This is a genomic window from Kitasatospora sp. NPDC058162 (genome assembly GCF_042884005.1).
Lineage (GTDB): Bacteria > Actinomycetota > Actinomycetes > Streptomycetales > Streptomycetaceae > Kitasatospora.
In genome coordinates this window covers 112642-164745 of the sequence record NZ_JBHVUS010000019.1, presented here as the reverse complement: position 1 = coordinate 164745, position 52104 = coordinate 112642, and the positions used below count along the sequence as shown (strand labels likewise).

Annotated in this window: 45 protein-coding genes (1 of these 45 only partly in view); 25 read left to right on the top strand and 20 right to left on the bottom strand. The window is 74.1% G+C overall.

The window, feature by feature from the left end; genetic code table 11:
* Nucleotides 1-103: 103 nt before the first annotated feature.
* The 3 genes from ACFVXG_RS28975 to ACFVXG_RS28965 form a co-directional block, all read right to left on the bottom strand.
* Nucleotides 104-430: a hypothetical protein gene (locus ACFVXG_RS28975; RefSeq protein WP_387931418.1), complete on the bottom strand. Its 327-nt coding sequence runs from the start codon at nt 428-430 to the stop codon at nt 104-106.
* Nucleotides 431-496: 66 nt separating this feature from the next.
* Nucleotides 497-2986, bottom strand: coding sequence for a SpoIIE family protein phosphatase (locus ACFVXG_RS28970; protein WP_387931416.1), 2490 nt, complete (start codon nt 2984-2986; stop codon nt 497-499).
* Nucleotides 2979-3302 (bottom strand): STAS domain-containing protein, encoded by a 324-nt coding sequence (locus ACFVXG_RS28965; RefSeq protein WP_387931415.1) that lies wholly within the window; start codon nt 3300-3302, stop codon nt 2979-2981. The genes ACFVXG_RS28970 and ACFVXG_RS28965 overlap by 8 nt, the downstream gene beginning before the upstream one ends.
* A gap of 138 nt (nt 3303-3440) precedes the next feature.
* Here ACFVXG_RS28965 and ACFVXG_RS28960 point away from each other — a divergent pair, with 138 nt between their 5' ends.
* A complete protein-coding gene (locus ACFVXG_RS28960; RefSeq protein WP_387931413.1) occupies nt 3441-4472 on the top strand; it encodes a YihY/virulence factor BrkB family protein in 1032 nt (343 codons plus the stop codon).
* Between the two features lie 12 nt (nt 4473-4484).
* On the opposite strand, the gene ACFVXG_RS28955 is transcribed toward ACFVXG_RS28960, so the two are convergent.
* On the bottom strand, nt 4485-5687 hold the full coding sequence (locus ACFVXG_RS28955) for a PP2C family protein-serine/threonine phosphatase (protein WP_387931411.1): 1203 nt from the start codon (nt 5685-5687) through the stop codon (nt 4485-4487).
* 198 nt (nt 5688-5885) lie between these two features.
* Between ACFVXG_RS28955 and ACFVXG_RS28950 the strand changes: the two genes are divergently transcribed.
* Both ACFVXG_RS28950 and ACFVXG_RS28945 read left to right on the top strand, forming a co-directional pair.
* Nucleotides 5886-6839 (top strand): TIGR03557 family F420-dependent LLM class oxidoreductase, encoded by a 954-nt coding sequence (locus ACFVXG_RS28950; RefSeq protein WP_387931409.1) that lies wholly within the window; start codon nt 5886-5888, stop codon nt 6837-6839.
* 38 nt (nt 6840-6877) lie between these two features.
* Entirely contained in the window at nt 6878-8629 is a 1752-nt protein-coding gene (locus ACFVXG_RS28945) for a glycoside hydrolase family 15 protein (RefSeq protein ID WP_387931407.1), read from the top strand.
* 141 nt (nt 8630-8770) lie between these two features.
* Here ACFVXG_RS28945 and ACFVXG_RS28940 read toward each other — a convergent pair whose 3' ends face one another.
* Nucleotides 8771-9865, bottom strand: coding sequence for an enolase C-terminal domain-like protein (locus tag ACFVXG_RS28940; RefSeq protein WP_387931405.1), 1095 nt, complete (start codon nt 9863-9865; stop codon nt 8771-8773).
* A complete protein-coding gene (locus ACFVXG_RS28935) occupies nt 9862-10833 on the bottom strand; it encodes a SigB/SigF/SigG family RNA polymerase sigma factor (RefSeq protein ID WP_387931404.1) in 972 nt (323 codons plus the stop codon). Before ACFVXG_RS28935 ends, ACFVXG_RS28940 begins: the two co-directional genes overlap by 4 nt.
* A gap of 451 nt (nt 10834-11284) precedes the next feature.
* Between ACFVXG_RS28935 and ACFVXG_RS28930 the strand changes: the two genes are divergently transcribed.
* The 4 genes from ACFVXG_RS28930 to ACFVXG_RS28915 all read left to right on the top strand — a co-directional run bounded on the left by ACFVXG_RS28930 (nt 11285) and on the right by ACFVXG_RS28915 (nt 14075).
* Complete coding sequence (locus tag ACFVXG_RS28930) at nt 11285-11851, top strand: DUF6328 family protein (protein ID WP_380640333.1); 567 nt, start codon at nt 11285-11287, stop codon at nt 11849-11851.
* 78 nt (nt 11852-11929) lie between these two features.
* The gene (locus ACFVXG_RS28925; RefSeq protein ID WP_387931402.1) at nt 11930-12949 is read left to right on the top strand and encodes an SDR family oxidoreductase; all 1020 of its coding nucleotides are present in this window, start codon (nt 11930-11932) and stop codon (nt 12947-12949) included.
* A 222-nt stretch (nt 12950-13171) separates the two neighbouring features.
* Nucleotides 13172-13825, top strand: a complete 654-nt coding sequence (locus ACFVXG_RS28920) for a HemK2/MTQ2 family protein methyltransferase (protein ID WP_387931400.1) — start codon at nt 13172-13174, stop codon at nt 13823-13825.
* On the top strand, nt 13809-14075 hold the full coding sequence (locus ACFVXG_RS28915; RefSeq protein ID WP_387931398.1) for a CDGSH iron-sulfur domain-containing protein: 267 nt from the start codon (nt 13809-13811) through the stop codon (nt 14073-14075). Before ACFVXG_RS28920 ends, ACFVXG_RS28915 begins: the two co-directional genes overlap by 17 nt.
* Here ACFVXG_RS28915 and ACFVXG_RS28910 read toward each other — a convergent pair.
* The 6 genes from ACFVXG_RS28910 to ACFVXG_RS28885 form a co-directional block, all read right to left on the bottom strand.
* Nucleotides 14031-15065, bottom strand: coding sequence for an iron-containing redox enzyme family protein (locus ACFVXG_RS28910; protein WP_387931396.1), 1035 nt, complete (start codon nt 15063-15065; stop codon nt 14031-14033). The two genes, ACFVXG_RS28915 and ACFVXG_RS28910, sit on opposite strands and share 45 nt — an antisense overlap.
* 65 nt (nt 15066-15130) lie before the next feature.
* Nucleotides 15131-15490 (bottom strand): low affinity iron permease family protein, encoded by a 360-nt coding sequence (locus ACFVXG_RS28905; protein ID WP_387931394.1) that lies wholly within the window; start codon nt 15488-15490, stop codon nt 15131-15133.
* Nucleotides 15487-16251: a metallophosphoesterase gene (locus ACFVXG_RS28900; RefSeq protein WP_387931392.1), complete on the bottom strand. Its 765-nt coding sequence runs from the start codon at nt 16249-16251 to the stop codon at nt 15487-15489. The genes ACFVXG_RS28905 and ACFVXG_RS28900 overlap by 4 nt, the downstream gene beginning before the upstream one ends.
* The gene (locus ACFVXG_RS28895) at nt 16248-16496 is read right to left on the bottom strand and encodes a hypothetical protein (protein WP_387931390.1); all 249 of its coding nucleotides are present in this window, start codon (nt 16494-16496) and stop codon (nt 16248-16250) included. Before ACFVXG_RS28895 ends, ACFVXG_RS28900 begins: the two co-directional genes overlap by 4 nt.
* Entirely contained in the window at nt 16486-17148 is a 663-nt protein-coding gene (locus ACFVXG_RS28890) for a nucleotidyltransferase family protein (RefSeq protein ID WP_387931421.1), read from the bottom strand. Before ACFVXG_RS28890 ends, ACFVXG_RS28895 begins: the two co-directional genes overlap by 11 nt.
* 501 nt (nt 17149-17649) lie before the next feature.
* A complete protein-coding gene (locus ACFVXG_RS28885) occupies nt 17650-18456 on the bottom strand; it encodes a ribonuclease BN (protein ID WP_387931388.1) in 807 nt (268 codons plus the stop codon).
* 174 nt (nt 18457-18630) lie between these two features.
* Between ACFVXG_RS28885 and ddaH the strand changes: the two genes are divergently transcribed.
* The 8 genes from ddaH (at nt 18631) to ACFVXG_RS28845 (ending at nt 27889) form a co-directional block, all read left to right on the top strand.
* A complete protein-coding gene (gene ddaH / locus ACFVXG_RS28880; RefSeq protein WP_387931386.1) occupies nt 18631-19848 on the top strand; it encodes a dimethylargininase in 1218 nt (405 codons plus the stop codon).
* Nucleotides 19820-20143, top strand: a complete 324-nt coding sequence (locus ACFVXG_RS28875) for a plasmid stabilization protein (RefSeq protein WP_387931385.1) — start codon at nt 19820-19822, stop codon at nt 20141-20143. Before ddaH ends, ACFVXG_RS28875 begins: the two co-directional genes overlap by 29 nt.
* A gap of 64 nt (nt 20144-20207) precedes the next feature.
* Nucleotides 20208-20846 (top strand): endonuclease, encoded by a 639-nt coding sequence (locus ACFVXG_RS28870; RefSeq protein WP_387931383.1) that lies wholly within the window; start codon nt 20208-20210, stop codon nt 20844-20846.
* A gap of 187 nt (nt 20847-21033) precedes the next feature.
* Nucleotides 21034-21294 carry a hypothetical protein gene (locus ACFVXG_RS28865; protein WP_387931381.1) on the top strand — a complete coding sequence of 87 codons (261 nt, stop codon included), beginning with the start codon at nt 21034-21036 and terminating at the stop codon, nt 21292-21294.
* Complete coding sequence (locus ACFVXG_RS28860) at nt 21291-21794, top strand: DUF5709 domain-containing protein (protein ID WP_387931379.1); 504 nt, start codon at nt 21291-21293, stop codon at nt 21792-21794. The genes ACFVXG_RS28865 and ACFVXG_RS28860 overlap by 4 nt, the downstream gene beginning before the upstream one ends.
* 242 nt (nt 21795-22036) lie before the next feature.
* Nucleotides 22037-23821 carry a thiamine pyrophosphate-requiring protein gene (locus tag ACFVXG_RS28855; protein ID WP_387931377.1) on the top strand — a complete coding sequence of 595 codons (1785 nt, stop codon included), beginning with the start codon at nt 22037-22039 and terminating at the stop codon, nt 23819-23821.
* A gap of 2 nt (nt 23822-23823) precedes the next feature.
* On the top strand, nt 23824-26895 hold the full coding sequence (locus ACFVXG_RS28850) for an FAD-binding and (Fe-S)-binding domain-containing protein (protein WP_387931375.1): 3072 nt from the start codon (nt 23824-23826) through the stop codon (nt 26893-26895).
* 751 nt (nt 26896-27646) lie between these two features.
* Nucleotides 27647-27889, top strand: a complete 243-nt coding sequence (locus tag ACFVXG_RS28845; RefSeq protein WP_387931374.1) for a DUF6296 family protein — start codon at nt 27647-27649, stop codon at nt 27887-27889.
* A 53-nt stretch (nt 27890-27942) separates the two neighbouring features.
* On the opposite strand, the gene ACFVXG_RS28840 is transcribed toward ACFVXG_RS28845, so the two are convergent.
* The 4 genes from ACFVXG_RS28840 to ACFVXG_RS28825 all read right to left on the bottom strand — a co-directional run bounded on the left by ACFVXG_RS28840 (nt 27943) and on the right by ACFVXG_RS28825 (nt 33170).
* On the bottom strand, nt 27943-30246 hold the full coding sequence (locus tag ACFVXG_RS28840; protein ID WP_387931372.1) for a catalase: 2304 nt from the start codon (nt 30244-30246) through the stop codon (nt 27943-27945).
* Between the two features lie 522 nt (nt 30247-30768).
* Nucleotides 30769-31278: a DUF1360 domain-containing protein gene (locus ACFVXG_RS28835; protein ID WP_387931370.1), complete on the bottom strand. Its 510-nt coding sequence runs from the start codon at nt 31276-31278 to the stop codon at nt 30769-30771.
* A 53-nt stretch (nt 31279-31331) separates the two neighbouring features.
* Complete coding sequence (locus ACFVXG_RS28830; RefSeq protein ID WP_380522185.1) at nt 31332-31499, bottom strand: hydrophobic protein; 168 nt, start codon at nt 31497-31499, stop codon at nt 31332-31334.
* 285 nt (nt 31500-31784) lie between these two features.
* Nucleotides 31785-33170 (bottom strand): rhodanese-like domain-containing protein, encoded by a 1386-nt coding sequence (locus ACFVXG_RS28825; RefSeq protein ID WP_387931368.1) that lies wholly within the window; start codon nt 33168-33170, stop codon nt 31785-31787.
* Nucleotides 33171-33410: 240 nt separating this feature from the next.
* On the opposite strand from ACFVXG_RS28825, the gene ACFVXG_RS28820 reads away from it, so the two are divergent.
* Entirely contained in the window at nt 33411-33602 is a 192-nt protein-coding gene (locus tag ACFVXG_RS28820; RefSeq protein ID WP_387931366.1) for a helix-turn-helix domain-containing protein, read from the top strand.
* Nucleotides 33603-33651: 49 nt separating this feature from the next.
* On the opposite strand, the gene ACFVXG_RS28815 is transcribed toward ACFVXG_RS28820, so the two are convergent.
* Complete coding sequence (locus ACFVXG_RS28815) at nt 33652-34806, bottom strand: tyrosine-type recombinase/integrase (RefSeq protein ID WP_387931364.1); 1155 nt, start codon at nt 34804-34806, stop codon at nt 33652-33654.
* Between the two features lie 449 nt (nt 34807-35255).
* On the opposite strand from ACFVXG_RS28815, the gene ACFVXG_RS28810 reads away from it, so the two are divergent.
* From ACFVXG_RS28810 to ACFVXG_RS28800, 3 genes are all read left to right on the top strand, one after another.
* Nucleotides 35256-35645, top strand: a complete 390-nt coding sequence (locus ACFVXG_RS28810; RefSeq protein WP_387931363.1) for a rhodanese-like domain-containing protein — start codon at nt 35256-35258, stop codon at nt 35643-35645.
* Nucleotides 35642-36391: a sulfite exporter TauE/SafE family protein gene (locus tag ACFVXG_RS28805; RefSeq protein WP_387931362.1), complete on the top strand. Its 750-nt coding sequence runs from the start codon at nt 35642-35644 to the stop codon at nt 36389-36391. Before ACFVXG_RS28810 ends, ACFVXG_RS28805 begins: the two co-directional genes overlap by 4 nt.
* Before the next feature lie 77 nt (nt 36392-36468).
* Entirely contained in the window at nt 36469-37044 is a 576-nt protein-coding gene (locus ACFVXG_RS28800) for a rhodanese-like domain-containing protein (RefSeq protein WP_387931361.1), read from the top strand.
* A gap of 54 nt (nt 37045-37098) precedes the next feature.
* On the opposite strand, the gene ACFVXG_RS28795 is transcribed toward ACFVXG_RS28800, so the two are convergent.
* Together ACFVXG_RS28795 and ACFVXG_RS28790 are read right to left on the bottom strand one after the other, a co-directional pair.
* On the bottom strand, nt 37099-38340 hold the full coding sequence (locus tag ACFVXG_RS28795; RefSeq protein WP_387931360.1) for a saccharopine dehydrogenase family protein: 1242 nt from the start codon (nt 38338-38340) through the stop codon (nt 37099-37101).
* A gap of 81 nt (nt 38341-38421) precedes the next feature.
* Nucleotides 38422-39612 (bottom strand): MFS transporter, encoded by a 1191-nt coding sequence (locus ACFVXG_RS28790; RefSeq protein ID WP_387931419.1) that lies wholly within the window; start codon nt 39610-39612, stop codon nt 38422-38424.
* 135 nt (nt 39613-39747) lie between these two features.
* On the opposite strand from ACFVXG_RS28790, the gene ACFVXG_RS28785 reads away from it, so the two are divergent.
* The 6 genes from ACFVXG_RS28785 (at nt 39748) to ACFVXG_RS28760 (ending at nt 51799) form a co-directional block, all read left to right on the top strand.
* Nucleotides 39748-40503, top strand: a complete 756-nt coding sequence (locus tag ACFVXG_RS28785; RefSeq protein ID WP_387931359.1) for an AraC family transcriptional regulator — start codon at nt 39748-39750, stop codon at nt 40501-40503.
* 60 nt (nt 40504-40563) lie between these two features.
* Nucleotides 40564-41307 carry an SOS response-associated peptidase gene (locus ACFVXG_RS28780; RefSeq protein WP_387931358.1) on the top strand — a complete coding sequence of 248 codons (744 nt, stop codon included), beginning with the start codon at nt 40564-40566 and terminating at the stop codon, nt 41305-41307.
* Nucleotides 41308-41417: 110 nt separating this feature from the next.
* A complete protein-coding gene (fxsT, locus tag ACFVXG_RS28775) occupies nt 41418-47570 on the top strand; it encodes an FxSxx-COOH system tetratricopeptide repeat protein (protein WP_387931357.1) in 6153 nt (2050 codons plus the stop codon).
* 6 nt (nt 47571-47576) lie between these two features.
* On the top strand, nt 47577-48836 hold the full coding sequence (locus ACFVXG_RS28770) for a CHAT domain-containing protein (RefSeq protein WP_387931356.1): 1260 nt from the start codon (nt 47577-47579) through the stop codon (nt 48834-48836).
* Nucleotides 48833-49885 (top strand): hypothetical protein, encoded by a 1053-nt coding sequence (locus ACFVXG_RS28765; RefSeq protein WP_387931355.1) that lies wholly within the window; start codon nt 48833-48835, stop codon nt 49883-49885. Before ACFVXG_RS28770 ends, ACFVXG_RS28765 begins: the two co-directional genes overlap by 4 nt.
* A 9-nt stretch (nt 49886-49894) precedes the next feature.
* Nucleotides 49895-51799 carry an AAA family ATPase gene (locus ACFVXG_RS28760; RefSeq protein WP_387931354.1) on the top strand — a complete coding sequence of 635 codons (1905 nt, stop codon included), beginning with the start codon at nt 49895-49897 and terminating at the stop codon, nt 51797-51799.
* Nucleotides 51800-51938: 139 nt separating this feature from the next.
* Here the strand turns inward: ACFVXG_RS28760 and ACFVXG_RS28755 are convergent, their stop codons facing one another.
* On the bottom strand, nt 51939-52104 hold the 3' portion of the coding sequence (locus ACFVXG_RS28755) for a hypothetical protein (RefSeq protein WP_387931353.1). 359 nt of this gene lie beyond the right edge of the window; only the last 166 of its 525 coding nucleotides appear in the window; its start codon lies beyond the right edge, outside the window; the stop codon is at nt 51939-51941.

Genomic DNA, 52104 nt, shown 5'->3' with positions numbered 1-52104 from the left:
CCTCCCGGCCGACCTCGCGGCACACCCTCCCGGCCGGTGCACCGTGCCGACGGTTCCGGCGCACGGCCCAACGCCAGTGGCTCGCGATGCGCCACCGGAACAACTACCGGGAACCGCCCGCCCGGCTCTGCCGGCCGGGGCCGGGCCGCTCACCGGCCCTCTGCACGGCGCAGGCGCGCAGCACCGCGCAGGCGAGGGCGAGGGCGAGGGCCCAGCAGCCGGTCACCGCCAGCGCGAGGGGCGCGGCCGTGGTCCGAAGGCCGGCCGCGAGCAGGCCCAGGGAGAGCAGCCCGAGCGCCAGGACCGTCCGGGTCCGTGCACCCCGGGTGGCCTCCAGGGCCCGGCTGCGCAGCCCGAACACGATTCGAAACCCCAGGGCACCGCGCCGCCGCCCACGCCCAGCCGCCGCCCGCCGCTGCCGTCCGTCCATGACGTCCTGCCTCCTTGTACGCCCGTCCCCCGGTCCGCCGGTCCGGGTTCCCCGTCGGGGCGCGGACTAACGCACGAACTCGTGGCGCGATCGGAGGCGGACGGCGAGGAGGCAGCTGTCGTCCGCGGGGTTGGGGCCGCCGAGCCGGTCCGCGAGGTGGTCGAGCAGCCCGGCGAGGTCGGCGGCGGGGTACTCCTCGGCGGCGTGCAGCAGGCGGTCGGGGCGGCCGGTGTCGGCGTCCCGGCGGTTCAGCAGGCCGTCCGTCCAGAGCAGGACGGTGTCGCCGGGGTCCAGCGGCTGGACCGTGTCGTGGTAGCGGCTCTCGGGCAGCGCTCCGAGGACCGTGCCGGTGGGCCCGTCGGCCGGCGCGGCGGCCCCGCCCCGGAGCAGGGCAGGCGGCGCGTGCCCGGCGGCGCTCCAGGTGAGCGTGCGGGCGGCCGGGTCGAGCAGGGCGCACAGCACGCTGGCGATCCAGCGGCCGCCCCGGTGGCAGAGCAGCACGTTGAGGCGGTCGAGCGACCGGGCCGGGCCGGCGCCGGCGATGCAGAGCCCGCGCAGCGCGTACCGCAGCTCGGACATGCCGACGGCGGCGGCCAGGCCGTGGCCGCTGACGTCGCCGACCGCGAGCAGCACCGGACCGCCGGGTAGGGCGGTGAGGTCGTACCAGTCGCCGCCCACCCGGCGGTGGTCGCCGGCCGGCAGGTAGCGGGCGGCGTGGTCCACACCCGCGAACGGCGGGTCCGGCTCGTCCGGCGCTCCCATCAGGGCGTTCTGCAGGGCCTGGGTGGTGCGGTGCTCGGCCGCGGCCCGGCGCTGCTGCTCCGCGAGCCTCGTCCGCACTCCGAGCAGGACCTGCTCGGTGCGGTGCCGCTCGGTCACGTCCTGGAGGACGCCCCGTACGGCGCGCACCCGCCCGGTGGCCGGGTCGACGACCGCCTCCGCAGCGATCCGGACCGTCCGCGCCCCCGGCCCCGGCGGCCCGACCGCGACGTCCACGGCGGGCGGCCGCTGCCCGCCCAGCAGCAGCCGCACCAACGCCCCGACGGCGGCCCGGTCGGGCGGCCGGACCCGGGCCAGCGCCTCGGTCGCGCCGACCGGGCCCGGCCGCCCGGGGTCGAGGCCCAGCAGCAGCCGGGCCTCCGGCGAGAGCGACGGGCCCGGCTCCCCGGGCGACCACGCGAAGCTGCCGACGCCGGCCAACCGCTGGGCGTCGCCGGCTCCCGCCGCAGGCTCCGCGGCGCCGTCCGCGGCGCGCCAGGTGAGCAGCAGCCCGTCGAGGAACGGCACCGCCCGCAGGGTGAGCGGCTCCCCCGAACCGGTGGGGCCGTCCGCCCTGGCCGGGTCGTCGGCGCCCGCGCGGTCGTTCGTCCTCGTGAAGTCCTCGGTCCGGCCCTCGTACCGGGCGCCTGTTCCGGCCGCGTCCAGGATCCGGGCGAAGGGCCCGGTCGCGACCAGCCCAGGGAACACCTCGGTCACGCGCCGGCCGATCATCGGGACGGCGCCGACTGCGGCGTTCGCGTACCTGATCCGCAGGTCGGTGACGGCCCCTTCTCTGCCGCCTTCCCGGACCACCGACAGCACCAGGACCGGCTCGAACATCGCGTCCAGCACGCCGCGGAACCAGTACTCGCCGCCCGGCACCACCAGGCCCGGCTCGCCGCCCCCGGCCGCGGCGACCCTCAGCAGGTGCCCCGCCGCCAGGCCGGCCAATGCGTCGAGGTAGCGGGTGGCCGCCCGGGCCCGCTCGGGCGGGCCGTCCCAGCCGAGGCTCATCGCCCCGATGACCCGGTCCCCGCTGCGCAGTGGCACCGCGCAGGCCGTCCGCCCGGGGACGATCCGGCCGGTCTCGGGTGCTCGTCCTCCGGCGTCCTGCGCGTCGAACTCCCAGACCAGGCCGCCGCCGTGGGCGGCGGTGGCCAGTGGCACGCCGGTCTCCGGCGGGATCCGCCGCCACTGGCTGACCCGGCGCGGCTCCACTCCGTGGCTGCCGAGCAGTGTCAGGGCGCCGTCCGGTTCCAGCAGGCCGAGGACGACGGCGACGACGCCGAGCGGCGCCAGCGCCACCTCGTGCAGCAGCCGAGCCAGTTCCTCCGGGGTCTCCGCCGCGGCCAGTGCCGAGACGGCCAGGTGGTAGCGGGCGGCCAGGCCGGGCACCGGGGCCGGGCGGAGGACGCCGGGCGGCGCCGGAACCGGGCCGGCAGCGGGCTCGACGGGTGCGGGCGGATGCCGCACCGGGCGGACGAGCTCCTCGACGGCCTCCTGGAGCGCCGTGTCCGCGGCGAGGTCCGTGATGGGTGCCGCGAGGCCGACCAGCCCGGCGGCGATGTCCGCGACCCGCCGGTTGGTGTCCTGGGAGAGCCGCACCAGGTGGCCGAAGGCCTCGTCCGGCGTGCAGCCCAGTCGCTCGGTGAGCATGCCCTTGGCCTGCTCGATCACGCCCCGGGTGCGCATCGCACGGCGCAGCCCCTCGGCCTCGGCGCGCAGCCGGTCCACCGCCTCGCGCAACACGGTGGTCTCGTCGGCCCGGGCGGTCGCGGAGGCGCGCCGGTCAGCCACAGGCCGCCGCCACGTCCGGGTAGAGCGGCAGCACCGCCGACACCCCGCTCAGCTCCACGACGTCCCGCACCCGCGGCGCGGCGCCCGCCAGCCGGAGCCCTCCCCCGCCCTCCCGCACCCGCCGGGCGGCACCGATCAGGGCGTTGAGGCCGCTGGAGTCGACGAAGCCGACCGCGGCCAGGTCCACGACCAGCCGGGGCGCACCGCCGTCGACCAGCACGTCGAAGAGCTTCCGCAGCTCGGGGGCCGCGAAGTCGTCGAGGTCACCGCTGAGCGGAACGACCGTCCAGCCGTTGACCTCGGGAAAGTCCTTCATCCGGATCACCCTCACCGCGTGGGCCCCCTTCCAGGCTAGGACCTGAGGAGCCGCTTGGGGACGGCCCGGGCGGGCAGACGCACCCGCGCGGGCCCGATCCGTGGCGGGTCCGCGCACCGCCACGCGGAGGAGGACGGCATGAACCCGGTCGAACGCGGGCTGCGCTCGGTGGACGGCTTCCAGCAGCGCCACCGGCCCATCGCCGCGGCCGTCGGCGTGGTCAGGAAGTACGGCGACGACCGCGGCGGGCTGCTCGCCGCGCTGATCAGCTACTACGGCTTCCTCGCCCTGATCCCGCTGCTGCTCCTGCTGAGCACCGTCCTGGGCTTCGTCCTGCACGGCAACCCCGGCGCGCAGAGGTCCGTCCTCGACTCCGCGCTCGCCGACTTCCCGATCATCGGGGACCAGCTCCGCCAGAACGTCCACTCGCTGCAGGGCAGCGGCTTCGCCCTCGCCGTCGGCATGCTGTTCCTGCTCTACGGCGCCCTGGGCATCGCCCAGGTGCTCCAGCACGCGATGGCCGAGATCTGGAACGTCCCGGGGGTGAGCCGCCCCGGCTACTGGCCGCGGCTGGCCCGCAGCCTGCTGCTCCTGGTGGTGCTCGGCGCCGGCCTGGTACTCGGCACGGGGGCAGCCTCGGTCGTCGCCTCCTCACTCGGCGGGCCCGCCGCCCGGGTGGGCGGGCTGCTCGTCTCCGCGCTGCTGAACGCCGCCCTGTGCCTGGTCTGCTTCCGGGTGCTCACCCCGCGCGGGATCCCGACCCGCGCGCTCCGGCCCGGCTGCGCGATCGCGGGCCCGCTGTTCACCGTCCTCCAGGCCTTCGGCTCCCTGCTCGTCGTGCACGAGCTGCGCCACGCCGGCCAGGTGTACGGCTTCTTCGCCACCGTGATCGGCCTGCTGTCCTGGCTCTACCTGGCCGCGCAGATCACCGTGTTCGCCGCCGAGACGAATGTCGTCCTGGCCCGCCGACTGTGGCCGCGCAGCCTGCTCCAGCCGCCGCTCACCGACGCCGACGAACAGGTGCTCGGCGCGATCGCCCGCCAGGAGGAGCGGCGCCCCGAACAACGGGTCGACGTGGAGTTCACCGACCACGACCCGAAGCAGCACGACACCCCCGGTGCGGAAGGTCGTGGCGGTGAGCCCGCCGGACGAGGTGAGCCCTCCGGATGATCCGGAAAGGGCTCACTCACCCCGCCCGTCGGGGTGCCACTCGACGAGGGCGATCGTGGCGTCGTCGCGCAGCCGGTGGTCCTGGTGGGCGAGCAGCGCGTGGATCAGGTGGCGCAACGCCTCGGGGGCCGGTTCGCCGCTGGCCATGTGCCGGACGACGGTGTCGGTCAGGCGCTCCTCACCGAAGGTCTCGCCGCTGGCCGAGCGGGCGTCGGTCACGCCGTCGGTGTGCACCAGGAGCCGGTCGCCGGGCTGGAGCCTGAGGTGGTGGACGGCCGGCTGTTCGCGCTCCTGGAAGCCGAGTCCGAGCGGGAGTTCGGCGCGCCGCCGCAGGGCGTCGGCGACCACGTGCCGGCCGCGGATCAGCAGCGGCGTCGGGTGACCGCAGTTGACCCAGGTGAGCTCACCGGTGGCCGCGTCCAGGTCGGCGACGACGGCGGTCAGCAGCCGGTCCGGGATCCAGCGGCAGAGCGTGCGGTCGATGGCCTGGGCGATCTCCGCGAGGCCGCCGCCGGCCCGGCGGGTGCTGCGGCAGGCGGCCAGGGCCACCGAACTGGCGCCGCCGGAGGCGAGGTCGTGCCCCATCGCGTCGAACACGGACAGGTGGAGCCGCCCGGCCGCGACCGAGTGGTCGAAGGCGTCCCCGCCGACCTCGTAGGCGGGTTCGAGGACCGCGCTGGAGGTGACGTCGCGGGTGCCGATCGTGCGCGGCGGCAGGAAGGCCCAGAGGAGTTCGGCCTGGAGGCTCATCGGGCGGTCGCGCGTCGTACGGACGATCACGTCGCTGAACGCACCCTTGGAGACCACGAGCAGCGCCACCAGGGCCGCCAGCGACTCCCAGCGGACGAGCGCGTCCGGTTCCGGCTGTGGGAGCGCGACCCGCAGGACGCCGATCCGCTCGATCCCGTCGACCAGCGGGAACCAGGCGACGGGCGACGGACCGGCGGAGAACTGGGTGCAGCGCAGCCGGTAGGCGCGCCCCGCGAGCGTGGACTCGATGTCGAGGCGCTCGCCCGGGTCCGGGCCCGACGGTTCGGGCAGCGGTGCGAGCTGCCGTTGCTGGACGTCGGCCAGGAACACCCGCGCCCCGGTGCCGCCCAGCCCGCGGACAGCCTCCTCCACCACGCCCGGCAGCTCCCCCGGCCCGCTCGCCCGGGACCGGGCCAGCGCCCGCGCCAGGACCCGGCCCAACGTCTCCTCGTCACACGTCGGCATGTCGCACCTCCGATCACGGTCGCGCCTACCCACTGGCAGCCGGTCCGCACCCGCTCCGGGGCCACCTCCCGGCTCGGCCCGCCGGGCCCGTCCGGCGACCCGCTTCCCGGGCCGCCCGACGCCCCGGAGGTTTCGGCGTGCCGGACCGGGTTAGCCGCTCCGACGAGGAGCCCGAGCCCGCCACGAACGGAGGCTGCCATGACCGCGTTCGGCTACTTCCTGTCCTGCGAGGAGTTCACCCCCGCCCAACTGGTCGAACAGGCCCGGATGGCCGAGGAAGCCGGTTTCACCCGGCTCGCCGTCTCCGACCACTACCACCCGTGGAACGACGCCCAGGGCAGCAGCCCGTTCGTCTGGGGCGTGATCGGCGCGCTCTCGCAGGTGACCCGGCTGCCGGTGACGACGCTGGTCACCTGCCCCACCGTCCGGCTCCACCCGGCCGTCGTCGCGCAGGCGGCGGCGACGGCGGACGTGCAGCTGGCGGGCGGCCTGCGGCTGGGTGTCGGCACTGGCGAGGCGCTCAACGAACACGTCCTGGGCGACCGCTGGCCGCCGTTCGGCGTGCGCGCGGAGATGCTGGAGGAGGCCGTCGCCGTGATGCGAGAGCTCTTCACCGGCGAGGTCGTCAATCACTGCGGCACCCACTACACCGTCGAGAACGCCAAGCTCTACACCGCGCCGGAGAACGGCGAACTGCCCGTTTATGCCTCCGCGTTCGGGCCCAAGGCGGCCGAGGCGGCAGCCGGGTTCGCGGACGGGCTGGTCACCATGACCCCGGACGCCGAACTGATCGGCCGCTACCGGGCGGCAGGTGGCGGCGGCCCCGTCCTCGGCGGCGTCAAGGTGTGCTGGTCGCAGGACCGCGAGCGCGCGGTCAAGACCGTCCACCGGCTCTGGCCCAGCGAGTTGCTCCCCGGCGAGCTGGCCCAGGTCCTGCCCACGCCGCGCCACTTCGAGCAGGCCACCGAGCTGGTCACCGAGGAGATGGTCGCCGAAGCCGTGACCTGCGGCGACGACCCCCAGGAGCACACCGACCGGCTGCGGGGCCACGTCGAGGCCGGCTTCGACGAGGTGTACGTCGGCCAGATCGGCCAGGAACAGGAGGGGTTCTTCGACTTCTACCGCGAGCAGGTGCTGCCGCGGCTCCCCTGACCGGGCACCCCCGCCAACTCGCTCCAGGAGGCGAGCTGTTGAGCACATCCGCCCTCGACACCCACGCGCCGCACGCCCTGCGGGACTACGCCCTGCTCGCCGACGGCCACCGGGGCGCCCTCCTCGGGCCGCGCGGCGACCTCGTGTGGATGTGCGCCCCCGCCTGGGACGACGACGCCGTCTTCGCCGCCCTCATCGGCGGGCCCGGGTGGTACGGCGTCACCCCCGCCGAACCCTTCGTGTGGGGCGGCTACTACGAGCCCGGCGGGCTGGTCTGGCGCAGCCGTTGGACCACCACCGGCGGGATCGTCGAGTGCCGCGAAGCCCTGGCCCACCCGGGCGAGCGGCACCGCGCCGTGCTGCTGCGCCGGATCGAGGCCGTCCACGGGGACGCCCGGGTGGAGGTCCACGTCCAGCCGGCGACCGGCTTCGGCGCCCACCCCCTGCTCGGGCTCCACCGCGACGAGGGGGGCGTCTGGACCGGCCGCACCGGCGGACTGCACGTACGCCTGGCCGGCGCCCCGGAGGCCCGGCCGGACGGAGCCGCGCTGCGCGCCACGATCCTGCTGGCGGCGGGCAGCCGGCGGGACCTCGTCCTGGAACTCTCGGACCGACCACTGCCTGCGCCGACCCCGGCGGACTCCCTGTGGCGGGCGACCGAGGCCGGGTGGACGGCCTGCGGGCCCGACCTGGCCGACACCCTCGGGCAGCGCGACGCCCACCATGCCCACACCGTGCTGACCGGTCTGACCGGCCCCGGCGGAGGCACCGTGGCCGCCGCCACCACGAGCCTGCCCGAGCGCGCCGAGCAGGGCCGCAACTACGACTACCGCTACGTGTGGGTGCGCGACCAGGCGTACATCGGCCAGGCCGCCGCAGCGGCGGGCGCGACGGCCCTGCTGGACGGCTCGGTGCGGTTCGTCACCGAGCGTCTGCTCGCCGACGGCCGGGCGCTCGCTCCCGCCTACACCGCCGCCGGCGGGCCCGTCCCCGACCAGCGCACCCTGGACCTGCCCGGCTACCCGGGCGGCTTCGACGTCGTCGGCAACCACGTCAACCGCCAGTTCCAGCTCGACGTGTTCGGCGAGAGCCTGCTCCTGCTCGCGGCGGCGGCCCGCCGGGACCGCCTCGACGCGGACGGCTGGCGGGCGGCGGTCACCGCCGCCGACGCGATCGCCGCCCGGCACCGCGAGCCGGACGCGGGCATCTGGGAGCTGGACGCCGACCGCTGGACCCACAGCCGGCTGATCTGCGCCGCCGGACTGCGCGCGCTCGCCGCCGTCCCCGGTGCGGGCGGCGGACGTGCGGCCCGCTGGGAGGCGCTGGCCGACCTCGTCCTCGCCGAGGCCTCCGCCGACTGCCTGCACCCCGCCGGCCGCTGGCAGCGCTCGCCCGGCCGCTCCGGCGTGGACGCGGCTCTCCTGCTACCGGCCCTGCGCGGCGCCCTGCCCGCCGACGACCCCCGCACCACGGCGACCCTGCGGGCCGTTCGGACGGACCTCGGCCAGGACCATTACCTGTACCGCTTCCGCCACGACCGGCGGCCGCCGGCGGACTCCGAAGGAGCCTTCCTGCTGTGCGGCTTCGTCATGGCCCTCGCCGAGCACCAGCAGGGGAACGGCGTCGAGGCGGTCCGCTGGTTCGAGCGCAACCGCGCCGCCTGCGGCCCGGCCGGCCTGTACGCGGAGGAGTTCGACGTCGCCCAGCGCCAGTTGCGCGGCAACCTGCCCCAGACCTTCGTCCACGCGCTGCTGCTGGAGTCCGCCGCCGCGCTCGCGTCCGGCGGGTGACCCGCCGGAGGCGTACGGCCGTTGTCCGTCGAGGACCGTCAGTGCCCTTCCGTTCCGGATCGATCCGGATCGATCCGGAACGGTCGCGCACCGGGGCCGCTGAGTTCCCAGAAGCCCCGAGAAGGCCTGGCCCTCCGGCCCTCAGGCCGTGCGGTACTCGGCGGCACGGGCGGGGGCGAGGCGCAGCCCGTGACCCGGGGCGCCGTCGGCGCCGGGGGTGACGGTGCCGCCGGCCGGGTCGAGGGTGCCGTCGAAGAGCAGCCGTTCGATCCGGACGTGGTCGTGGAACCACTCCAGGTGACGGCAGTTGGGGACGGCCGCCGCCGCGTGGGCGTGCAGGTGCGGGGCGCAGTGGGCGGAGACGTCGAGGCCGTGCGCCTGGGCGAGGGCAGCGGCGCGCAGCCAGACGGTCAGGCCGCCGCAGCGGGTGGCGTCGGCCTGGAGGCAGTCGACGGCGGGCACCATGCGGGCGAAGTACGGGAGGTCGTAGCCGTACTCGCCGGCGGTGACGTCGGGGGTGACGGCGTCGCGGACGCGGCCCAGGCCGGTGAGGTCGTCGGAGGAGACGGGCTCCTCGAACCAGGTGACGCCTTCGTCGGCGAGGGCGTGACCGATCCGGACGGCCTGCTTGCGCCGGTAGCCGCCGTTGGCGTCGGCATAGAGCTCGGTGCGGTCGCCGACGGCGGCGCGGGCGGCGCGCACCCGCTCCAGGTCGCGGCGCTCCCGGGTGCCCCAGGACTCACCGATCTTGATCTTGACCCGGGGGATGCCCTGCTCCTCGCTCCAGCCGCGCAGCTGCCGCTCCTGCCGCGCGGCCGAGTAGGTGGTGAAGCCGCCGCTGCCGTACACCGGTACGGGGCGGGCGGCGCCGCCGAGCAGCCGGGCGAGCGGCAGTCCGAGCAGATGGCCGCGCAGGTCCCACAGGGCCAGGTCGAGGGCGGAGACCGCCCCGGAGACCAGCCCCGGGCGGCCCGCGTTCCGGACCGCCCGGCCCATGGCCTCCTGGGCCCCGTCGGTGTCGTGCGGGTCACGCCCGGTGAGCAACGGGGCCAGTTCCTCGCGGATCACGGCGGCGGTGGCGGGCGCGCCGTAGGTCCAGCCGAGACCGCTGTACGGGCCGCTGACGACCTCGGCCAGGACGAGCGTCGTCCTGTCCCAGGCGAGGGTGCCGTCGGCCTCGGGCGCGTCGGTGGGAACCGTGTAGACGCTCACGCCGGTCCGTTCGATCTCGGTCATGCCCGGCCCGCGGTTCGGTCCGCGGAGCCGGGGCCGCTCCCGTCCGGCCGGTCCTCGAACGGCTCGTCCGACCAGCCGGGCGCGTCATGGTCCTCCAGCCGTTCGCGCAGCCCGTTCAGCGTGGTGCTGAGCAGACGGGAGACGTGCATCTGGGAGACGCCGATGCGGGCCGCGATCTCGGACTGGGTCAGGCCGCCCCAGAAGCGCAGTTTCAGCACGGTCTGCTCGCGTTCGGGAAGGTGTGCGAGCAGAGGGCGGACGGCGGTGCGGAAGTCGGCGAGGTCGATGCCGGGGTCGCAGCCGCCGAGACGGTCGAGCAGCGCACTGCCGCTCTCGTCGGTGTCCTGTTCGCGCAGCGCGTCCAGGGAGTTGGGGCGGTAGACCCGGCCGGCCACGAGCCCTTCGGTGGCCTGCGCCACGGTCAGGTGGAGGTCCTCGGCGATCTCCACCGGGTTCGGGAGGCGCCCGAGCTCCTGCTCCAGCCGGTCGGAGCCGCGGGCGACGCTCAGATAGAGCTCCTGCATGCTGCGCGGCACCCGGACGGGCCAGGAGGTGTCGCGGAAGAAGCGCTTGATCTCACCGGCGATGGTGGGGATGGCATAGGTGACGAACTCGACGCCGCGGTGGGGGTCGTAGCCGTCGACGGCCTTGATCAGGCCGATCGTGCCGACCTGGAGGATGTCCTCCATGTCCTCGGCGCGGTGGCGGAAGCGAGCCGCGATGAAGCGCACCAGCGGCATGTTCAGCTCGATGATCGTGCCGCGGACGTAGCTGTACGCGCCGCCCTCGCGGGCCAGGCCGATCAGCCGCTGGAACAACGCGTCGCTCAGCTCGCGCGCTTCGGTCTTGCCCAACGCGCGCAGCTCGGCCTCGGTGAACCGGGGCGGCAGTTCGGACGGGGAGGGCTCGGACGGGAGGCCGGCGGTCGTCCGCACGGCACGGTGAACGGTCTCCGGAAGGGTGGACACTTGCTTCTCCTGGGCATCGGGGTGAACGCCCAGCTCCGCGAACGGGACCGCTCGCGTGCTGTGGACTTCTTCCCCCAGGACCTGTGCCCGGCTTCTTCAAGCGAAGGTCCCGGTGGCACCCGGTGGGTGCCGGCGCGGCCGCCGGATTCGGCTACGACCGCTACGACAGGTGTTCTACCCCGACATATGACATGGAATTCACGTTTCAGGTGACTTTTTCTGATTCGTCCGATTCTCCGTGCCAGCAGACGGTTCGATTCCGTGTACAGGGAGGTCACGGTGCGGTCGGGGGCACCGCCCGCTGCTCGCCCACGGCGCGCGTTTGCCCGTGCCCGGCGCGGCTACACGCACGGACGGGCGGGGGCGGAATGGAGACCGGCAGATGACCGAGACCGGGGCTGCGGTCCGACGCAGGGCGCGCCCCCCGTGTCCTTCCCGGAGGCGACCCCTCATGGCGACGACGAACACAGGACGGACCGGGCGCGCCCACGCGCCGCGGACCGGGCGGCGGGAGTCCCCCGACGAACGGGCCGACCGGCGCTGGACCGACCTGCTCCAGGAGGTGCGGGTCGCCCAGACCGGCTCCCAGGTGCTGTTCGGCTTCCTGCTGAGCGTGGTCTTCATGGCCCGTTTCCCCCAGCTCGACGGGTTCGGGCGGGGGCTGTACGTGGTCACCGTCGTGCTCGGCGCTCTCGCCACCGGCGCGCTCACCGCACCGGTCGCCTACCACCGGATCTTCGCCGGGCACCGCCTCAAGCCCCAACTGGTCGACGCGGCCGCACGGTTGGTCGCGACCGGCCTGATCCTGCTGTCGCTCACCATCGGCTCCGCCCTACTGCTCCTGCTGCGGGTGGCGGCCGGATCCGCGGTAGCGGCCGGCATCGTCGGAGCCGTGCTGCTCTGGTTCGCCTTCTGCTGGTTCCTGCTGCCGGTCCGGCACCTGCGCCGCACCGACGGGCACTGCGCGCCACCGCCCGCGGATCCCGGCGCGGAGGACCCGCCCGGGCATGAGCCGTGACCGTTGCGGCCTTGGCGCCGCAACCCGGGTGTCTCGGCCGCGAGGTTTCGGCTCTCCACCTCCGGCAAGACGCCCGCCATGAGGATCCGTACGCGCTCCGAACCCCGTACCGTCGTCATCACCGGCGCGACCGCAGGCGTCGGCCGGGCCTGCGTCCGCGCCTTCGCCACCGGCGGCGACCGCCTCGTCCTGGTCGCCCGCGGCTCGGCCGGGCTGCATGCCGCGGCCGCCGAGGCCCTGGCCGCCGGATCACCGGTACGCACCGTCCTGGCCGACGTCTCCGACCCGGAAGCCTGCGAGGGGGCGGCCGCCCACGCGGAAGCGGAGTTCGGCCCGATCGATGTCTGGGTCAACGACGCCTTCGTGTCGGTGTTCGCGCCGTTCACCGAGATCACCCCCGAGGAGTTCAGCCGGGTCACCGAGGTCACCTACCTCGGGTACGTCAACGCCACCCGCGCCGCACTGCGCCGGATGCTGCCGCGCGACCGCGGCACGATCGTACAGGTCGGCTCGGCCATCGCCTACCGGGGCATCCCGCTGCAGACCGCCTACAGCGGCGCCAAGCACGCCATCCAGGGCTGGCACGAGGCGCTGCGCTGCGAACTGCTCGCCACCGGCTCGGGGGTGCGGGTGACCATGGTGCAACTGCCCGCCGTCAACACCCCACAGTTCGACTGGGTGCTCAACCGGTTGCGCGGCCGGGCCCGGCCCGTCCCCCCGGTCCACCAGCCCGAACTCGCCGCCCGCGCCGTCCGGTACGCCGCCGACCACCCCGGGCGCCGGGAGTACTGGGTCGGTGCCAGCACCGCCGCCACCCTGCTCGCCAACGCGGTCGCTCCCGGCCTGCTCGACCGCTACCTCGCGCGCAACGGCGTCGACGCCCAGCAGGACGACCAGCCGCACCGGGACCAGGACCCCGACAACCTGTGGACACCCGCCGACGACGACTCCGACCACGGCGCGCACGGGCGCTTCGACGCCGAGGCCCGCGAACGCAGCGCCCAGCTGTGGGCCTCCCAGCACCACGGCCTGCTCGCGGCCGGCGGAGCAGCCCTGATCGGCGCCGCGGCGGTCGGCGCCCTGGCCCGGGGGCGGTGACGGCGGTGACCGGGCGGATGAACTCACCGCCCCGGCGCGCGCGTTGACCGAACGGGACGGATCGCCATGGACCCCGCGGAAGCACTGCGACGGATCGCCTTCCTGCTGGAGTGGGACGGTGCCTCGCCCTACGTTTCGCCGCCCCGGCCCCGGAAACCCGCCTGTCATGGACGTCACCCCCGTTTCTCCCACGCCGGCACCCCCGCAAGGGGGCCGAGCGGCATGCTGCTGATCAGACCGCCGGGCGTCTACCGACCCCAGGGCGACACCGAGTTGCTGGTCTCCTGCCTGCACCGCGAGCGCCTCGGCAGCGGCAGCCGGGTGCTCGACCTCTGCACCGGGACGGGAGCGGTCGCCCTCGCGGCCGCCGAGGACGGCGCCCGGGTGACGGCGGTGGACCTCTCCAGCCGTGCCGTGGCCACCGCCTGGCTCAACGCCAAGCTACACCGCAGCGGCATCCGGCTGTACCGGGGCGACCTGCTGGCCCCCGTCGCGGAGCTGAGCTTCGACCTGATCACCGCCAATCCGCCCTACGTCCCGGCAGCGGCCACCGCGGCTGCCGGGACCGGGCCCGGGCTCGCGTGGGACGCGGGACCGGACGGACGGCTGGTGCTGGACCGGATCTGCCGGGAGGCACCCCGGCGGCTGGCCCGCGGGGGCGTCCTGCTCCTCGTCCAGTCCTCCCTCTCGAACGTCCCGGCCACGCTGGTCTCCCTCGGCGCGGCCGGACTGCGGACGACGGTGGCAGCTCGTCGCCGGCAGGCCTTCGGACCGGTGATGACTGCACGGGCCGCACGCTTCGAGCGGCTCGGGTTGATCGCGCCGGGCCAGCGACACGAAGTCCTGGTGGTGGTGCGCGGTGTCCGGGAACGCTGACCGGCCGACCACCCGGGTGGTCGCGGTGCCGGGCGGCCCGCTGCTCGTCGAGGGTCCGGTGGAAGTGGTCCTGCCGAACGGAGAGGTCCGGGTGTCCGAACGACCGGTCGTGGCACTGTGCGCGTGCCACCGGAGCCGGTACTACCCGTTCTGCGACACCAGCCACCGACGCCCCCGCAGGCGCCGCTCGAACGATACGGGCACCTCAAGCAGCGGGGACGCCAGCGGGAAGCGCGGCGGGAAGGGCTGAACGCAGGGATGTACGGCCGGCCCGCCAGCAGCCGAGCAGGTGGTCGGCGAACCGGCCCTCGACGACCTGCGCGGCCGCCAGCCCGAAGGCGATGTCCGCTGCCAACTCCGGCTCGCTCGCCATCAGTTGCTCCACGACCCCGTGCCGGACCAGCTGCTCGTGGACGGCGTCGGCCTCCACGTGCTCCCGGTAGAACAGCGTCCCGTCCGGCCCGCCGCCGAGCCGCTCCAGTGCGGCGGCCAGCCGAGCGGACCCGGGCGAGGAGGTGATCTCCAGGGCGGCGAACTGCCCGACGGCCGCACCCCGCAACGCCCGGTGCAGGCCGAAGAGTGTCATCAGGTTGACCACCGCGAGGGCAGGGGCCGGTACGAGGTCCAGGTAGTGCGCGTAGCCCGGATCGAGGCCGAAGGCCGCCATCATCCGGGCGTACAACCCGGCATGGGCACGTTCGGGGCGCCCGGCACCGTACTCGTCGTAGACGATCGCCATCAGGACGGCCTGCGCCGGCCCGTGGATCCTCGGCAGCATCCACAGCTGCGGATCGGCCTCCTTGAGGTGGTAGACCGAACGGTGCACCAGGTACTCGCGCACGTGCCGGAGCCTGCCCTCGTCGCGCAGGAAGTGCGACGGCCCGGTGTCCTCCGGGGATTCCGCCAACAGCTGGTTGAGGGCCTCCGGCACCGGCCGGACGGGCTCCGCCTCGGCGCGCACGGCGGCGAGGAACGACCGCTCCAACTCCCGCCGCAGGTGCAGCAGTTCCGGCTCCCACTCCCAGCCCGGCAGGACCCCGGCCAGCCCCCGGTCATGGAGCTCGTAGCACAGGTGCAGCGCGAACTGGTGGTCCTCGCCCCAGGGATCGCCGAACGGCTCCGGCGACGGCACCAGCAACCGCCCCGACCCCGGCGGCCCCGCTGTCACCAGTCCCAGCACCGCCGCCGACAACGGCCCCCGCACCCCGTACCCCGCGCCCCGCTCCCGTCCGTCCATCATTCCCGCCTCCTCCCACACCCTTCCCCCGGTTTGTCGGTCAAGCCCCGGTCGGTCAGGCCAGTCGGTCAGATCTCCTCCTCCATGCGGATCGCGTCCCTGAGGTCCTGCATGGCTTCGCTCCGATTGCCCTCCTCCTCCGCGAGCAGGGCCGCGGCGATGGCGTCGAGCTTGCGCTGGATCGCGTGCTCGGCCCGGCGTTCGGCGTTCTTGAGCAGCGCGAGCAGCAGCAGCGTGACGGCCGACATCATGTCGCCGACGAGGAGCTGCCACGAGGTCGAGAGTCCCGCGACGTGCACCGCGACGAAGCCCGCCACGAGCAGGACGCACAGCGCGTAGAACAGTGGGGAACTGGTCAGGTTGGACGCGCGCTCCGCCAGCCGCGCGAACCGTCCCCGGCCGCGCTCGGCCGGGTGGTCGAGCGTCATGGTCCCATCACCCGCCCGGCGAGGTCCGGCCGGTGCTCCGCACCGTGCAAGCGGTAGACCGCGAAGGCCCGTCCGATGACCGGCTGCGCCACGTTGCGCACGCGCACGCCGCAGGCCGTGAGGCCCCGCTCGGTGCCGAGGTGCGCATGGCCGTGGACGGCGAGGTCGGCCCCGGCCGCGTCGATCGCCTCGGCGAGCAGGTAACTGCCCAGGAAGGGGTAGATCTCCGGCTGTTCCCCCGCCAGGGTGTCGGGCACGGGGGCGAAGTGCGTGAGCGCGATCCGTAGGTCGCAGCCCTCTGCCGCCAGTCCTTCCAGCGCGCCCCGCAGCCCGTCCGCGCACTCCCGGGAGTGCCGCATGAACGCCTTCATCTCCGGTTCCCCGAACTCCCCGCCGCCGCGCCCGGCGAACCCGCCGCCGAACCCCTTGGTGCCGGCCACCCCGACCAGCCGACCGTTCGCCCGCACGACGGCCGCCGAGCGCTCCAGCACCCGGACGCCGTGGCCGGCCAGGATCCGGGCGACCTCTTCGGGACAGCCCGCGTCGTAGTCGTGGTTGCCGAGCACCGCGATCACCGGGACGGCCAGGGCCTCGACCTCCTCCCCGACCACCTCGGCCTCCGCCGGTGTCCCGTGCCTGGTCAGGTCTCCGGCCAGCAACAGCAACTCGGCCGCGTCGCCCAGCGTGGCGAAGGCGGGCCGCAGCAAACCCCGGCTGTCCGGGCCGAGGTGGATGTCCCCCACGGCGGCGACCCGGATCACGGCAGGTCCTCCCCGCCCGTCGGTGGTCTGCCGTCGGCCAGCACGATGTCGGTGTGCACCACCAGGCCGACCAGGGCCTCGCCGACGATGCGTTGGACGGCCGCGCGGCGCTGGGCGGTCGGCACGGTGCCCCGGACGGTGACGTGGGCGCCGTGCAGTTCGATCCGCAGGCCGAGTTCACCGACCTCGTCATCGGCGAGCCGGTCGCGAAGGTGGGCGATGCGGTACTCGGTGTCATCGGTCATCATCGGTCTCCCCGTCGCGCTTCCCATGGGTTCCCCCTTCGGGTCCGTCGGACCGGCCGTCCGGCCCGATCACCTGGAGCCGTTCGAGCAGGTACAGGAAGGCGTCCGGCATCGGCGTCCCGCCGCGCTCGGCACGCACCCGTCGCCAGTCGACCTTCTCCCGCAGCGGCCGGACCACCGCGAGCACCGCACCGAAGTCGCAGTGGTGCTCGGAGAATGCCGCCAGCAGGCTGCTCACCAGGTCGGTGGCGGCGAGCACCGGCATGTGCACGGAGTCGACCGGCAGCACCTCGGCGCGGTCCAGCAGCTCCGAGGTGACCGGGCGCTTGGCGAGTTCGAGGATCAGGTCGACGTCCTGGCCCAGACAACGGGCCTTGATCAGCCAGTCCTCCGGTGGCAGGTACACCTGGAGCCCGGCCTCACGCAAGGTGCGGGTCACGGCTTCGGCGTCCTCCCAGCGGACGCAGAAGTCCGCGTCGTGCTGGAGCCGCACGGTCGCGCCGTGCGCGTAGGCGGCGACCCCGCCGGCGAGCGCGAACGGATGCCCCTTGGCTTTCAGCAGCGAGCCGATCCGCTTGGCCGTCTCCAGGATCGCCTGGGCCCGGTCGGGCGGGAGCCGCCCGGCCGGAGCCGGGCCGGGCCAGTCGTCCACCCCATGGTTCGGGACCGCGGTCGGTTCGAGGTGTTCGGTGCGCTGGTCCACCACGCCTCCAGGGCTGTCGTCGACACCTCCGGCCGGACTGTCCGGCCGGAACGCTCCGGCGGGTACCCGGCCGGCCCTCGTTCACTCCGCACGGAGCCCGACTGCTCCGGGCTCCCGTTTGACCTCCGTCGCCGGGGGCAGGCGCGGGTCGAGCCCGTCCCCGGACGAGGCCCGACAAGGAAACCGGTCCGAGCGGTCCGACCAACCGCCCGGACCGCTCGCGTGCCGTCGACACGCACAGGCGACACAGCACAGGAGTAGCGACCGTGGGACCCCGCCGAACGATCCGATCACCTGACGACCCGCCCCCGTGACGGATCCGGGGGCTCGGAGGGCCGCCTCACAGGCCCGGCAGCCCCGGCCCACCGCGCTCGGCGGGTACCAGAGCTCGCCGGGGTGGCGGGGGCGATGGTGCGACCGGGCAACACCGGTCCCGCCCGTGGACGCGGCTCACGACCCACTGCCGCCGTCCGTCGCCTCCGGGCCCCGGCGGGCCCGGGCGAACACACAGCCGGCCAGGGCGCCCCCGTACACGGTGTAACCGACACCGATGAGCCAGGACTGGACGATCAGGACCGTCCCCACCGTGCCGTAGGACACCGCGTTGGACACCAGCAGCGGCGCGAACACCAGCCGGGAGAAGAGGTGCAGACCGGCCAGCGCGAGGACGGTCGCGACCGCCCCCGGGAACAATTCGCGGGCCGGGACACGGCCGGCGAGCAGCAGGTGCGGGAGCCACCAGAAGAGCAGCAGGCCGCCGGCGACGGTGACGCCGATCCGGAAGGTCGGCTGCGCGCCCGACCGGTGCCAGGGCGAGCCGCTCCAGGCGGCCAGCACGATGTAGCCCATCAGCGCGGCCAGACCGAGGGCCTGTCGCCAGACCGCGTGCCAGGGGCCTCGGTGCGTCCGCCAGATCCGCTGGTAGACGCCTTGGACGGCGGCCATCAGGGAGATCCCGAAGACCGCGAGGGCGGCCAGGCCGAAGCCGGTCGTGGTGCTGAGCACCTGGCCGCGGGAGGCGAACAACCGGTGGACGGCGACCGCACCCCGGCCGCGCGCGCCCAGGGCGTCGATGATCCACTGCGCGATGCCCGTACCGCGCGTGGGGAAGGCAGCGGCGATGACGATCAGCAGCGGTACGAGCGTCACGAAGAACAGGGCCGCGAAGGCCATCGAGCGCTGGAGCACCTCGACTCTGCTGCCCTCGTCCCAGACGTCCCGCACGAACGCCCGCAGGGCCCGCCACCAGCTGCGCACGGTAACTCCAGGCTTCGGCCGACACTCCTCGACCGCCCACGTCCGACCCGGTCTGATGCGGGCGGCCCGCCTTCGCGCGTGCCCGTCGTCACCCGCCGCAAACGACGGCCCGCCCTACCGGCTCCCGACGACTCCCGACCGTTTCCCGCCGACCGCTCCGGGCACGCGCGCCGCATGAAGACGTCCGGCTCCGCTCGGGCGGCCAAGCGCCGCCGCTACCTCCTCTGCCCGCCACGCCACTTCGCCGTGGAGTACGCCATCAACCCGTGGATGGACCCGGCCCGGCCGGTCGATCCGGCTACCGCGCTCCGGCAGTGGAACGAGCTGCGCGCCGTCCTGCTCGACCTCGGGCATCGCGTCGAACTCATCTCCCCCGTAAGGGGGTTGCCGGACATGGTGTTCACCGCGAACGGCGCCACGGTGGTCGACGGCCGGGTCCTGGTCGCCCGCTTCCGGCACCACCAGCGCGCGGCGGAGGCGGAGGCGCACCGGCGCTGGTTCGTGGCGGCGGGCTACCGGCCGGTACACACGGCGGGGCCGGTCAACGAGGGCGAGGGCGACTTCCTGCTCGCGGGGCCGCGGATCCTGGCCGCCACCGGCTTCCGCACAAGTCGGGCGGCGCACCGCGAGGCCCGCCGGCTGCTGGACCGTCCGGTGGTCACACTGACCCTGGTCGACCCGCGGTTCTACCACCTCGACACCGCGCTCGCCGTCCTCGACGACGACCGGATCATGTACTACCCGCCCGCGTTCGCCCCGGCCAGCAGGCACCTGCTGCACCTGCTCTACCCGCGGGCGATCCTCGCCTCCGAGGCGGACGCGGTGGCGTTCGGGCTCAATGCCGTCAGCGACGGCCGCCACGTCGTCCTGCCCGCCGCCGCCCGCGGACTGGCGGGCCGCCTGCACGCCGAGGGGTACGTCCCCGTACCGGTCCGGATGCCCGAACTCCTCAAGGGCGGCGGCGGCCCGAAGTGCTGCGTGCTCGAACTGCGCCCCGCCCGGCCGTCTGCCGTGCCTGTTCGCCTCACCACGGGCACCCGGATCCGGGACGGAACGGATCGCGCGGGTTTGCGCCCCCGGCAGTCGGACAGACGCCGGAGCGTCGAATCGTCGATGACCGAGGAGGTACGGCCGATGCACCGTGGCAACGGCACCATGACCGGGCGAACCGCCCTGGTGACCGGCTCCTCCCGGGGCCTCGGCCTGCTGATCGCGGGTGAACTCGCGGACCGCGGTTGCCGGGTGATGTGGTGCGGCCGCGAGGAGCCACGAGATGTTCCAACACAAGGACGGCGGCGTGGCCAAGGTGCTGTTCCAGCCCTGAGTCCGTCACCGAGGCGTCCCTGCCGACGAAGGAGGAGACATGCCGGCCGGTTCGAGCAAGAAGCGTGAGCGCCAGTACGAGCACATCAAGGAGAGCGCTCTGGACCGGGGGGAGAGCGAGAAGCGGGCCAAGGAGATCGCCGCCCGCACGGTGAACAAGGAACGGGCGCGGCACGGCGAGTCCAGGACGGCCAGCCGTTCCTCGATCCACGACATCTCGTCCGCGCGACGCGGCGGCCTGCGGTCCCACTCGGGTTCCCAGGGGCCGACCAAGGAGCAGCTCTACAACGAGGCCAAGCAGCGCAACATCCACGGCCGCTCGAAGATGAACAAGAAGGAACTCGCCGACGCGCTCGGACACTGACGCGCCCGCGCGGCGGCTCGACTGCCGTTGCGCGGGCCACCGAGTGCGTGGGAAGGAACGCCCGATGGACAACGCCGGAGTGACCGCCGGGCTGCTGCGCGAGTACGGACGGACCTACGCCGCCGAGGCCGGCATCACCCTGCGCGACAAACCCGCCCCGCTGTACCGGCTACTGGTCCTGACCATGCTGTGCTCGATCCGGATCAAGGCGGAGATCGCCACCGCCGCAGCCCGGGAGCTGTTCGCCGTGAGGCTGCGGACCCCGCGCGCGATGGCGGACTCCAACTGGCAGGACCGGGTGGACGCGCTGGGCCGGGCGCACTTCGTCCGGTACGACGAGAGCACCGCCACCGCCCTCGGCGACGGCGCCGCGCTGCTGCTCGACCGCTACGCGGGTGACCTGCGGAAGCTGCACGGGCAGTCCGACGGCGAGCCAGGGAGGCTGCGCGAGCTGCTGCAGGAGGTCCCCCGGATCGGACCGGTGGGCGCCGACATCTTCTGCCGCGAGGCCCAGGCCGTCTGGCCGGACCTGCGCCCCTTCTTCGACGAGCGCGCCTGCGCGACCGCGGCCGAACTCGGCCTGCCGCACACCCCGAACGGCCTCGCGAAGCTGGTCCCGCCGACGGACCTGGCCCGGCTGGCGGCCGCCCTGGTGCGGGTGCGCCTGGCCAAAGGGGTGGCGAAGGCCCGGCGCGCCGCCTGAACCGGGCTCGGCGGGCCGTCTCCATGCCCCAGTGCCCCCCGCTACCGGGGCGACAGGATCGCCGCCGTCCTCACACGACGGCACCACCCACGTTCCCCACCGCCGATGATTCCGCCGCGGCCGTCCGGGTACCCGCCCGAGCGCGCCCCGGGGCCGGCCCGGATCGCGAACAGGACGAGGAGGAGCCGTGGAGGACGTCCCGCAGGGCGGAGCCGGTGGTGTTCCGCTCGACGACACCGACCAGAAGCACCCGATCCACCCGCCGGGAAGCAGGAGTGAGACGGAAGCCGACGAGGAGGAGGGCGAAGCGACCACCGCCGAGCCCAGCCGGAGTCGGCACCTCGCCCCGGCGGAGACCCACGGGGGACCGGACGAGCAGCCGGACGAGAGCGGAGGGCGCCCGGCGCGCGCCGAGCCGCACTCGACGACGGAAAGGCAAGGGCCATGAGCGACGCAACCACGAGTGACGGAGCCATGGGTGACGACGTCTACCAGCCGACCGGGAACATGGAGGAGCAGGCGGACGCCGCGCCCCTGGATCTGGAGGACGCGGTGGACGAGCGCGACTACGACGACCTGCTCGACGAGGGTTACTCGCCGCCGGAGAAACCGCGGGGTGTCGGCAGGACCGGCGAGACGGCCGCCGAGCAGCGCGACGGCGAGACCCTGGACCAGCGCCTCGCCCAGGAGGAGCCCGACGTCCCGCCCGGCGGGGGCGACGAGGGCGACGGGATCGGCGACCTGCCCGGCGGAGCGGGCGAGCCGGTCGACCGGGAGGCCGCGGGCACCCGCCGCGCCGGCCGCCTGGTGGCCCCCGACGAGGGCGTCCGACCCGACACGGAGAAGGCCCTCCTCGCCTCCGACGTCGGAATCGACGGCGGCGCCGCGGGCGCGGAGGAGGCCGCAGTGCACGTCGTCCCGAACGAACAGGGCGAAACCGGCCGATAGCGTCCGCGCCGGTCCCCTCAGCCGCTGGCCCGGGCTCCGGACGACCCGGGGCAGCGCCCGGGTCGGACCCGGAGGTATGGAACTCCACCGCGATGCCCGAACGCGGGGTGGGCACCTGCGCCGACGCCTCCAAGCCGCCACGTTTTGTCCCCCTCTTGGCGGTTACCCGCACTTGATGGGTGCTCCCGCCACGCCCGACGACCGCCGCCGGGACCAGCTGCGGGGACCACGGAGGAAAGATCATGAAGGTTGCCGACTACCTGTTGCGACGGCTGCGCGAGTGGGAGGTCGAGCACGTCTTCGCCTACCCCGGCGACGGCATCAACGGACTGCTCGCCGCGTGGGGCCGGGCCGAGGACCGGCCGCGGTTCATCCAGGCCCGTCACGAGGAGATGGCCGCCTTCCAGGCCGTGGGGTACGCCAAGTTCTCCGGCCGTACCGGGGTGTGCGCGGCCACCTCCGGTCCCGGCGCGATCCACCTGCTCAACGGGCTGTACGACGCGAAGCTCGACCACGTCCCGGTGGTGGCGATCGTGGGGCAGACCGACCGCAGCGCCATGGGCGGCTCCTACCAACAGGAGGTGGACCTCCTGTCGCTCTACAAGGACGTGGCCGCCGAGTTCTGCGAGATGGTCACCGTCCCCGCACAGCTGCCCAACGTCCTGGACCGGGCGATCCGCATCGCCACCACCCGGCGCACCGTGACCGCGCTGATCGTCCCCGCCGACGTGCAGGAACTCGACTACGAGCCGCCCGCCCACGTCTTCAAGCAGGTCCCCTCCAGTCTCGGGGTCCCCCACTACGCGCCGGTGCCGGGGGACGACGACCTGGCCCGGGCCGCAGAGGTCCTGAACGCGGGCGAGAAGGTGGCCGTGCTGATCGGCCAGGGCGCGCGCCGGGCCCGCGCCGAGGTCGAGCAGGTCGCGGAACTCCTCGGTGCTGGCGTCGCCAAGGCCCTGCTCGGCAAGGACGCCCTCCCCGACACGCTGCCGTACGTCACCGGCTCGATCGGCCTGCTCGGCACCCGGCCCTCCTACGAGATGATGCGCGACTGCGACACCCTGCTCGTGGTCGGATCGAGCTTCCCCTACAGCCAGTTCCTGCCCGCCTTCGACCAGGCCAGGGCAGTGCAGATCGACCTCGACCCGTCCATGGTCGGCCTGCGCTACCCGTTCGAGGTGAACGTCGTCGGCGACGCCGCCGAGACTCTGCGCCGGCTGCTCCCGCTCCTGGAGCGCAAGGAGGACCGCACCTGGCGCAAGACGGTCGAGGAGAACACCGAGCGCTGGTGGGAGGTGATGCGGCGCCGGGCCGAGGTCACCGCGGACCCGGTCAACCCGGAGTACGTGCTGCACACCCTGGACGCGTTGCTGCCCGAGGACGTCATGCTGTCCTCCGACTCCGGGTCGGCCGCCAACTGGTACGCCCGCCACCTGCGGATGCGCGGCAGCATGCGCGGCTCGCTCTCCGGCACGCTGGCCACGATGGGCCCCGGCGTGCCGTACGCGATCGGCGCCAAGTTCGCCCACCCCGATCGGCCGGCCATCGCCGTCGTCGGCGACGGCGCCATGCAGATGAACGGCCTGGCCGAGCTGATCACCGCCGCCAAGTACTACCACGAGTGGACGGATCCGCGCCTGGTCGTGGCGGTGCTGAACAACCAGGACCTGAACCAGGTCACTTGGGAGATGCGCGCCATGCAGGGTGCCCCGCAGTTCGAGCCCTCCCAGCACCTGCCCGACGTCCGCTACGCCGACGTCGCCCGGTCGTTCGGCCTCGACGGCGTACGGGTCGAGCGGCCCGAGGACGTGAGGCCCGCCTGGAGCCGGGCGCTGGCGGCCGACCGGCCGTTCGTCATCGACTTCCGCACCGACCCGGCGGTGCCGCCGATCCCGCCGCACGCGACCTGGGACCAGGTCAAGGCCGCCGCCTCCGCCGTGCTGCACGGCGACAGCGACCGGGTAGCCGTCGTCCGCCAGGGGGTCAAGGCCAAGGTCCAGGAGTTCCTGCCCGGCGGCCGGAGCTGACCATGGCCGACGCGCGGAAGGTGGACGTGGACCTGGCGGCCCTGGGACGGGCGCTGCGGGAGGAGGTGGACGGCGAGGTCCGCTTCGACGCGGGCAGCCGCGGCGCGTACGCGACCGACGGCTCCAACTACCGGCAGGTCCCGCTCGCTGTGGTGGTGCCCCGGACCGTCGAGGCGGGCGCGACGGCGCTCGCGGTGTGCTCGCGGTTCGCCGCACCGGTGCTGTCCCGCGGCGGCGGCACCAGCCTGGGCGGACAGTGCACCAACACCGCCGTCGTCATCGACTGGACGAAGTACTGCAACCGCCTGCTGTCGGTGGATCCGCACGCACGGACCTGCGTCGTGGAGCCCGGCATCGTGCTGGACGAACTGAACCGGCAACTCGCCCCGCACGGGCTGATGTTCGGTCCCAAGCCGTCCACCCACACGCACTGCGCGCTGGGCGGGATGATCGGCAACAACAGCTGCGGCGCCTCCGCCCAGGCCTACGGCAAGACCGTCGACAACGTCCGACGCCTGGAAGTGCTCACCTACGACGGCATCCGCTTCTGGGCCGGCCCCACCGACGGCGGGGAGTACCAGCGGATCGTGCGCGCGGGCGGTCCGCGAGCCCGCCTGTACCGGGGCATGAAGGAGCTCATCGACCGCAACCTGGCCGCCGTCCGGCGCCGCTACCCCAAGATCCCTCGCCGGGTGTCCGGCTACAACCTGGACTCGCTGCTGCCGGAGAACGGCTTCGACGTGGCCAGGGCCCTGGTCGGCAGCGAGGGCACCCTGGTGGCCGTCCTGCGGGCCGAACTCGAACTGGTCCCGGTGCCGGCCGCCGAAGCCCTGCTGGTGCTCGGGTTCGACGACATCTACCGGGCGGCCGACGCCGTCCCCGAACTGCTCGCGCACAGCCGGCCCAGCCAGTTGGAGGCCGTCGACGGACGCATGGCCCAGCTCATGCGCGAGGAGCACGCCCACCTCGACTCCCTGGAGCAGCTGCCCGAGGGCGACAGCTGGCTGCTCCTCCAGTTCACCGGCGACACCGAGGAGGAGGCCGACGGCAAAGCCCGGGACCTGCTGCGCGCGCTCGACCGGTCCGAGGACGACCCGTCCGTCGCACTCTCCGACGACCCGCCGCGCGAGCAGGAGATGCTCAGGGCCCGGGAGGCCGGACTGGGCGTGACCGCCCGGCCCCCGGACGGCGCCGAGACCTGGGAGGGCTGGGAGGACTCCGCCGTCGCACCCGAGAAGCTGGGCGACTACCTTCGCGACCTGGAACGGCTCTTCGACCGCTACGGCTACCAACAGGCTTCCCTGTACGGGCACTTCGGGCAGGGATGTGTCCACACCCGGATCCCGTTCGAACTGCGCGAGGGCCGTGGGGTCGAGGCGTTCCGGGCCTTCCTGTTCGAAGCGGCCGACCTGGTCGTCTCCTACGGCGGTTCGCTGTCCGGGGAGCACGGTGACGGCCAGGCCCGCGGCGAACTGCTGCCCCGGATGTTCGGCGCACCCCTGGTCGAGGCGATGGGCGAGCTCAAGGCCCTGTTCGACCCGGGCGACCGGATGAACCCGGGCAAGGTCGTCCGCCCGTACCGCGTCGACGACAACCTGCGCCTCGGCGCCCGGTGGCGCCCCGAACCGCACCGCGCGACGCAGTTCGCGTACCCCGACGACGGCGGCGACTTCGGGCAGGCCGTCCTGCGGTGCGTCGGCATCGGCAACTGCCGCAGCCACCAGGGCGGAGTGATGTGCCCCTCGTACCGCGCGACCCTGGAGGAGGAGCACTCCACCCGCGGCCGGGCCCGGCTGCTGTTCGAGATGCTCGGCGGCCACGACGACTCCCCCGTGACCGACGGCTGGCGCTCCACCGAGGTCCGCGACGCCCTGGACCTCTGCCTGGCCTGCAAGGGCTGCAAGTCCGACTGCCCGGTGGGCGTCGACATGGCCACTTACAAGGCCGAGTTCCTCTCCCACCACTACCGCCACCGACCGCGCCCGGCCGCCCACTACACGATGGGCTGGCTCCCGCTGTGGGCCCGCCTCGCCTCCTCCGCACCGGGGACGGCCAACGCCGCCCTGCACGCGCCGGGGATCGGTCGGCTCGGCAAGCGCCTGGCCGGGGTCGACCCGCGCCGCGAGGCTCCCCTGTTCGCCCCCGAGACCTTCCAGGACCACCGGCACCGGGCCGGCCGGCCGCAGCCCGATCCGGGCGACCCGCGCACCCTGCTGCTGTGGCCCGACACCTTCACCAACCATCTGCACCCGCATGTCGCCGACGCCGCCGTCCGGGTGCTGGAGGACGCCGGCTTCCGGGTCGCCGTACCGCCGGGGCCGGTGTGCTGCGGCCTGACCTGGATCTCGACCGGCCAGCTCGACACCGCCCGCCGGGTCCTGCGGCGCACCACTCGGGTGCTGCGCCCCTGGCTGGAGGCCGGAACACCGGTCATCGGCCTCGAACCCTCCTGCACGGCCGTCTTCCGGGCCGACGCCCCCGACCTGCTCGCCGGCGACCAGGACGTCGAGCGGCTCGCGGCGCAGACCCGGACCCTCGCCGAACAGCTCGTCAACCACGCCCCCGCAGGCTGGCGGCCGCCGCAGGTGGGGCGGGCCGCGACCGTGCAGACCCACTGCCACCAGCACGCCGTCCTCGGCGTCGACCCCGACCGCGAGTTGATGCGCCGCGCCGGCCTCGACGCCGAGGTACTGGACGAGGGCTGCTGCGGACTGGCCGGCAACTTCGGCTTCGAGCAGGGGCACTACGACCTGTCGCAGAAGATCGCCGAGCAGGGCGTGCTGCCCGCCGTCCGCGCCACCGCTCCCGGTGCCTACGTCCTGGCGGACGGATTCAGCTGCCGCACCCAGATCGACCAGGCCGACACCGGCCGAACGGCCGTCCACCTGGCCGAGGTCCTGGCCCTGGCCCTCGACGGTCCGCCGCCCGCCGACCACCCCGAGCAGGCGGTGCCCCGTCCGCAGCCGAATCCGGCCGCCGCCCGACTCCTCATCCTGGGGTCGGCCGGCGCCGTGGCGGGGCTGGCCACCGCCGCCGCCTTCGCCGCCCGCTGCCGGACGAGGAGGGATCCCTGACACCGGCCTGCGCACCGACCGGGGCTCGCCTGCACCGACCAGGGCGGGCTCCGGCTGTTTCGGGCGGGTCGGTCAGACGGGCCACCAGGCGGTCGGAGCGGGGGCGAGTCGACCCGGGTCGGCCGGAGTTCCTGCAACAGGGCCTCCACCGCGCGGTGGTCGGCGAGTTCGCGTTCCGCATCGAAGGCCTCCTCGTCTTCGGCTCCCCCGTGAAGACCAAACGGGGGCCGTCGGCGGCGCCACCGCAGATGGATCCGCACGGACCCGCGTTGTTTACCTCGGCCGTTCCCGGGCAACCGCACGGTACGTCCCGGCTCCGGAGCGACCACCGGGACGGCCAACGTCACCCACTTGTGACGGCCGGCACCCCAGGCCGACCGCCACAGTGGGTGCGCTCACCCCGGGCCGGACACGTCGAACGATGCACGAAGCCCACAACCGTTTCCACGACGACGGAACGGGTAGCCGCACGGGACCCAGCCCACTCCCCCGGAGGTCTCCTCTCACTGGGCCTGCCGGCAGCCGGTCTGCGCACCTCGGCCGCGCCCGTGTTCTGGGCGTTCACCGGGTGCTGGGCGCTGACGCTCACGATCGCGTTCGCCGTGTTGTGCGCGTGCACGGAGGCCCGCCGAAGGGAGCGCTGACCGTCTGTGGCCACGTTGTTCCTACTGGTACTGCCGGTGTACAGCCGTCCGGGGGCGGAGGAAAATCGGTCGCACAAGGGCGGGGAAGCCCACGAGGAGGCCAGATCATGAGAAGCCTCAAACGCCGCTACGCGGTGACCCTGCCCGGACCGGTCGGAGCCCACGGCCCTCCGACCGTCGTCGTGGTGCACGAGACCCAGGCGGTCGGCCCGGACGGCGGCTGCATCTGGGAGAGCGCGGACGGGGACCTGCAAGTGGAGATCAGAGGCGAGGTGGCCGCCGTTCTCGGCGCACCTCCGGACGGCGCGCCCCGGCAGGATTCCTGCCTGCACGCCGTCCTGCTGCCGTAACGCCTTCCGCGAGGCTGTCCGGGTTCACCGGGCGGCCTCCGCCATGCGCGGAGTCAGCGCTGTGGGAAACGATGCTGCTCGACGAGGCCGGCGAAATCGCCCCAGAACACCGGCCCGGTTGCCTCGTCGGCACCGCAGACCGCTACACCCGCCGTCGCGTTCGGAAGATCGAGGCCGGCCATGTGGGACAGCTCGACGCCGGAGCCCAGCAGCGCGACGGGCTTGCCGTGGCGCAGCGTCTCGGCGAGGAAGCGGACCGCGTCCGGATCGACGCGACGGGCCAGGTCGCCGAAATCGGGGACCACCAGCGCGTCGTACAGGACCGAGGCGACGGTCGGCAGCGGCCGGTCCACCGGCACCCGGGCGCCGTCATTCGCGAGCACGTGGCCGCCGTGCGCGGCCAGTGTCTCCACCACGGCGCCCCGGGCACCCAACTGCTCGTGCGCGGAACGGATCTGTTCCCCGTCCACGCCCGGAGCCGCCAGTACGGCGACCTTGCGGGTGCGGATGCCGGAGCCGCGCAGGTTCTCCAGGCTCAGCGCGGGGGAAGTCCGCGGCCCGGCCGTGCCGCTACCGGCCGATGCCGTCGCGTTGTCTGCGGGCTCGGCCTCGGACTCGGCCTCGGGCTCGGGTTCGGGCTCGCCGATCCGCCGGGCGACCTCCGCGGCCAGCCCGCCGTCCACGTGCACCAGGTTGCCGACCATGCGCCGGCGCACCGCGTCGTCCCCGACCTTGCCGAGCTCGAAGGCGAAGGCGGCGGTGATGTGCCGCTGTTCCCAGTCGCTCATGCTGTGCCAGAACAGCGCGGCCTGGCTGTAGTGGTCGGCGAAACTGGAACTGCGGCGGCGCACGGCCGCGCCGTCGATCCGCTCCTGGTAGTGCTGGAACACCCCCTCGGGCAGGTGGCCGCCGCCCATCGTGAAGGGGCAGCCGCCGCCGACGGAGTTGGGGGTGTAGCTGGTTCCGTCGTGAACGACCTGCTGGCCGTAGCCGTCGCGGTGGTTGGTGCGCACGTCGGCGAGCGGGCGGTTGACTGGCAACTGGGTGAAGTTGGGCCCGCCCAGGCGGATCAGCTGGGTGTCCAGGTAGGAGAAGTTGCGGCCTTGGAGCAGCGGGTCGTTGGTGAAGTCGATGCCCGGGACGATGTTGGCGGTGTGGAAGGCCACCTGCTCGGTCTCGGCGAAGAAGTTCTGCGGGTTGCGGTCCAGGACCATCCGCCCGACCGGGCGCACCGGGACGAGTTCCTCCGGGACCAGCTTGGTCGGGTCCAGCAGGTCGAAGGGGAAGGCGAACTCGTCCTCCTCCGGGATGAGTTGGACGCCGAGTTCGTACTCGGGGAAGTCGCCGGCCGCGATCGCCTCCCACAGGTCGCGGCGGTGGAAGTCGGGATCGCGTCCGGCGGTGAGCTGGGCCTCGTCCCAGACTTGGGAGTAGGTGCCGAGCTTCGGCGTCCAGTGGAACTTCACGAAGGTGCCCCGGCCGCCGGCGTCGACGAGGCGGAAGGTGTGCACGCCGAAGCCCTGCATCATCCGGTAGCTGCGGGGGATGGCCCGGTCGGACATCACCCACATCAGCATGTGGGTGCTCTCGGGCTGGAGGGAACAGAAGTCCCAGAAGGTGTCGTGGGCGGAGGCGCCGGTGGGGATCTCGTCCGCCGGCTCGGGTTTCACCGCGTGGACGAAGTCGGGGAACTTGGCCGCGTCCTGGATGAAGAAGACCGGCATGTTGTTGCCCACGAGGTCGTAATTGCCGTGCCTGGTGTAGAACTTGGTGGCGAAGCCGCGGACGTCGCGCACGGTGTCGGCGGACCCGCGCGGGCCCTGCACCGTCGAGAAGCGTACGAAGACCGGCGTGCGCCGGCCGGGTTCCTGGAGGAAGTCGGCGCAGGTGAACTCCGCCAGCGACGCGTACGGTTCGAAGAAGCCGTACGCTCCCGCGCCGCGGGCGTGCACCACACGCTCGGGGATGCGCTCGTGGTCGAAGTGGGTGAGCTTCTCGCGCAGGTGGAAGTCCTCCAGCTGGGTGGGTCCCCGGTCGGCGACGGTGAGGGAGTTGTCGGTGTCGTCGACACGCACCCCCTGATCGGTGGTGAGCGGGCCGTCCGGGTCCACCGCGCGGACGACGTCCAGCGCGGAGTCCTTTCCGTCGCGCTCCGGCTCCTCGGATTCCTCGGGGATCGGCGGTGTGGGTGAGGGCTGGTCTGGCTCCTCGGACCGCTGGCGTTCGGGAGTCTCGGTGACGAGCGGAGAATCCGGCTCGTGCTCGGGCTCGGCGGGCGGTTCGGGAGCCGGGGTCTCCGTGACCAGGGGCGAATGCCCGGGGTCGGGGTTCTGAGGGGTTGCGGGATCGGTGCTCATCTCGTGTTCTCCGTCCTGGTGTCGGTGCCGGACCGCCGCGAGCGCGCCCCAGGTACCAGAGGCCAGCCGGACCGGCGCGGGATCTCCGTTGCGGGCGAGTGCTGGCGACGCACGCCGTCGCGCCCGAACACGCGGCGCCTCTGACGTCCGAGGCGAGCGGGCCGTGGGTGAACCGCCAGGACTCGACCGAGTCAACGCAGCCGACCGGGACCCTGGACCGCACAGCGGTTGGTACGGGTGCTGCCGGATACGCCATGCCCCTGCGGGTTGCCGCCCCCGGCGGAGCCAAACGGTGCCTGGCCGGTTGATCGCGGCGGCCGGCTGCGGACACTGCGGTTCCGCCTCCCCGCCGCATGGCAGCCGGAGAGGCCACCCGGCGCCCTGCCCTCCGACCGACACCGACGTCGGCCTCCCCGGCGGTCGTTCCGGAACCGGGGCAGACCAGAAGGGTGTGCCCCTGACCGGCCGGGACAGTCCTCCCGGGCCACTCGCGTTCGACCCGACACTGAGGGGCCACGGCATCTATCGCGACGCGGCCTCCTGAAGCCCGGCCCGGGCGAAGTGCAGCAGGTCGGAGAGCGCCAGCGCGGACAGGCCCGCACTGACGAGCCGGGTCACCTCCGGAGCGAGGGCCTGGCCCGCCGTGAAACCCGTGGAGATCCACAGACCGGCGCAGAACGGACAGGTGACCAGCTCGCCGATGGCGCGACGAACGCCCGTACCCCGGACGTCCTCCGCCAGTTCAGCCGGACCGGCCTGGCCGCGGAAGCGGGCGAACGGCAGCCTGACCGGACTGGTCACCGGATCCTTCGCCACCAGCCGGGACAGCCTGTGCACGGCGCCGGCGGTGAGCAGAACGTCCCACGGGCCGGGTGTCGGCAGCGGCCGTCTCGCCCGTCGGGCGGAGGCCGTGAGCACTCCGACGCAGCCCAGGTAGGCGACCATGACGGCGAGGTAGCCGCCGATCGGCTGCTCACCGTCCGGCTCGTACGCCCAGCGTTCACGGCGGAGCGACGAACCAAGGGCGTCCACGGCAGACCTCCCGGAGCCGCTCACGGTCGGATCAGGGTACGCGTGGAGGCCGGTCACCATCGGTACCACCGGCGACCACCGGCGGCTCCGCCGCCCGTGAAGACGAAGCCGAGGACCCAGACGACGAGAACGGCCAGGGCGATCCACCACAGAATGTGGATCGCGAAGCCGGCGCCGCCCAGGATCAGTGCGAGCAGCAGAACGAGGACGAGGAGAAGCATGGGAGTCGGCCCTTCTCACGGTTGGCTGGATGTTCCGGACATCGCGCCTGCCCGATTCGGCCCGAATTAACCGGGGTCCTGGAGCCGATCCATAATCCTGCGTCGCCCCGCTCCCCTCCCCTCCAGATGCCACAGAGACCGAGCGCGCGAACCGAGGACGTTCACCGTCTCGCACCCGAGCGACACCATCGTGACCTCCGACGAAGTGAGCTGAGAGGCCTGGGCGGCCCCGCTACGTCGGCAAAGCTGGTGGTCCCGAACGGGGGTGAGCCGGGGCGGCTGGGTTCAGGCCTGGGTGGGGTGGGTGAGGGTGTGCCAGGCGGTGTAGCCGCCGAGGAGGTCGGAGACGTCGGGGTGGCCGTGGTGGCGCAGGAGGCTGGCGGCGATGGAGGAGCGGTGGCCGCCGGCGCAGTGGACGACCAGGGGGCGGTCGGTGGGGATCTCGTCGAGGCGGGTGGGGAGTTCGGTCAGGGGGATGTGCAGGGAACCTTCGATGGCGCCGGTTTCGCGTTCGCCGCAGGTGCGGACGTCCAGGACCGTGGGGGGCTGTTCGGCAGCGAGGGCGGTGCGGAGCTGGTCGGCAGTGAGACGGCTGGCGGGGGTGAGGTGGTGGGCGAGGACGGGCAGCGCGGTGTCGGGGTTGCGCAGGTAGCCGGCGATGTGGTCGAAGCCGATGCGGGCGAGGCGGGTGATGACCTCGCCCTCGCGGTCCTGGGGGGCGATGATCGCGATGTCGCTGTCGGGGGTGAGGACGGTGCCGGCCTGTTCGGCGAAGCGGCCGTCGATGGGGACGTTGACGGCGCCGCGCAGGTGTCCGGCGCCGAAGTCCTGGGGGTTGCGGGCGTCGAGGACGACGGCTCCGGCGGCGCGGGCGTCCTTGAAGCCTTCGGGGCACAGGGGCGTGGCGGCGTGGGTGGGGTCGAGGAGGGGGTGGTCCTTGCGGTTGAGGGCGGCGTCGTGGCCGAAGTAGGCGGGGGCGGTGGACTGGCCGGCGGTGACGATGCGGACGAAGGTGTCCTGGTCCATGGGCAGGCAGGCGTAGTTGGTCCGGCGCTGCGTGCCGATCGTTGACCGCTTCTCGCTGGAGAGGTTCTTGCCGCAGGCGGAGCCGGCGCCGTGGGCGGGGAAGACCAGGGTCTCGTCCGGTAGCCCCATCAGCTTGCGGTGGACGCTGTCGTACAGCATCGCGCCGAGTTCCTCGGCGGTGACACCGGCGGAGGCGAGCAGGTCGGGGCGGCCGACATCACCGATGAACAACGCGTCGCCAGTGAGCACCCCGTACGGCACGGCGTCGTCGGGCTGCTCGAAGACCAGGATGCTGATCGACTCGGGGGTGTGGCCGGGGGTTTCGAGGATCTGGAGGGCGACGTCGCCCAGTTCGATCCGCTCGCCGTCGGCGAGGTGGCGGATCGGGTACTCGGTCTCGGCGCGGCGGCCGTAGCCGATCCAGGCGCCGGTGCGGGCGGCCAGTTCCAGGTGGCCGGCCAGGAAGTCGGCGTGGAAGTGGGTGTTGATCACACCGACGACGGTCAGGCCGCGCGCCTCGACATCGGCAACGTACTCGTCCACGTCCCGGCGCGGGTCGACGACGACGGCGCGGCCGGTGCGCTCGTCGGCGATCAGGTACGAGGCCTGGGAGAGGCAGTCGAGGTAGTACTGGCTGAAGATCACGGGGGGTTCTCCTCGTCGGGTCTGACTGGCTGGCTCTACATCCGAGTGTACCCCCGGGGGTATTTTATCGACGCAATCGAGGCGCTCGCGATCGGCCAGGTAGGCTCCGCCGCCGCTGCGCGAGCCCGCCGAAAGCAAGTCCTCATTGGGCACTATCACGCGGCGAAGGCGCGGCCAAACTGCCCTTTTCCTCTGATAGTTCAGGCTTCGCAAGTTCGGCTGATCACCCAGGAGGAGCCCGTGCCCGAGCAGTTCATGAGCGTCAAGCAGACTGCCGAGTACCTGAACATGTCCGTCGCGTGGGTGTACCGGGAAGCACCTCGGGTGGGACTCGTTCCCTACCGGTTCGGCGGGGGGCCGAACGCGAAGCTTCAGTTCAAGGTGTCAGAGGTGCAGGCGTGGGTGAGGCAGCAGCGGCTGTCCGGCGCGTGAGCCTGTGACGTAAGTGAGGGGTCTGCCCGCGGGCAGACCCCTCACTCGTTCACGCAGCCAGGCCGAGATCCAGGACCTGTGCCGCGCGGCTGATGGAGCCGGGCATGAGGTGACGGTAGATCTTGAAGGTGATCTCGATGTTGCGGTGGCCCATCCACTCCGCGACGTCGGTGATCGGGATGTTGTTGCTGAGGCAGTTCGACGCGAAGAAGTGGCGCAGGCCGTAGAGGACCATGCCCTCGGGGATGTCGACCTGCCCGGAGGCCCTGATCCTTTGCCACTGGTTGTGGATGACGTGGTGCGGCATGGCCAGACCGATGTCCTTGGGGTTGCGCAGAAGGTAGCCGTCCACGGTCCCGTACGTGTCCGCGTACCGCTCGATGGCCTGCTTGGTGCGCGTCGGCAGCGGCACGTCGCGGTACTCGCCGACCTTGCGGTGCTTCAGGCGCGCGTAGGTCTTGGTCGCCTGGTTGACCTGCTCGGTGACGCGGTAGACGTCATCGGCGACGATGTTGTTGATGTTGACGGCAAATGCCTCGCCGTTGCGCAGACCACAACCACTCATGAGTTCCGCGACCAGGCGGAAGGCATCGTCGCCGGCAGTCCGGATCTCCTGCAGTTGAGCAAGGAAGGGGATCACCACCCGCTCCGGGTCGTACTGAGGAGGCTGGACACCGTTCATCGGGCTGTCTTCGTAGAGACCGAGCCTGTGCGCGTCCAACAGGATGGTCTTCAGCCTGACGAAGGCGTTGGTCTGGGCCGCCAGCCCGACGCCGTTCCGCTCCATGGTCTCGACGAACGCTTCCACGACCTTGTGGTCGAACGTCCCCATGCGGCGACTGCCGAAAGCAGGGAGGAGGTGGTTCTTCAGGATGGACTCGATGTTCCGCAGCGAGGTCGGGCTCTGGTGGCGCTGACCTTTCAGCCACTCGGCGGTGTAGACCGAGAAGTGCATCCCGCCGTACTTCTTGATGCGCTCCGCCTTCCGCTGGCTCTGCGGAGAGTTCTTCCGCGCGTGGTAGACCTCGGCGAGGCGGGCCTTCGCCTTCTCCTGGCTGACGAAGCCGGACTCCTCTGTCTGTCGCCCGGCCGCGTTGCGGTACCTGATCTTGTACTCGTGCGGGCACTTGCTCCACCGGGACTCCGGATGCTCGCACTCCTTGAAGAAGCTGCCCATGCCGCGGGTGAGGCCTGTGGTCGCCATCTGCTGGTACCTCCGGGAATCCTGCTGACCGTTTGCTGACCCCGGATGGTCGATCATGCCCCTGAGCTGGGCGGAAACGTCAGACTCGTGATAACTGGGCGAAGTACACGGGGAACCCTCCTGGGCGGCGCCGGGCGCCGCTGTGCGGTCGCGGTCTCGCTGATACCCCCCTCGGTATATTTTCCAGCATACGACCTCCAGGGGCCGATACGGACGGGGGTATCGCCGAACGACTTCGATAATACCCCCGGGGGTACTATGGTGGATGTCGACGGGGGAACCGACCCGCCGCCGGACCGGGCACCGCCCGGGGTCGGCCGGGCCGTTGAGAGACCCGCACCACCTTGCGCACCACCGCCACCGCCCGCACCGGGCGGCGGCGCCGTGCGCCTGCGGCACCCCCGACCCGCCGGACCGCTGCGGCCCGGCCCGCACCACTGGAGAAGCCCATGCCCCAGCCGCCGACCGTCCACGGACCAGCCGCCCCCGATCCGAGCACCCCCGGTCAGCTCGCCCCCACCCGGGCCCACGAGTTGCTCCGCGCCGGCACCGCCGTGCTGCTCGACGTCCGCGAGGCCGCCGAGTTCGCCGCCGGCCACGCCCCCGGCGCCCTGCACCTGCCACTGATCGGCCTGGCCGCCGGGGTCGGGCTGCCGCCGGAGGCCGTGGGCCGTACGGTGCTCGCGATCTGTCGCTCCGGCCGCCGCTCCCAGCGCGCCGCCGAGTTGCTCGCCGCGCGCGGCGTCGAGGTGCTGAACGTCACCGGGGGCATGGGCGCCTGGGCCCGGGGCGGGCTGCCGGTCACCACGCCCGAAGGCGGCACGGGGCACGTGATATGACCGCGCTGCTCCTGGCGCTGGCCGCCGGCGCGGTGGTCGGGCTGGCCCTCGGCGGCCTCGGTGGCGGCGGCAGCATGCTCGCCGTGCCCGCCCTGGTCTACCTGCTCGGCTTCTCCCCCGTGCTGGCCACCACCGCGAGCCTGGTGATCGTCGCCGCGACCTCGCTGACCGGCCTGCTCGCCCACCACCGGGCCGGACGGGTGCGCTGGCGCACCGGCGCCCTGTTCGCCGCCGCCGGGCTGCCCGCCGCCGCGGCGGCCGGGGCGCTCTCGGCCCACCTGCCGGGCGCGCTGCTGACCGGCGCCTTCGCGGTACTGGCGGCGCTGGCCGCCTGGCGGATGCTGCTGCCGCCCAAGTCGGCCACGCAGGAACGTTCCGCCGCTGGCCCGGGCCGATCGACCGCGGCGGGCGCCGGACTCGGCGCCGTCACCGGGCTGCTCGGCGTCGGCGGCGGCTTCCTCGCCGTCCCCGCCCTGGTCTCGGTGCTCGCCTTCACCATGGCCGAGGCGGTCGGCACCAGCCTGCTGGTCATCACCGCCAACTCGCTCGCCGCCCTGCTGCCCCGGCTCGGCGCCGCCGGCTCGATCGACTGGGCCGTCGCCGCGCCCTTCACCGGCGCCGCGATCCTCGGCGCCTGGGACGGCAAGCGGCTCGCCGACAAGCTCAGCGGACGCGCCCTCCAGCGGGCTTTCGCGATCGCCCTGCTCGGCGTCGCCATCCTGATGCTGGTCACCACACTGGCCTGACCGGCCCTCCCGCCCCGGCCGCCGACCCCCGACGCGCCGGCCCCGCCCCACCCCTCCCGAGAGGAAACCGCTTCCCCATGACCACCCCGCTCACCGTCGACCAGCTGCAGCCACGCCTCGGCCGGCTCACGCTCATCGACGTCCGCTCCCCCGGCGAGTACGCCGGCGGCCACATCCCGGGCGCCCTGAACATCCCGCTCGACCAGCTCCACCACGCACTGCCCGCGCTGCGCGCCGCAGCCGGACGGAACGAGCTGGCCGTCGTCTGCGCCGCTGGCCAGCGCGCCCGGAACGCCTGCGAGCAGCTCGCCGAGGCCGGGATCACCACCCTCCTCGTCACCGGAGGCACCAACGCCTGGACGGAGGCGGGCCACCCCGTCGACCGGGTGGCCGGTGCCCGCCCGGTGTGGGCGATGGACCGCCAGGTCCGGCTGGTGGCCGGCTCGATCGTCCTGCTCGGCCTGCTCGCCGACCGGGCCCGGCCGGGCGCCCGCTGGCTGTCCGCCGCGATCGGCGGCGGGCTGGTCTTCTCCGCGCTCACCAACAGCTGCGCGATGGCGACGGCCCTGGGCAAGCTCCCGTACAACCGGCCCCGCCCGGGCACGCCGACGCTCGACGACACCCTCGACGCGCTCGACGCGCCCGGTCGCTGAGCAGCACGGAGTACGAGCCGGGAGGCCCCTGCCCCCGGGGGCAGGGGCCTCCCGTCAGGCGCCCACCGTCACGCCCACCCCCGGCCGGTGCCGCGCCAGGTCCGCGAAGAAGCGCTCCGCGTCGAGGGCCGTCTCCGGCGGGTGGACCCCCGGCGTGCGCACCGTGCCGTCCAGCAGCTGGGCCAGCCCGAGCGCGGCCGGGACGCCGGTGCCCTCGGCCATGTCGGCCATCAGCGCGTCCGCGCCGGTCAACTGCGCCAGGACGCTCGCCCGTCGGCCCTCGACCCTGCCGGTGGCGGCGGCGAAGAAGCCGGGCAGGCTGCCCGGGGAGCCGAAGCGGACCGCCCGGGCCCCCGCCCGCAGGACGCGGCGCAGCGAGGGACGGTCGAGGGCGAGGGCAGCGGTCTCGTTGCCGAGCCGCCCCGCGTCGAGGTCGCGGCGTAGCACGTCCAGGTACGCGGCGGTGCCCGCCCGGACCACCATCAGGCTGGCCGCGTCGCCGCCGGGCCGCAGGCTGCGGTGCAGGGTGACCGGTTCCGGGTGCCCGACGGTGTAGGCGGTGCCCCTGCGCCCGCCGGGCAGGTCCAGCGCGACCGGGCCGAGTGGCGGCCGCTGGACGAGCCGGCCGTCCCGCACCACGGCGACGGTGCCGCTGATCTGCTGCATCCAGTGCACGGCTGCGGCGGCCGGTGCGCCGTCGCGGTCCACCAGTGCGGCGTCGCCGGGTTCGGGGCCGACGTCGACGGGCCAGGCGGTGTACACGTCGTCGAGGGTGTCGAGCAGGGCGGCGGCCCGGACGGCGAGCAGGTTGCTGACGCCGGGGCTGGCGCCCATCCCGATCACCGCGCGGACCCCGCCGGCGCGCGCCTCCTCGTCCAACTCCAGCATGGCGACTGTAGGTTCCCAGTCGTCGCAGATGTCGAGGTAGTGCGTCCCGGTGCGGATCGCGGCGCGCAGCACGTCGAGTCCGAAGCGGTAGTACGGCCCGACGGTGTTGAGCACCGCGTCCACCTCGCCGAGGGCGGCCTCCAGTTCGGCCTGGTCGGTGACGTCGACCCGCCGGGCGCGGACGGTCGCGCCCGCTCCCGCCGCGCCCGCACCCGCCGCGTGGGCGGCGAGCCCGGCGGCGGTGCGGCGGGCGGCGTCCGGGTCCCGGTCGGCGATCACCAGCTCCCGGACGCCGGGGAGCCGGGCGGTGACCCGGGCGGCGACACGGCCCATCGCGCCGGCTCCGCCGAGGGCGAGCACCTTCATGTCCGTCGTCCCTTCCACCGTCCGGCCGTCGCGCGTGCGCATGACCGCTCCCCTACCAAACTATCGTTCATGCGACGAACGTAGCAGAGATGAGCGATATGTGGACCGGCGCGGTCGAGCCCGTCACGATTCGGCGGGAGCCACCTCCGGTTCCGAAGGTTCCACCGGTTCCACTGGCCCCGCCGGCTCCGGCAGGGTGCGGAACAGCGCCCAGCTCAGCAGCGGCATCGCCACCAGCGGCACCAGCGCCGTCCGCAGCGAGGTCGCGTCCGCGAGGCCGCCGATCAGCGGGCTGGCCAGGCCGCCGATGCTCACGGTCAGCCCGAGGGTGATCCCGCTCGCCGTGCCGATCCGCGAGGGCAGGTAGTCCTGCCCCAGCGTGACCTGGAGCGAGAACGGCACGTACAGGCCCGCCGAGGTCAGCGCCACGCAGAGGTACAGCGCCGGGCCGGGGACCACCAGCACCCCGGCCACCGCCACCGCCGCGACCAGGTACGACCAGCCCGCCACCGCCACCCGCCCCCACCGCTCCGCCAGCGCCCCGCCCAGCACCGAGCCCACCGCGCCGCCCGCGTACAGCACCACCAGCGCCGCCGTGCCCGCCGCCGGGCCGCCGCCGAGCCGCTGGGTGACGTACAGCGACAGGAAGGTGCTCAGTCCGGTGAAGACGATCGAGCGACACACCACGGCCAGCGACAGCCGGACGAAGGCGGCCCGGTCGTCCCGGCCCGGCCGGCTCACCGGGCCCGCCCCGGCGGCCCGTTGCCGGGCCAGCTCGCGCAGCACCGGCAAGCACTGCGCCGCCCCGGCGAGGGCCGGCAGCAGGAGCAGCGGGGTCAGCCGCAGCCCGCCGAGCCCGACCACGGCGGCGACCAGCAGCGGGGCCGCCGCGAAACCCAGGTTGCCGCCCAGCGAGAACCAGGCCATCCCCCGGTGCCCGGACCCCCGGGCGACGGCCCGCGCCACCCGCGCCGACTCCGGGTGGTAGGCCGCCACGCCGACGCCGGACAGCGCCACCCAGGCGAGCGTCAGCCCGTACGAGTCGCCCAGCCCGCAGAGCGCGATGCCCGCGCCGCCCAGCAGCGTGCTGACCGGCAGCAGCCAGGGCAGCGGCCACCGGTCGGTCACCGCCCCAAACAGCGGCTGGGCCACCGAGGACAGCAGCGAGGCGGCCAGCACCACGCCCGAGACGGCGGCGTAGCCGTAGCCCCGCTCGGCGACCAGGAAGGGCACCAGGGCCGCCACCGCGCCCTGGTAGACGTCCACGCAGGAGTGCCCGAGGGACAGCAGGGTGATCGACGTCCGCCCCGACAGCCCTCTCGTCGGTCCGGCCGCCCGTTTCGTTCGAGCGGTTTTCGTTCGCGTGGTTTTCGTTCGCGTGGTTTGAGTGCTCACCCGGACATGCTGGAACCGGGACCCCCTGTCGGACTTCCGATAATCTGCCAGGCAATGCCGCCAATCCGCCACGATCCCGTCGCCCCCACCCGGGCCCAGCTGCTCGCCCCCGGCACCGGGATCGACGCCCACCGCCACGACGACCACCAGATCGCCTACGCCGCCCGGGGCGTGGTCGCCATCACCACCGACGCGGGCTCCTGGGTCGCCCCCGGCACCCGCGCGCTCTGGATCCCGGCCGGCACCGTGCACGCCCACCAGGCGCACGGCGAACTCGAGCTCCACCTGGTCGGCCTGCCCGCCACCGAGAACCCGCTCGGCCTGGACCGGCCCACCGTCCTCGCCGTCGGCCCGCTGCTGCGCGAACTGATCGTCGCCTACACCCGCGCCCCGGCGGAGGACAGCCCCGAGCGCTCCCGGCTGCGCGCCGTCCTGCTCGACCAGCTGCGCGCCTCGCCCCAGCAGCCGCTGCACCTGCCGACCCCCGCCACCCCGCTGCTCCGGGCCGTGTGCGCGCTGCTGTACGCAGACCCCGCCGACCGCCGCACCCTCGCCGAACTCGGCCGGGCCGTCGGCGCCAGCGACCGCACGCTGTCCCGGCTCTTCCGCGCCGAGCTCGGCATGACCTTCCCCCAGTGGCGCACCCAGCTGCGGCTGCACCACGCCCTGGTGCTGCTCGCCGAGGGCCGGCCGGTCACCGCCGTCGCCCACCGGTGCGGCTGGTCCTCCGCCAGCGCCTTCATCGACGTCTTCCGCCGCACCTTCGGCCACACCCCGGGGCACGCGCCCGACGGCCGCCCGGCGCGCTGAAAGCCCCGACCGCGCGCCGGGTCCGCCCGGTTGTCGGTGCCGGGTGGCAGGCTGGGAGGCATGTGCGGCCGCTTCGTCTCCACCACCACGCCCCAGGACCTCGTCTCGCTGCTCGGAGAGCTCCGGTGGGACCCGGCCGAGACCTTCGCGCCGAGCTGGAACGTCGCCCCCACCGACCCCGTCCCGGCCGTCCTGGAACGCGTGGACCGGGAGACCGGCGAGCTGCTGCGCCAGGTCCGCCCGCTGCGCTGGGGCCTCGTGCCGTCCTGGTCCAAGGACCCGTCCGGCGGCGCCCGGATGATCAACGCCCGCTCCGAGACCGTCGACTCCAAGCCCGCCTTCCGCAAGGCCTTCAAGGCCCGCCGCTGCGTCATCCCCGCCGACGGCTACTACGAGTGGCGCGAGGTCGCCGCCACCGCCGACCGCAAGAAGTACAAGCAGCCGTACTTCCTCAGCACCGGCGCCACCATGCTGATGGCCGGCCTGTACGAATTCTGGCGCGACCCCACCCGCCCCGAGGACGACCCGCTCGCCTGGCTCGCCACCGCCACCGTCATCACCACCGACGCCACCGACTCCGCCGGGCGCGTGCACGACCGGATGCCGCTCACCGTCGCCCCCGACGACGTCCCCGACTGGCTCTCCCCGGCCCACACCGACCCGGCCGAGCTCCACCACCTGCTGCGCCGCCCCGCCGACGGCGCCCTGCGGGTCCGCGCCGTCCCACCCACCGTCAACAGCGTCCGCAACAACGGCCCCGAGCTGCTCGCCACCGCCCCTGACCCGCTGGGTCTCGCCGACTGAGAGCCGACTGACCGCCGCCCGCCCGCTTTCCGCTGACAGCGCGTCTGACCTGCACTACGGTAGGCGGGCAGAGCAGGCACGGGGGTGGGGGCGGCGCAGTGTTGATGTCCATGACGGCACACGTCCGTCCCGAGAGCGGCATGCCCGACCCGGAGCCCTACGAGCAGCGCCGCCGCCCCGGCTCGCCCTCCGCCGCCGGCGGCGACCCGCACGCCGCCGTCCTCCCGCCCGAGGCCGCCCGGGCCGCGCTGACCGTCGAGCCGACCACCCCGGCCCCCAACCTCCCGCCCCGCGCCGCCGGCCGACTCATCGGCCGGGAGGGCGAGTTGCGCGCCGTCGCCGACGCGCTCGGGCACGCGGACGGCGGCGGGCTGGTCACCCAGGCCACCACCCTGCACGGCCTCGGCGGCGTCGGGAAGACCAGCCTCGCCCTGCACCACGCCTACGCCAGGGCCGGGGACTACCGGCTGATCTGGTGGATCACCGCCGAGTCCGAGGGGCAGCTCGCCGAGGCGTTCGCCGGGCTCGCCGTCCACCTCCACCCCGCCTGGGCGCTGACCGCCCCGCCCGGCCAGCAGGTCGAGTGGGCCATCGCCTGGCTGCGCGCCCACGACCGCTGGCTGCTCGTCTACGACAACGCCGAGGACCCGGCCCACCTCACCCCCTACGTCGGCCGACTCCTCGGCTGCGGCCACCAGTTGGTCACCAGCCGCCGCGCGGGCGGCTGGCACCCCGGCATCCGCCCGGTTCGCATCGACGTGCTCGACGCCCCGGAGGCCGCCCGGCTGCTGTGCGCCTCGGCGGACCCGGGCGGCGCCCTGGACGCCGCCGAGCAGGACGAGGCCCGGGCGCTCGCCGACGAACTCGGCCACCTGCCGATCGCCCTCGCCCAGGCCGGCGCCTACGTCCAGCAGACCGGCACCACCTTCGCCGCCTACCGCGAACTGCTGCGCGCCACCGGCCCGGTGGGGCCCGGCGCCGAGTCCACCGTCGCCCGGCTCTGGCGGACCACGCTGCGCACCGTCCAGCACACCGCGCCGTTCGCCGTCGAGCTGCTGCGCACCCTCGCCTGGTACGCCCCCGAGGCGCTGCCCCGCGAGGTGCTCACCCCGTTCGGCTCGCGCCGGCCCGACGAGGTCGACCGGGCACTGCGGCTGCTCGCCGACTACCACCTGATCACCCTGGGCGAGACCGTCGCCGTGCACCGGCTGCTCCAGGCGGTGCTGCGCAACGCCGACGGCGCCCGCACCTTCCGGCAGCGGGCGGAGCGGCACCTCGCGGCAGCCGCCGCCCGGCTCTGGCCCACGGCCGGTCCCGGACTGCGCCGGGCCCTGCTGCCGCACGTCCGGGAGCTGGCCGACAGCGGCCCGTCCGACGAGCCGACGGCCGACACCGTCGCGCTGTACGGGCTGGCGGCGGCCGAACTCACCGACCGGGCCCAGCGGGTGTACGCCGTACGGCTGGTCGAGGCGATGGCGGACGGGCAGCGGCGGCTGCTCGGCGAGGACCACCCGGAGACGCTCACCGCCCTCGGGCGGCTCGGTCGGCTGCAGGCCAAGACCGGCGACCCGGCCCGGGCCGTCGAACTGTGCGAGGACGTCGTCGCCCGGCGGACCAGGGTCCAGGGCGCGGACCACCCGGCCGCCCTCGCCGACCGGCACACCCTCGCCCAGGCCTACCGCAAGGCCGGCCGGTACGAGCACTCCGTCGCGGAGTTCCGCGCCGTCGTCGCCGAGCGGGCGCGGGTGCTCGGGCCGGACCACGCCGACACCATGCACAGCCGGGCGAGCCTGGCGTACGCCCTCCAGGTGGCGGGGCAGCACCGGGACTCGGTGGCCGAGTACGAGCGGCTGGTGGCGGACGCGGAGCGGGTACTCGGCCCGGACCACCCGGACGCGGTGACCCGGCGCAGCGGCCTCGCCTTCGCCCAACTCGCCGCAGGCCTGCACGGGTTGGCGATCGCCCGGTACGAACAGGTGGTCGCCGACCGCACCCGGCTGCTCGGCGCCGACCACCCCGACACCCTGAACGGACGCCGCTGGCTCGCGGCCGCCCACTCCGACGCGGGCGACCACCTCGCGGCGATGGCCGCCTACCGGGCCCTCGTCGCGGACTGCACCCGGGTGCAGGGCCCGGACCACCCGCAGACCCTCTACGCCCGCAAGCGCCTGGCCTCCGTCCACCGAAAGTCCGGCCGACCCGCCCTCGCCGTGGCCCAGTTCGAGGACGTCGTCCCCGACTACACCCGGGTGCTGGGCCCCGACCACCCGCACACCCTGAACGCGCGCAGCGGACTGGCCCGCGCCCACCGGGAGGCTGGCACGCCTGGCCTCGCGGTCGAGCAGCACCGCGCGCTGGTCCGCGATCGCACCCGCATCCAGGGCGAGGCACACCCCGACACCCTGGAAGAGCGCAGCTTCCTCGGCTTCGCGCTGCGAATCGCCGGCCTGCCCGCCCTCGAAGTGGAGGAGCTGGAGCGCCTGGTGGCCGACCGGGCCCGGTTCCAGGGCCCCGACCACCCCGAGACCCTGGACGAGCGCTCCGGCCTCGCCCGGGCCCTGCACGCCGCCGGCCGCCCGCACGAGGCGCTCGCGGTACGGCGACAGCTCGTCGCCGACCGCGAACGGGTCCACGGCGCGGAACACTTCGAGACCTTCGACGCCCGGCTGCGGCTGGCACGCTCCCACGACGAGGCCGGACAACACTGGCAGGCGGCAGAGCTCTGCGACCGGCTGGTCGTCGACCGCCGGCGGGTGCTGGGCCCGGACCACCCCGATGTGCTCACCACCCGGTGGTGGCAGGCGTCGATCCACTCCAACGCCTGCGACTACCGCACGGCCCTGCCCCTGTTCGAGGCGCTGCTCGCCGACCGCGCCCGGATCCAGGGTCCCGACCACCCCGCCGTGCTCAACACCCGGTGGTGGCTGGCGACAACGCACCGCAACCTCGGCGGGCACCGCGAGGCCCTGGCCCAGTACGAGGCGCTGCTCGCCGACCGCACCCGCATCCAGGGGCCCGACCACCCGGATGTCCTCAACACCCGCTTCTGGCTGGGCCACAGCCACCAGGCCCTGGGCGACCACCGCCGCGCCCTGGCGCTGTACGAGGCCCTGGTGTCCGACCACGTCCGGATCCACGGGCCGGACCACCCCCTCACCCTCGACGCCCGGTTCAGCTGCTTCGCCCTCTGCCTGAACACCGGTCACCACCGCCGCGCGGTCGAACTCTACGAATCCCTGGTGCAGGACCGGGCCCGGGTCCAGGGCGCCGACCACCCCGAGACCCTGACCGCCCGCCACTGGCTGGCGACCGCGCACCTGAACGCGGGCAACCACCGCCGGGCGGACCACCTGTTCGCCTCCGTGGTCGCGGACCGGACCCGGGTCCTGGGCGCCGACCACCCCGAGACGCTGCTGGCCCGGTACGCCCACGCCTCCGCCTGCCAGAGCGCCAACGACCCGCAGCGGGCGGCGTCTCTGTTCGCACCGCTGGTCGACGACTTCGACCGGGTACTCGGAGGCGACCACCCCGACACCCTCAACATCCGCATCGGACACGCCGTCAGCTGCCACGAGGCGGGCGACCGCCGATCGGCGGCCGCGCTGTTCGAGGAGCTCGTCGCCGACCTCACCCGGGTGCTCGGGCCGGACCACCCCAGCACCACCCGGTGCCGCCGCGAGCGCGCCTCGGCCTGGCGGGGCTCCGACGAACACCCCCGCGCGCTCGCCGAGTTCGCCGCCCTGGTGACCGACCTCACCCGGATCAACGGGCCCGAGCACCCGCACACACTGGAGATCCGCAAGGACCTGGCCCGCTCCTACGCGATGGCCGGCGACCACCCGCGCGCCGCCGAGTCGTTCGCGGCCCTGGTCGCCGACCGGGCCCGGATCATGGGCCCGGACCACCGGGACACCCTCGACACCCGCTGGTGGCAGGCCTTCGCCCACAGCGAGGCCGGCGAGTACCGCACGGCGGGCGCGCTGTACGGCGCCCTGGCCGCCGACCGCGCCCGGGTGCTCGGTGCCGACCACTCGGACACCCTCAACGCCCGCTGGTGGGAGGCGGCCTCGTACCGCGCTGACGGTGACCTCGACCGGGCCCATCGGCTGTGCGAGGGCCTGGTCGCCGACCGCCTGCGGGTCGACGGCCCGGACCACCCCGAGACCCTCGACGCCCGCTTCCTCCTCGCCTGGGTCCACCGGACCGCCGGCGACCACCTGCTCAGCATCCGGCTCAACGAGGCCCTGCTGGACGACCGGATCCGGCTCCAGGGCCCCCACCACGCGGCTGTGCTGACCGCCCGGAGCGTCCTCGCCTCCGGCCTGGAGTACACCGGACAGCTCCGGCAGGCCGTCGCCGCCTGGGAGCAGCTGCTCGCCGACCGGACCGGCGTCTCCGGGCCCGAGCACCCCGAGACCTTCGCTGTACGCTCCCTGCTCGCCCAGGCGGTCCGCCGGACCGGCGAGGTCGACCGCGCCACCGCGCTCCTGACCGAACTGGTCGCCGCCCGGACCGTGAGCCAGGGCCCGGACCATCCGGACACCCTCGAGGAGCGGGGCGAACTCGCCCACGGCCACCGCTTCGCCGGGCACCACCGCCAGGAAGCCGCCGGATACCAGGCGCTCCTCACCGACCACGAGCGCCTCCTCGGCCCCGACCACCCCGCCACCCTGACCGTCCGCGACAACCTGGCCCACGCCCTGCGCCACGGCTGGCAGCACGACCACGCCGACACGCTCTACCGGGCCCTCCTGGCCGACCGCGGCCGGATCCTGGGCGCCGACCACCCGGATACCCTCGACGTCCGGGACAGCCTTGCCCGGAACCTCTCCGCGGCCGGCCGCCACACCGAGTCGGTCGCCGCCTACCGCGAGGCGCTGGCCCTCGCCCTGCCGGTGCACGGGCCCGAGCACTCCGTCGTCCGGGACCTCCGGCGCGACCTCGCCAAGGCCCTGGTCGCGGCCGGCGAGGCCGCCACCGCCGTCGCCGAACTCGCCCCGCTGGCGGAGGACTGGTCCCGGCTCACCGGTCCCGGCCTGCCCGAGCTGGTCCAGGCCGGCTGCGTCCTCGCCCTCGCCCACCACCTGGACGGACGGCCTGAGGCGGCCCTGCGACTGGCCGGACAGCTGGTCGCCACCGCCACCGCCGCTCTGGGCGGCCCGGACGACGCGACGGTCACCGCCCGGCTGACCGAGGCCCTGCTGCTGGCCGAAGGCCCCCGTCCGCTGCGGGCCGTCGTCCGGCTGGAGGAGCTCGCGGAGGCCTGCGCCGAGAGCCGGGGCGTGCGCAGCCCGCTCACCCTGGAGGTCCGTCAGGGCCTGGCCCACGCCCGGCTGCGCGCCGGGGACGCCGACGGGGCGGTCCGGGTCTACGAGCGGATCGTCGCCGACCGGCTCGCCGTCGGGGACGCCTCGCCGACCACCGCACTGCTGGCCGGTCACCGGGAGGCCGAGGACGTCGCCGTCAGCGTCGGCACCCTGCGCACCGGGCCGCTTCCGGTCGCGCCCAGCCTCGCCCTCGGACTGGCCCAGGCCCTCGCCGCGGACGGGCGGCGCGACACCGCCCGGGTGCTGCTGGCGGCGGTCCGCGTCGGGCGCGAGGCCCTGATGGGTTTTGGGCACCCGCTCGCCGCCGAGGCCCGTACCGCGCTGACCGGGCTCGACCGCGCCGAGCCCGCGCCCGCGCCCGTCCCCGGCACACCCGTCCAGCCCGGGTCCCTCCTCGGCGCGCCCTTCAGCGCCCAGGCCGCGCCGCACCCCCAGGCCGCAGCCCTCCCCGGCGCGCCCGCCCAGGCCGGGCTCGGCCGGGGCGCGCCGCAGCTGCTCCCCCGCCGTACCCGCGGCTCGGTACACCGCGCCGTCGAACCACCGGCGCCCCGGCCCGCCTGGCGGCCCCGCCTCACCCTGGTCGAGGACCCCGCGGTGGGCGTCACCACCCACCTCGACTTCCACCTCGAACCCGCCGACGGCTCCGTGCCCGCCGTCCTCCCCGAGCTGCGCCTGGTCGCCGCCGTGTCCCCCGAGGCCCTGCTCGACCCGCCCGTCACCGACCACGTCCCCGCCGGTGCGCCCGCCCGGTTCGCGCTCACCCCGGCTGCGGCCGGCCCGCACACCGTCCGGATCACCGTCTTCGACCGGGGTCACGGCGCCGTCCTCCAGGACCTCTCCGCCGTCCTGGACGTCCCCGCCGACGTCAAAGCCGACGTCAACACCGACGTCCAGCCCGACGTCCCCGCGGAATCCGAAGACCAGGAGCAGGAGTAGATCGACGTGCCCCGGGACCTCCAACTCGCCGTCCGCCAGAACCCCTCTGCGGACTACACCAAGCTGCCCCGGCAGCTCGGCCCCGCCGACGGCCTCCCGCCGAAGGGCCCGGCCCCGCTGGACCTGATCGTCTCGCTCCGCCGCCACGGCGACGAGCTCCACGTCAGCGCCTTCCGACCGGGCGAGCGCACCCCCGGGAACCGCAGCCACCGGGCCCGCCTCGCCGTCTCCGCGCCCGAACTCCTCGCCAAGGCCGCCCGGCTGCGCACCGTCTGGCGTGACCGGCTGATCGGCTACGACCCCGACCCGTACCACCCCTACCCCTTCGCGACCGCAGTCGACTTCACCCCGCTCGCCGAGGTCGCCGAACGCAAGGTCGCCGAACTCGCCGAGGAGGGGCGGTACTTCCTGGAGACGATGTTCGAGGGGGCCGACCGCAGCCTGTCTCTCTTCCGCGACTACCTGAACCGCACCCTCACCGAGCACGGGTCCCTGCGGATCAGCTTCGACTCCGACCTCCACCTCCCGTGGCCGATGCTCGCCGTCGAGGGCCACCAGCCGGACCCGTGGGCCGACTTCCTCGGTCACCGCCACCAGGTCGAGCAGACCGGCGCCGCCTACCCGCCGATCCAGCCGCCCTCCTCGCCCCGCGCCAAGCCCGTGACCAGCCTCAACACCGACGACCAGCTCACCGGCATCGGCCGGGCACCCGAGGTTCGCAAGCTGCTGGAGGACCGCTCCCAGCTGACCGTGCGCACCGAGTCGGACCGGCTGCTGGAGGCGCTGTCCGCGGCCGTGCTGGACGAGGACGTCATGTACTTCTGGTGCCACGGCCAGTTCGTCGCCAACGACTCCCCGTACGAGCAGCTCGCCGTCCGGCTCTCCGACGACCGGCACATCGACGCCGAGCTGGTGCGCCGCCACCGCCGCCGCCACCTCGACCGGCCGGACGCCGTCTTCCGACCGTTCGTGCTGCTGAACGCCTGCCACACCGGGCAGTCGGCGGCGGCCGAACTGGACCACCTGGGGCGGGCGTTGGTCGACCTGGGCGCGGACGGCGTGCTCGGGCCGCAGCTCCAGATCCCGCAGGAGTTCGCCGCCGAGTACGCCTTCGCCTTCCTCGACCACTACCTGACCGGCGAGTTCACAGCCGGCGAGATCACCCAGCAGCTGGTGCGGTGGTTCGCCCGCGAGTACCGCAATCCGCTGGCGCTCGCCTACTCCCTGCACTGCGGCATCGACAGCATCCTGGAGCTCCACCCGTGACCGCACCCCTGCACCCGGTCCCGACGGCCACCGTACGGCCCGCGACGGTCGACCTGGACGAGCACGGCCGGCTGCTCGTCCCCGGGACGACGACGCCCGTCCCCGAGACCCGGGTCGCCGACCACCTGGCCCGCCACCTGCGGATCCCCGAGTGGGCCACCGACCTGTACGTCTACGTGCACGGCTGGCAGACCAGCCCGGCCGCCGCCGACCGCTCGGCCGCCGCCCTGGTCGAGCGGGCGGCCGCCCTGCACCGCGCCGCCCCCGCCGGCTACCCGGGGCTCGCCACCGGGTTCCGTCCCTGGTGCGTGGTGGTGCGCTGGCCCTCCTCCAGCCTGCCGACCCTGCCCGGCTACCGGCGGATCCGCGAACGGGCGCACGCGATGAGCGCCCAGGGCCAGGCCGGGCGCATCCTCGGCCACCTGCTCGGCTACCTCGACACCGGCCGGGGCCGCCCGGACGCCCCGCGCGTGCTGGCCAACCGGCACGGCCAGTACCTCCACCTGCTCGGGCACTCCTTCGGCGGCCGCTTCCTCTGCGAGGCCGTCCAGTACGCGGCCGACCGCCCGGCCGGGCCCCCGGTGCTCAGCTGGTCCTCCCGGCCGGGCGACCCGAGCCGCCCGTTCACCGTGGACAGCGCCCTGGTCTTCCAGATGGCCGCGCCCCGGGACGCCTTCACCCGGCTCTTCCCCCGGCTCTTCCTCGGCCCCGGCCGGTCCGGCGCCCCGCTGCGCGGCCCGCTGGTGCTCACCCACTCCCGCTGGGACCGCGCCACCGGCTTCTGGCACCTGCGCGCCGAGGGCCACCCGGGCATCGGCCACTCCGGCACCGGCGCCGCCCCGGTCCCGCAGTTCACCACTCGGCTGCGCCCGACCGACTCGCCCTACCCGCACAGCGACCTCGACCACCCGATCGTCAACATCGACGCCGGCCACCGCTACCGGGGCAGCCTCGCCGCCCGTCGGCTCCACCCCTCGGGGGCGCACTCCGACTTCCACCACCCGGAGTCCGCCCACCTGCTGCTCAGCCTCGCCTCCCACTCCCGTTGAGCCGACGCCATGGCCGAGGAGGTACGGAACGAGTTCGACGGGACCGCGCACGGCATGGTCGTGCAGGCGCACACGGTCAACCTCCACGGCGCTGACCCAGCACCCGACGGGCGGCCGCGCCGGATCGACTTCTCCGGATACGAGGAGCAGAAGCGGGAGGGCTTCACCGGCCGCCGCTGGCTGTTCGAGGAAATCGACACCTGGCTGACTGGCGGCGACGAGCGCGTGCTGCTCATCACGGGCCCACCGGGCATCGGCAAGTCCGCGTTCCTGGCCGAATTGGCGGTCCGGTCGGGCGATCACCCGCCCCTGGCCCGCTACTTCTGCACGACCGAGGACGGCACCACGCTGGAGCAGGCGGCGTTCGTCGGGCACCTCGCCGCCGAACTGGCCGCCGCCCTGCCCGAGTACGCCCGGATCGCCGCCGACGATGGCTGGGCCCAGCTCGACCGTTCGGCGATCGCCCGGGATCCGGGGCACGCGCTGGACCAGGGCGTCATCGCGCCGCTGCGGCGGCTTCCGGAGCCTCCGGAGGACAGCCGCCCCCGGGTGATCCTGATCGACGGACTCGACGAGTCCCTGGCCGGGCACGCCCTGCGCGAATCGGTCCTGGGCCTGCTGGCGCCCCGGATCCAGCGCTTCCCCCGCTGGATCCGGTTCGTCCTGGCCTCACGCCCGGCGCAGCGGGTGCTCACCTCCCTCGGCACGGCCCGCGTCCTGCCGATCGAGCCCGAGCAGTCGCGGAACCTGGCCGATGTCCTGGCCATCATCGACCGCCACCTGGGCGGCCCGACCTGGCCGGCACGCCTGCGCGAGCAGCAGCTGACGGCGGACGAGGCCGCGCTCCGGATCCGCCGGGCGGCCCGGGGCAACCCGCTGTACGCCACCATGCTCCTCAAGTCCGTCGAACTGGGCCGCACTTCACTCTCCGACGGCGAACTGCCACCGGGCCTCGCGGGCGCCTACGAGCTCTTCCTGGACCGCCACTTCCGTGATGCGCAGTCCTATGCGGCCGCCCGTCCGGTGCTGGAGGCCGTGGTCGCCGCCGCCGAGCCGCTGCCGCTCGGCGTCATCGAGGCGGTCAGCGGGCTGGAGGCCTCGTACCGGCTCTCCGCCGTCCTGCGCGAGCTGTCACCGCTGCTGCCCGAACGGCATGGCCGCCACAGCTTCTTCCACCAGTCCATGGCGGAGTGGCTCGCGAGCCCCGACCACCCTTACCACGCGGCCCCGGCCGCCGGTCGGCGCCGGCTCTCCCGGGGCTTCCTGGACTACCTCCGCTCCCCCGGCTCGGGGCCGGTCGACCACCGGCACATGTCCGACCCGACCGCCCGCTACTGGGTCCACCACGGACTGGACCACCTGGCGGCCAGTGGTGACGTCCTTCCGGCCGGCGCCGAGGCCGGCGCCTTCGCGCCCGTCGCCCTGGCGGGTCAGGACCACATCTGGGCCTTTGGAGCCTTCACGAAGTACGGCGTGCCGACGAGGATGCGCAGGTACGTCGAGGGCCTGCTGCACCGCGACGGCTTCGAAGACGTCCGGAACCTCCTCGCCCTGCTGCGCGGAGCCGTGAAGGCCTACTGCCTCAAGGCCGGAGTGATCCAGGAGACCGCCCGGACCGAAGGGTCCGCCCGTTACCTGATCACGGGCAGCGCCCGGGACGGCTCCTCGCTGATGGCGGCGCTGATGATCACCGGCTTCGCCGGAGCCGTCTTCCGCGCGGCCAAGGACTCCCGGGAGCTGGCCCTCGACACCGAACAACTCGCCGCGTTGGCCGATGAGTTGCGCTTCGGCCGGTACGTCGCGGGCGGTGTGGGCTGGGGGTGCTGGGCGGTCGGCCTGGGCAGTGGCGAGGGCTTCCTGACGGACACGGGAGACTTCCTCTACCACGAGCTCCACCAACTCATGGGCGACTGAGGGAACTCCGGCCGCGCGGGTCGACTCCCACGACTACGGCTACGGCCGCCCGGCCGACGCCCGGCCTCGAGGGAGCGGACCACCTCCTGCGAAGGGCCCGGGTGCCGAAGCACCCGGGCCCCGACCGTGCGCCCCCCGGTCAGCGCTGGCGGACGGCGGTGAACCCGCAGACCGGCGTGCAGAGCGTGACGATGCCGCTGTACCGGTAGTTGGTGCGCCCCCGCGAGATGGTGTGCACCGTCAGCTTCTCCCGCAGGGTGAGCTGGTGGCAGCGCGGGCACGCGGCGTCGACCTGCTTGCCCCAG

Bases quoted from the DNA above. Each gene is read 5' to 3' on its own strand.
- ACFVXG_RS28975 (WP_387931418.1), bottom strand. From the start codon at position 430: ATGGACGGACGGCAGCGGCGGGCGGCGGCTGGGCGTGGGCGGCGGCGC.
- ACFVXG_RS28965 (WP_387931415.1), bottom strand. From the start codon at position 3,302: ATGAAGGACTTTCCCGAGGTCAACGGCTGGACGGTCGTTCCGCTCAGC.
- ACFVXG_RS28960 (WP_387931413.1), top strand. From the start codon at position 3,441: ATGAACCCGGTCGAACGCGGGCTGCGCTCGGTGGACGGCTTCCAGCAG.
- ACFVXG_RS28955 (WP_387931411.1), bottom strand. From the start codon at position 5,687: ATGCCGACGTGTGACGAGGAGACGTTGGGCCGGGTCCTGGCGCGGGCG.
- ACFVXG_RS28950 (WP_387931409.1), top strand. From the start codon at position 5,886: ATGACCGCGTTCGGCTACTTCCTGTCCTGCGAGGAGTTCACCCCCGCC.
- ACFVXG_RS28940 (WP_387931405.1), bottom strand. From the start codon at position 9,865: ATGACCGAGATCGAACGGACCGGCGTGAGCGTCTACACGGTTCCCACC.
- ACFVXG_RS28930 (WP_380640333.1), top strand. From the start codon at position 11,285: ATGGCGACGACGAACACAGGACGGACCGGGCGCGCCCACGCGCCGCGG.
- ACFVXG_RS28925 (WP_387931402.1), top strand. From the start codon at position 11,930: ATGAGGATCCGTACGCGCTCCGAACCCCGTACCGTCGTCATCACCGGC.
- ACFVXG_RS28920 (WP_387931400.1), top strand. From the start codon at position 13,172: ATGCTGCTGATCAGACCGCCGGGCGTCTACCGACCCCAGGGCGACACC.
- ACFVXG_RS28910 (WP_387931396.1), bottom strand. From the start codon at position 15,065: ATGATGGACGGACGGGAGCGGGGCGCGGGGTACGGGGTGCGGGGGCCG.
- ACFVXG_RS28905 (WP_387931394.1), bottom strand. From the start codon at position 15,490: ATGACGCTCGACCACCCGGCCGAGCGCGGCCGGGGACGGTTCGCGCGG.
- ACFVXG_RS28895 (WP_387931390.1), bottom strand. From the start codon at position 16,496: ATGACCGATGACACCGAGTACCGCATCGCCCACCTTCGCGACCGGCTC.
- ddaH (WP_387931386.1), top strand. From the start codon at position 18,631: ATGAAGACGTCCGGCTCCGCTCGGGCGGCCAAGCGCCGCCGCTACCTC.
- ACFVXG_RS28875 (WP_387931385.1), top strand. From the start codon at position 19,820: ATGCCGGCCGGTTCGAGCAAGAAGCGTGAGCGCCAGTACGAGCACATC.
- ACFVXG_RS28870 (WP_387931383.1), top strand. From the start codon at position 20,208: ATGGACAACGCCGGAGTGACCGCCGGGCTGCTGCGCGAGTACGGACGG.
- ACFVXG_RS28860 (WP_387931379.1), top strand. From the start codon at position 21,291: ATGAGCGACGCAACCACGAGTGACGGAGCCATGGGTGACGACGTCTAC.
- ACFVXG_RS28855 (WP_387931377.1), top strand. From the start codon at position 22,037: ATGAAGGTTGCCGACTACCTGTTGCGACGGCTGCGCGAGTGGGAGGTC.
- ACFVXG_RS28850 (WP_387931375.1), top strand. From the start codon at position 23,824: ATGGCCGACGCGCGGAAGGTGGACGTGGACCTGGCGGCCCTGGGACGG.
- ACFVXG_RS28845 (WP_387931374.1), top strand. From the start codon at position 27,647: ATGAGAAGCCTCAAACGCCGCTACGCGGTGACCCTGCCCGGACCGGTC.
- ACFVXG_RS28840 (WP_387931372.1), bottom strand. From the start codon at position 30,246: ATGAGCACCGATCCCGCAACCCCTCAGAACCCCGACCCCGGGCATTCG.
- ACFVXG_RS28830 (WP_380522185.1), bottom strand. From the start codon at position 31,499: ATGCTTCTCCTCGTCCTCGTTCTGCTGCTCGCACTGATCCTGGGCGGC.
- ACFVXG_RS28815 (WP_387931364.1), bottom strand. From the start codon at position 34,806: ATGGCGACCACAGGCCTCACCCGCGGCATGGGCAGCTTCTTCAAGGAG.
- ACFVXG_RS28810 (WP_387931363.1), top strand. From the start codon at position 35,256: ATGCCCCAGCCGCCGACCGTCCACGGACCAGCCGCCCCCGATCCGAGC.
- ACFVXG_RS28805 (WP_387931362.1), top strand. From the start codon at position 35,642: ATGACCGCGCTGCTCCTGGCGCTGGCCGCCGGCGCGGTGGTCGGGCTG.
- ACFVXG_RS28800 (WP_387931361.1), top strand. From the start codon at position 36,469: ATGACCACCCCGCTCACCGTCGACCAGCTGCAGCCACGCCTCGGCCGG.
- ACFVXG_RS28795 (WP_387931360.1), bottom strand. From the start codon at position 38,340: ATGCGCACGCGCGACGGCCGGACGGTGGAAGGGACGACGGACATGAAG.
- ACFVXG_RS28785 (WP_387931359.1), top strand. From the start codon at position 39,748: ATGCCGCCAATCCGCCACGATCCCGTCGCCCCCACCCGGGCCCAGCTG.
- ACFVXG_RS28780 (WP_387931358.1), top strand. From the start codon at position 40,564: ATGTGCGGCCGCTTCGTCTCCACCACCACGCCCCAGGACCTCGTCTCG.
- fxsT (WP_387931357.1), top strand. From the start codon at position 41,418: ATGACGGCACACGTCCGTCCCGAGAGCGGCATGCCCGACCCGGAGCCC.
- ACFVXG_RS28760 (WP_387931354.1), top strand. From the start codon at position 49,895: ATGGCCGAGGAGGTACGGAACGAGTTCGACGGGACCGCGCACGGCATG.